Source organism: Nostoc sp. 2RC, from assembly GCF_014222165.1.
Lineage (GTDB): Bacteria > Cyanobacteriota > Cyanobacteriia > Cyanobacteriales > Nostocaceae > Nostoc > Nostoc linckia.
Genome location: NZ_JACKZU010000018.1, coordinates 1 through 42,645, shown reverse-complemented (window position 1 = coordinate 42,645; position 42,645 = coordinate 1). Strand labels below are relative to the sequence as shown.

General features: G+C 40.8%; 34 protein-coding genes and 2 tRNA genes. 14 read left to right on the top strand and 22 right to left on the bottom strand.

Annotated features, from left to right (window positions below; translation table 11 throughout):
* Positions 1-193: 193 nt before the first annotated feature.
* From GNE10_RS04025 to GNE10_RS04015, 3 genes are all read right to left on the bottom strand, one after another.
* Complete coding sequence (locus tag GNE10_RS04025) at positions 194-622, bottom strand: YidH family protein (protein WP_099066014.1); 429 nt, start codon at positions 620-622, stop codon at positions 194-196.
* Positions 623-1,041: 419 nt separating this feature from the next.
* On the bottom strand, positions 1,042-1,698 hold the full coding sequence (locus tag GNE10_RS04020; RefSeq protein WP_185563755.1) for a hypothetical protein: 657 nt from the start codon (positions 1,696-1,698) through the stop codon (positions 1,042-1,044).
* Between the two features lie 264 nt (positions 1,699-1,962).
* Positions 1,963-2,667, bottom strand: coding sequence for a cadmium resistance transporter (locus GNE10_RS04015; protein WP_185563754.1), 705 nt, complete (start codon positions 2,665-2,667; stop codon positions 1,963-1,965).
* 260 nt (positions 2,668-2,927) lie between these two features.
* Here GNE10_RS04015 and GNE10_RS04010 point away from each other — a divergent pair, with 260 nt between their 5' ends.
* Positions 2,928-3,914, top strand: coding sequence for a LysR substrate-binding domain-containing protein (locus GNE10_RS04010; protein ID WP_185563753.1), 987 nt, complete (start codon positions 2,928-2,930; stop codon positions 3,912-3,914).
* A 267-nt stretch (positions 3,915-4,181) separates the two neighbouring features.
* Positions 4,182-5,486: an efflux RND transporter periplasmic adaptor subunit gene (locus GNE10_RS04005; protein WP_185563752.1), complete on the top strand. Its 1,305-nt coding sequence runs from the start codon at positions 4,182-4,184 to the stop codon at positions 5,484-5,486.
* A gap of 202 nt (positions 5,487-5,688) precedes the next feature.
* Here the strand turns inward: GNE10_RS04005 and GNE10_RS04000 are convergent.
* Positions 5,689-5,792, bottom strand: a tRNA-Cys gene (locus GNE10_RS04000).
* Between the two features lie 62 nt (positions 5,793-5,854).
* Between GNE10_RS04000 and xerC the strand changes: the two genes are divergently transcribed.
* The gene (gene xerC / locus GNE10_RS03995) at positions 5,855-7,048 is read left to right on the top strand and encodes a tyrosine recombinase XerC (RefSeq protein WP_185563751.1); all 1,194 of its coding nucleotides are present in this window, start codon (positions 5,855-5,857) and stop codon (positions 7,046-7,048) included.
* Positions 7,049-7,777: 729 nt separating this feature from the next.
* Here the strand turns inward: xerC and GNE10_RS03990 are convergent.
* Genes GNE10_RS03990 through GNE10_RS03980 form a run of 3 tightly spaced genes read right to left on the bottom strand, consistent with a single transcriptional unit; the run spans position 7,778 to position 8,699 of the window.
* On the bottom strand, positions 7,778-8,002 hold the full coding sequence (locus GNE10_RS03990; protein ID WP_185563750.1) for a hypothetical protein: 225 nt from the start codon (positions 8,000-8,002) through the stop codon (positions 7,778-7,780).
* Between the two features lie 6 nt (positions 8,003-8,008).
* Positions 8,009-8,515, bottom strand: coding sequence for a hypothetical protein (locus GNE10_RS03985; RefSeq protein ID WP_185563749.1), 507 nt, complete (start codon positions 8,513-8,515; stop codon positions 8,009-8,011).
* On the bottom strand, positions 8,508-8,699 hold the full coding sequence (locus tag GNE10_RS03980; RefSeq protein WP_185563748.1) for a hypothetical protein: 192 nt from the start codon (positions 8,697-8,699) through the stop codon (positions 8,508-8,510). Before GNE10_RS03980 ends, GNE10_RS03985 begins: the two co-directional genes overlap by 8 nt.
* A 154-nt stretch (positions 8,700-8,853) precedes the next feature.
* Between GNE10_RS03980 and GNE10_RS03975 the strand changes: the two genes are divergently transcribed.
* A complete protein-coding gene (locus GNE10_RS03975; protein ID WP_185563747.1) occupies positions 8,854-9,489 on the top strand; it encodes a hypothetical protein in 636 nt (211 codons plus the stop codon).
* A gap of 452 nt (positions 9,490-9,941) precedes the next feature.
* Positions 9,942-10,214 carry a hypothetical protein gene (locus GNE10_RS03970; RefSeq protein ID WP_185563746.1) on the top strand — a complete coding sequence of 91 codons (273 nt, stop codon included), beginning with the start codon at positions 9,942-9,944 and terminating at the stop codon, positions 10,212-10,214.
* Between the two features lie 45 nt (positions 10,215-10,259).
* Here GNE10_RS03970 and GNE10_RS03965 read toward each other — a convergent pair whose 3' ends face one another.
* From GNE10_RS03965 to GNE10_RS03955, 3 genes are all read right to left on the bottom strand, one after another.
* Entirely contained in the window at positions 10,260-13,394 is a 3,135-nt protein-coding gene (locus GNE10_RS03965) for a DEAD/DEAH box helicase family protein (protein ID WP_185563745.1), read from the bottom strand.
* Between the two features lie 92 nt (positions 13,395-13,486).
* Complete coding sequence (locus GNE10_RS03960) at positions 13,487-13,627, bottom strand: plasmid mobilization protein (protein WP_185563744.1); 141 nt, start codon at positions 13,625-13,627, stop codon at positions 13,487-13,489.
* Positions 13,628-14,107: 480 nt separating this feature from the next.
* Positions 14,108-14,674: a hypothetical protein gene (locus tag GNE10_RS03955; RefSeq protein WP_185563743.1), complete on the bottom strand. Its 567-nt coding sequence runs from the start codon at positions 14,672-14,674 to the stop codon at positions 14,108-14,110.
* A gap of 364 nt (positions 14,675-15,038) precedes the next feature.
* On the opposite strand from GNE10_RS03955, the gene GNE10_RS03950 reads away from it, so the two are divergent.
* Positions 15,039-15,260, top strand: a complete 222-nt coding sequence (locus tag GNE10_RS03950) for a hypothetical protein (RefSeq protein WP_185563742.1) — start codon at positions 15,039-15,041, stop codon at positions 15,258-15,260.
* Positions 15,261-15,336: 76 nt separating this feature from the next.
* Here GNE10_RS03950 and GNE10_RS03945 read toward each other — a convergent pair.
* Positions 15,337-15,408, bottom strand: a tRNA-Cys gene (locus tag GNE10_RS03945).
* A gap of 152 nt (positions 15,409-15,560) precedes the next feature.
* Positions 15,561-16,151, bottom strand: a complete 591-nt coding sequence (locus GNE10_RS03940) for a chromophore lyase CpcT/CpeT (RefSeq protein WP_099065817.1) — start codon at positions 16,149-16,151, stop codon at positions 15,561-15,563.
* 333 nt (positions 16,152-16,484) lie between these two features.
* Here GNE10_RS03940 and GNE10_RS03935 point away from each other — a divergent pair, with 333 nt between their 5' ends.
* On the top strand, positions 16,485-17,708 hold the full coding sequence (locus GNE10_RS03935) for a lipopolysaccharide assembly protein LapB (protein ID WP_185563758.1): 1,224 nt from the start codon (positions 16,485-16,487) through the stop codon (positions 17,706-17,708).
* Positions 17,709-17,742: 34 nt separating this feature from the next.
* Here the strand turns inward: GNE10_RS03935 and GNE10_RS03930 are convergent, their stop codons facing one another.
* Both GNE10_RS03930 and GNE10_RS03925 read right to left on the bottom strand, forming a co-directional pair.
* On the bottom strand, positions 17,743-18,897 hold the full coding sequence (locus GNE10_RS03930; RefSeq protein WP_185563741.1) for a DUF1822 family protein: 1,155 nt from the start codon (positions 18,895-18,897) through the stop codon (positions 17,743-17,745).
* A gap of 2 nt (positions 18,898-18,899) precedes the next feature.
* On the bottom strand, positions 18,900-20,105 hold the full coding sequence (locus GNE10_RS03925) for a sigma-70 family RNA polymerase sigma factor (protein ID WP_185563740.1): 1,206 nt from the start codon (positions 20,103-20,105) through the stop codon (positions 18,900-18,902).
* Between the two features lie 267 nt (positions 20,106-20,372).
* Here GNE10_RS03925 and GNE10_RS35755 point away from each other — a divergent pair, with 267 nt between their 5' ends.
* Both GNE10_RS35755 and GNE10_RS03910 read left to right on the top strand, forming a co-directional pair.
* On the top strand, positions 20,373-22,850 hold the full coding sequence (locus GNE10_RS35755) for a CHASE2 domain-containing protein (protein WP_260446796.1): 2,478 nt from the start codon (positions 20,373-20,375) through the stop codon (positions 22,848-22,850).
* A 29-nt stretch (positions 22,851-22,879) separates the two neighbouring features.
* Entirely contained in the window at positions 22,880-23,722 is an 843-nt protein-coding gene (locus GNE10_RS03910; protein WP_185563739.1) for a DUF928 domain-containing protein, read from the top strand.
* A gap of 387 nt (positions 23,723-24,109) precedes the next feature.
* On the opposite strand, the gene GNE10_RS03905 is transcribed toward GNE10_RS03910, so the two are convergent.
* Positions 24,110-24,487 carry a hypothetical protein gene (locus GNE10_RS03905; RefSeq protein ID WP_185563738.1) on the bottom strand — a complete coding sequence of 126 codons (378 nt, stop codon included), beginning with the start codon at positions 24,485-24,487 and terminating at the stop codon, positions 24,110-24,112.
* Positions 24,488-25,576: 1,089 nt separating this feature from the next.
* Here GNE10_RS03905 and GNE10_RS03900 point away from each other — a divergent pair.
* The 3 genes from GNE10_RS03900 (at position 25,577) to GNE10_RS03890 (ending at position 29,103) form a co-directional block, all read left to right on the top strand.
* Complete coding sequence (locus GNE10_RS03900) at positions 25,577-26,773, top strand: AAA-like domain-containing protein (protein WP_185563737.1); 1,197 nt, start codon at positions 25,577-25,579, stop codon at positions 26,771-26,773.
* Positions 26,774-27,083: 310 nt separating this feature from the next.
* Positions 27,084-27,995 (top strand): exosortase-dependent surface protein XDP2, encoded by a 912-nt coding sequence (locus tag GNE10_RS03895; RefSeq protein ID WP_185563736.1) that lies wholly within the window; start codon positions 27,084-27,086, stop codon positions 27,993-27,995.
* 151 nt (positions 27,996-28,146) lie between these two features.
* Positions 28,147-29,103: an aldo/keto reductase gene (locus GNE10_RS03890; protein WP_185563735.1), complete on the top strand. Its 957-nt coding sequence runs from the start codon at positions 28,147-28,149 to the stop codon at positions 29,101-29,103.
* A gap of 265 nt (positions 29,104-29,368) precedes the next feature.
* Here the strand turns inward: GNE10_RS03890 and dapF are convergent, their stop codons facing one another.
* Positions 29,369-30,211 carry a diaminopimelate epimerase gene (gene dapF, locus GNE10_RS03885; protein ID WP_185563756.1) on the bottom strand — a complete coding sequence of 281 codons (843 nt, stop codon included), beginning with the start codon at positions 30,209-30,211 and terminating at the stop codon, positions 29,369-29,371.
* A gap of 104 nt (positions 30,212-30,315) precedes the next feature.
* Between dapF and GNE10_RS03880 the strand changes: the two genes are divergently transcribed.
* Positions 30,316-30,531 carry an Hfq-related RNA-binding protein gene (locus GNE10_RS03880; protein ID WP_099065807.1) on the top strand — a complete coding sequence of 72 codons (216 nt, stop codon included), beginning with the start codon at positions 30,316-30,318 and terminating at the stop codon, positions 30,529-30,531.
* 60 nt (positions 30,532-30,591) lie between these two features.
* Here GNE10_RS03880 and GNE10_RS03875 read toward each other — a convergent pair whose 3' ends face one another.
* The 6 genes from GNE10_RS03875 to speB form a co-directional block, all read right to left on the bottom strand.
* Positions 30,592-32,856 carry a cation:proton antiporter gene (locus tag GNE10_RS03875; RefSeq protein ID WP_099065806.1) on the bottom strand — a complete coding sequence of 755 codons (2,265 nt, stop codon included), beginning with the start codon at positions 32,854-32,856 and terminating at the stop codon, positions 30,592-30,594.
* A gap of 342 nt (positions 32,857-33,198) precedes the next feature.
* Complete coding sequence (locus GNE10_RS03870; protein ID WP_185563734.1) at positions 33,199-33,744, bottom strand: hypothetical protein; 546 nt, start codon at positions 33,742-33,744, stop codon at positions 33,199-33,201.
* Between the two features lie 515 nt (positions 33,745-34,259).
* Entirely contained in the window at positions 34,260-35,240 is a 981-nt protein-coding gene (locus GNE10_RS03865; RefSeq protein ID WP_185563733.1) for an SDR family NAD(P)-dependent oxidoreductase, read from the bottom strand.
* A 185-nt stretch (positions 35,241-35,425) separates the two neighbouring features.
* Positions 35,426-36,169 (bottom strand): toll/interleukin-1 receptor domain-containing protein, encoded by a 744-nt coding sequence (locus tag GNE10_RS03860; RefSeq protein ID WP_185563732.1) that lies wholly within the window; start codon positions 36,167-36,169, stop codon positions 35,426-35,428.
* 282 nt (positions 36,170-36,451) lie between these two features.
* A complete protein-coding gene (locus tag GNE10_RS03855) occupies positions 36,452-39,169 on the bottom strand; it encodes a toll/interleukin-1 receptor domain-containing protein (protein WP_185563731.1) in 2,718 nt (905 codons plus the stop codon).
* A gap of 686 nt (positions 39,170-39,855) precedes the next feature.
* The gene (gene speB / locus GNE10_RS03850; protein WP_185563730.1) at positions 39,856-40,896 is read right to left on the bottom strand and encodes an agmatinase SpeB; all 1,041 of its coding nucleotides are present in this window, start codon (positions 40,894-40,896) and stop codon (positions 39,856-39,858) included.
* An 896-nt stretch (positions 40,897-41,792) separates the two neighbouring features.
* Between speB and GNE10_RS03845 the strand changes: the two genes are divergently transcribed.
* Complete coding sequence (locus GNE10_RS03845) at positions 41,793-42,410, top strand: helix-turn-helix transcriptional regulator (RefSeq protein WP_185563729.1); 618 nt, start codon at positions 41,793-41,795, stop codon at positions 42,408-42,410.
* Positions 42,411-42,645 lie beyond the last annotated feature (235 nt).

Below are 42,645 nucleotides of genomic sequence, written 5' to 3'. Positions count from 1 at the left end.
GGGTTGGGGAGGGGTCTTGTCTATGTGTCGCATTCTTTTTTCAAATTGGTATAAATTATTGTAGGGTGCGTTACACTGTCGCTAACACACCCTACATATCTGTGCATAGTTTTAATACCAAATTTTGGATAGCATGTATTGTCTAATCAAGCCTTTAATCCAAAATCCTTTCATTCCAAATTCGTATTACGTATTACTCAGCAATCACTGGACTCGTTGGATCTAAAGATGTTGTAAACACAAAATAAATAACTCCAGCACCAAGAATCATCACAGCTAAACTGAATAGCAGCACCCAACGGTCTGTTGGTTCATAGGTATCTTCTTCGATGTCACGACGCACTGCAAAATAGTGTCCTGTTGACAGCCACACCGTAATCAAACCCACCAGCGAAAAGACTAAACCTAACTTCCAGCCGTTCCCAGGACGGGGTACCAAAGGTATTTGGAAAGCACGCAGACGCACAATGACCACACCAAAACCCAAAAGAGCAATCCCTGTCCGCATCCAAGCTAGATATGTACGCTCATTTGCTAAGTGGTCTCGGATACGAGATGGATTTAGTCGTCCTGGTTTCTTTTGCTCTTTAACTTCTTCTGTAGGTTTGGATTTTAGCTGCATCAATAATACCTTTATTACGAAAGAGGTTCCTCTCCAAAAAACGCGAAAGTAATAGCAAATCTCCTTCCAGATTATTTGCATCCAACGCGCTAATTGTGCTACTGAAATATATTTATTGTGATTGTACATTTTTTTGCTAGGTTTATTTTAACTGAAATTTGGTATTTTTCTCAAGTAGGGTGCAGTGAAAAGTGATGTCTACAAACTGCTACGCCTACGCCAGATAAAAAGCAGGATATTCGTTAACGCCATGCAGTAATTACCCAAAGAAAACAGCCAACAACAGAGAGATTTTTTACCAGTCTTTGTCCTGTTTTGTCTCTGATTGTGGCTGTGAACCTGTTAAATTGGAAAATATTTAGTCAAGAAGCAGATTGCAGTAACTAGCAAGCCCTAACTACTGTTTAATAGTGACTGATTTAAGACTTCTCAATAGGCGCATTGGGAACTCGTGTATCTATTAAAGCCTGTGATACATTGGGAATAAACCAATTAACTTCATTAGCTTTGACAATTTCAGCATTGGGAATGTTGATTTGAATAGCACCATTCTCTGGATTGGTTTTAATCGTTAACTTGCTGCCATCAGGTATTTTAATAGCTACTGGTTCTGTAAACTCTTGAATTTCTTTCTCTGGCGTTAAGGCTGCAAGCTGAGCATCATTAGGTAAATAGAATCCATCACAATCCCAGTTATTTCGAGTGGACTGGCCATCAGCTAGAAAATACAGACCATTGTCATAAACAGCATCTTCTTCCTCTTCTTCATTTGCTACTTTGCCGTACACTGCAATAGTATTACCTGTTTTGTTCTCACATTGACCCCAGTTAATTCCGGTCTCTAAAGCATATTTTTGGAATTCTAACTCATCGATTTTATTTTGAATTTCTTCTGGTGTCACATTAGCCAGTTGAGTTTTAGCTTTTTTTACCTGAGTAAGTTGTTTGAGTGCTTTGGTAACCTGCACATAATCAGGGTTTTCACTAAATTTTGGTCTATCGGCAAAAGAAGGTTGAGCAAAGGTGAAATTAACCAAAATCATCAAAACAATTAGCAGAGATTTCCAAATTTTCATAATTAAACTCCTGTTGATGTTGATTGTTTTTGAAGGGAAATTAGAATTCAGAAGTCAGAAGTCAGAATTCAGAATTCAGAAGTTAGAAGTCAGAAAGAACTGTGGGGAGGGGTGGAGTTTACTGAAGTTCTGATTTTCTTAACTAAGAAATTATCAAGACATTATTCATCAGAATTTACTAGAATTTATAGCTACTAGTGATTAATTAACTCTGAAACATTACACAAAGTTTTGAGTCTGGTATTTTATGAAGTTATTCTTCAATTATTCTGACTCCTGAATTCTGACTCCTGAATTCTGACTTCTGCTCAAAATTAAGGAAAATAGATAACTAGAAACTACAGCTAACAGAGTCCAAGTAACATTTTCTGAGACAATAAACACCCCCAATCCAACCAAAATACAAGGAACAAAAGTACTGCCATTGTCAGTGAGAAATTGAGCTATCGCAGGTAAGTAAGTGAACTTATAAGCGGCATAACACCAAACACCCACCAGGGCAAAGAATACGCTCATAATCACCAATAAACTTTCTAATTCTAAATTGGCAAATAAGGGTACGTAAACACTAATATTGTCACTACCGTTAGCAAAGGCAATGGCAGCTACATTACATGTTTGCGGAGACAGAAAACTCCCAATCACAGAAGGATAAGAACCTTGAGTTTCTTCTGATACTTCCTCTGGTGAATCCTCTTCGCGTTTGAGTAAACTACTCATACCAATAATGATTGGCATAAAACCAAGTAGTCTAATCCACGACTGCGGTATAATTAATCCACCGAAAAAACCTGGAAGACTAGCAGCGATTAGTGCCGCAAAACCGAGATATTGACCAGCAATAATGTGACGACTGCGGAAGGTTTTATTTACTTGGGAAAAAAGCAACGTCAAAATCACAATATCGTCAATATTCGTAGCACTGAAGGCTGTAATTCCTGTGGTAATTGCAGTGACTAAACCGCTCATCTGTGAAAGTCCTTATTTTGGGGATTGGGCATGGGGCATTGGGGCATTGGGCATTGTCGGAGATAAGAATTGGTATAATTCCCAACTCCTAACTCCTAATTCCTAACTCTTAACTCCTAACTCCTAACGACCAATAACTACGTAGTAAGCTTTGATTTATACTTTAAGCAAACTAAACGATAGAATCAAATGCTTTTTTTTGTCAAAATGATAAATGGAAGTGATGCAAACTTTCACACCAATTTTTAGGAATACCATCAATGGCAGGAATGACGCTTGAGCAGCTAAAAATATTTCTGGCTGTGGCGCAGCACTTACACTTTACCAGGGCAGCAGAAGAACTTTATATTACACAACCTGCCGTCAGTGCAGCCATTCAGAACTTAGAGCAAGAATACGGAGTCAAGTTGTTCCATCGAATTGGTCGTCACATTGAGATTGCTGAGGCTGGTAAGTTACTGCAAGTGGAGGCTCAGAAAATCCTCGATCAAGTCTCCTTGACTGAAAGGGGATTGCGGGAATTGAATAATCTACAACGGGGTGAATTGAAATTAGGCTCAAGTCTGACAATTGGTAATTATTGGCTACCAAGCAAGATTAGTGAGTTCAAAAGCCGATATCCTGGTATTCAAATTGACTGTACCCTTGCCAATGCCGAAACAATTTGTGTCGGGACAGCAATGGGACAATTTGATTTGGGTTTAGTGGAAGGAGATGTAAAGCCAGCACTTCAAACTACTCTAGAGTACGAAATTGTGGGGAGCGATCGCTTACTAATTGTCGTAGGTGAAAAACATCCTTGGTTTGAGCAGGGAGAAATTGAGCTAAGCCAACTGACTGAAACTCCTTGGGTGATGCGAGTACCGGAATCTGGAACTCAACAAAGATTTGAGGAAGCCTTGCTCAATTGGGGAATCAACCTCAGCGAACTGAATGTAATTTTAGTCTTCACCAGTGGCGAAATGGCAAAAGCAGCCATTGAAAACGGCGTAGGCGCAACTGGAATTTCTGAGTTGATGGTCAAAAAAGAAATCCAGCTTGGAACTCTACGCCCAATTAAAGTTATTGATAACAGAGAAAAAGAAACTACCATCGTCGAAATAGTTCGACCCTTTTTCAAACTCAAACACCGTCAGCGTTTTCAAACTGCTCTTTCCAAGGCTTTTGAACAAATGTTGTTATCTTCCATGTTAAATAATTCACATCAACAACCAACCAAAAAGGAAAAAGGAAAAATTAAAAATTAATAGTCATCAGTCAACAGTCATCGGTCATTAATCATTAGTCAACAGTCAACAGTTATCAGTCATCAGTCAACAGTCATCAGCCCATAAACGATTTTCCAAAATATATCATTCACCTTTAGATAGATTTAGATGCAATTATCAAAACAGTATATTTTGATTGGGTAAATATATAATTTGCCGCGATCGCTAATGCCAAATCAGGAATTTCAATAGATAAAATCTTGATTGAGTTCTAATTCATGATGTTCATTAAATTCCTTATCAGCCATGACATCCCCAGAGCCTCAAACTGATTTGGGAGAAAATTCTTCCCAAACTTCATTTGAGCCACCTCCACAAAAACGGCGGTGGCTTTGGTTATTTTTAGCTGTAGTACTGCTAGGAGGTGGAGTAGCTCTCGTTTGGCGTTTGCTAACTCCAAAAAATTCAGTACCTTCAACTGCTAATGTTCAACCTCAAGGGGTAAGAGTCAAAATATCCACAGTACAAAGCGGGATTATTGAGGAAAGTTCAGATTTTATTGCTACCCTGGAGTCCCAGCGCTCAATTAACCTCAAACCGGCAATTCAGGGTCAAGTCACTCAAATCTTTGTCAAACCTGGAGATTCTGTAACACAAGGAGCAGCAATTATCCAAGTAGACTCTAGAGCGCAACAAGCACAAAATAGAATTAATCCTCCATCTGAGCTATTTTTAGGACAACTAGCAAACGCCCGCGCTGCACTCCAATCTTTGGAGGCGGAACGCGCATCTTACGTTGCTAATGTGCAACTCAGCCAGCAGGAGTACGAAAAATATTTCAACCTTGCTCAGCAAGGAGCAGTATCTCGACAGGCTAGCAATATCTACGCTAATAGGCTTGCTGCTGCGAAAACTAGTCTCAATGCAATTGATTCTAGAATAGAAGTCCAACGAGCCAATATCTTACAAGCTGAAAAATCTTTACAACAAGCCAATGTAAATATAAAACAGCAACCCCAGTTTGAGAAGATTACTGCTCCCTTTGCTGGTACAGTTGGCGAAATCTCGGTAAAAGCGGGTGATTTGGTGAATCCTTCCACACCGTTAGTTACTGTAATGCAAAATCGACCTTTAGAAGTTAAAGTTTCTATACCTCCACAGCGAAAACCTCTATTGCGTGAGGGAATGCCAATGGAGATTATGAATACACAGGGTCAGAAGTTAGGTAGAACTAGAGTATTTTTCATTGCACCCAATGGCAGTGATCAAACACAAGGGATACTAATTAAAGCACTCTTTAATAACTCTAATGGTCAGGTACGTGCAAATCAATTAGCTAGGGCGAGAGTCATTTGGAATCAGCGTCCTGGAATTTTAATTCCAACCGCAGCAGTGACTCGTGTCGGTGGAGAAACTTTTGTCTATGTAGTTGAAACCCAAACATCTCCCCAAGGCGCGTCTGTGCAAGTGGCTCGAAAAAAACAAGTCAAGCTCGGTCAAATTAAAGGTAATAATTATCAAGTAATTGAAGGATTACAACCAGAAGATAAAATTATTATCTCCGGATTGCTGAATCTTAGTGATGGTGTGGCGATCGCTCCAGAATTTTAATAAAGGGAGTCTCAAGCCATAACTATAGGGTGGGCACTGCTACAAGTATACAAAATCAACGTTTTTCGCATCAGTAAACAGTGCCCACCCAACAAAATTATTAAATATAAAGGCTGGAATTTACCCCAGTTTTACCCCAAAAAAGTCAGGGACGAGCGCCAAACCCGTCCCTGTAATGGTTTTTGTTAATGTACATTCTTCAAGGCGGCAAGCGGATTTGAACCGCTGGATGGAGGTTTTGCAGACCTCTGCCTAAAGTACTTAAACTTCCAGAAACCCTTGATTAACCAATAAACCCCCGCTGACTATCTTGACTTTGACTATCATACTGACTATCATAATCTGGTAGGTAGAGGTCATTGATAGTCATGAATACAGCTAAGCGGGTTAAGGGTAATGTTGGGGTTGAGGAGTACCGGGGAAAGTTAAGGCTTAGGTTGCCTAGAACTGTGGTAGATGGGGGTAAACAGGTATACCTCAGCACCGGGCTAGATGCTAATGAGATTAACCGAAGGCGGGTTGACTCGATAGCTAACTGGATAGAAGAGGATATACTAACCGGGAACCTTGACCCGACTTTAGACCGCTACAGAGAGAAGTTAGGAACCTATAAGCAACCCCAACTGACCATAGTTAAGCCTAATACCCCTGAGTCAGATGTACTGCAACTTTGGGTTAAATACTGTGAGTTTATGAAACCCCAGTTAGCCCCCACCACCTATCGCCGGGATTATGCCAGAAAGTATCATAATCACATCCAAGCCCTACCTACTAAGGACTTGAGTCAGGCGATCGCAATCAGAGATCATTTACTAACACAACTGACCCCTAATGCAGCCAAGCGGGTACTGACCTACCTAGCCGCCTGTTGTAAGTGGGCTAAGGCTTCCGGATTAATCACAGATAATCCCTTTACTGGTATGTCAGAAGACATCAAGCTACCTAAGCATGATTCAGATGCCATTGACCCATTTAGTAAGGATGAAATGAATATCATTATCAAGGCATTTGAGGAGACTAGACCGCACTATGCCCCCTTTGTTAAGTTCCTATTCTGGACTGGTTGCCGAACCGGGGAAGCAATAGCACTTCAGTGGAAGCATATCAACTCAGACTGTACCCAGATAACTTTCACAGAGTCCTATGATAGCCAGCTAAATATCAGGAAGAGTACTAAAACAGGTAAAACTCGGAAGTTCCCATGTAATAACCAGGTTAGGGAGCTACTACTATCTATCCGCCCCGATGCCCCTAACCCAGACCAAACAGTTTTTACTAGCCCTACTGGAGGTATAATAAATAACAATAAGTTCAGTACTCAGATTTGGAAGGGTACTAGGATGGGTAAGAAGTTCTACAAGGGAGTAATCCAGATATTACTGGATGAAGGTAAAATAGAGCGCTACCGATGCCCCTATAATACTCGACATACATTTATTACCCTGATGTTAGAGCAGGGGTTAACAGTTACCACAGTGGCAAAGTTGGTAGGAAATAGCCCAGAGATTATCCTGAAGCATTATGCGGGTAATACAGTCCCCCTAACCCTACCAGAAATCTGATAACAGGGTTAACCCCATCGGCTGTTACTGGGATTTTAGGAAATCTAGCCAGGTGTTTAGGGGTCTAAATAGATGCCGGGGGACTGCATAGGATAGCTCCTTAGACTTGACCCTAAGCCAGCTTGTCTCCCTGGTTAACCTATCCGCCTCGGTTATTCTGGCTTCCCCAGTGTTGCGATCGATGGCGACTACAAAGTGAACCGGGAACTTATAGCGCTCCCATCTGGTTGCAATACCGCCAACTAGTATGTTATGGTCTTTAAAGATGCCTGATTTGGACTTTACCTCTAAGTTGTAACCAGCCCCCTTGTGAATAACTCGGATATCTCGCTGGTACTTTGGGTATAAGTCTGGGGCTAGCTTAGACTGCTTCCGGCTCCTCCAGTTATCCGGGTCAGTCTTCAAACTCCAATAGACCGATCGATAAGTCATGTACTGGTCTGGTTGGTAAACCTTGTCTAACCCTTGAGTCTTTAAGTACTCAGTTAGGCTATGTTCCCATGAGTTACCACAGGCTAACCGGACTTCGATAGGATCGGTGAAATAATCGCAATGGCGCTGTCCCCCATTATGGGGAATGTGTGCTATAATCAACATGTTATTGTTTTAATGAATATTTGGTGGCTCCCTTGGTACTGGTCATACCTTGGGAGCTTTGGCTCTTCAGGGGGGGCTAATGGAAAATCGAAATGTTTCCCCAGGATATCGAAATGTTTTCGATGAAAGGTGCTAATCAAGTTGACCGCTATACATCTGGGATAACCCTATAGAGCTATCAAGCGCTTTGGCATTTCGATCAAGCGCTACTTCCCCATTTCTTTTTTTAATCCTTCGGGGTTTACCTGGTAGGTCATGGGCGATTGATTCTAATCGCTCTATTTTTCTGAGTAAGACTTCTACAAGCCTGCGCTTCTGAGCATCGGTTAACTTATTCCAAGTCAGTTTATTAACCATTGTTTTTTATTCCTCTGTTTGATAGTTAGTTTCTACAAGTCCCAACTGTTCCTCTAATGACCCCAGGTTGATAGATACTGAAATATTGGGTTCTGGTATAGTCTCCCTAGCCATCCTGTCTTTAACTAACTGACTAGCCCACTCCCCCATCTCCTTAAGCATCCTGGCTACTCTTAGGTTATTGTCAGCATTGAACTGGGCAGCCAGGGAATCAACAGCCTCTAGGGCGATCGCCAGTAACCTCTCTTGTCTGTCATCGGTGGTCAACCCATCAGCCGATACATTAGTAGTTAACCGGGGGGCTGTCGGGTGGCTCTGGTATGTTGCCAGGGGCTTGATGGGTTTACTGTGCTTTTTATGGCTATAAATCTGCTGAGGTGTTACATGAACCCCTAAAGTTATCAGGTAATCAACTAAGGCGGTTGCTGGCAGTCCTAGCCTTACCTTATCCTCAAAGTTCTGCCTAGCCTCAGCATTAAGCGCACAGATAGCGCAATGGCTCTTTCTACCCATTTGACTTGACCTCCTTAAATACCGCTATCAACCCATCAAGCCCCTGTAAAAACTCGGTAGACTCTAGGGAGCCTAAATACTCTAGACATTTCCCATAGAGTAGCTTGGTATCCTCAGACATCCGGTTGACCATCATTACTTCTCTGGCTACTTCTGCTACTGATAGCCCTGTACCCTGTGACATACCCTCTAACCAGTTGTAGGTATCATCATCAACCCTGTAACTTATCCTGTGCGGTTTTTTTTTCATTGATTAGTCCCTCCATATATAACTACTCTGTCAACCACATCCTCATTGAAGTTGACAAAGTATTATTGAAATCTATAAGGTAAATCTCATGGGAGACTTTCAAAAATACATCGATGAGTATAAAGCTCAAATCAAGCTATTTGAAGACCAACAGGAAGCCGAGCGGCGGAAGAAGGCAGAGGAGGCGGCTAACAAAGCCCGGTCTAGAAAAGAGCTTATGCTATGGCTAGAGCGGTTTGTCGATACCCAGATTAAGTTCGGTAAGTTAACAGCATCTCTGGTAGAGGCTTACTTACTCGAATACCGAAAAAGCTATGGAGATGATGCGGCGATCGCTAGATATGTGGGCATAGTCGCCAAGTTACTTACTCATCCTTTCTCCGGGGTAGAGTCTACTACTCATCGGGTAGGTAATGGTGGTTTGATATTTCAAGGTAAAACCTACAAGGATACCACAGAACTTTATGAAGCCGTTGTGGAGTTAATGGCAGGGGTTGACCCTCTGGACTCCCAAGTATGGTTTGATTACCTGTTGACCCGAATGTTCGATGAAGACCCAACCTGGTTACCTGCTGAGGTTTATCTAGACCGCTGGAGGACTGATTTTGTACCTAAGTTGCGAGAACTGGTAGAACTAGAGAAAAGCTCATTAGAGGTTCCCGATATGGACTTGATGACTACTGAAGACATCTTTGTTATTGAGTCATTACTTGGTAGTTTCTAGAGCGGGGTAGGCTGCATTAGATAACCCTGGTAGTCTAAGGCTTCCAGGGTTTTTATATGGATTTTTGTGCGACCCTGAAGAGGTCTTATATATAGTAGCAGCGCAACATCAAAAAGCCGATAAATAAGGATATTAGGCAATATTAGGCGATATTTGGTTATTTCAATAGTAGCAGCGCAAAATAAACCCCGATGAGTATTTATACTTACCGAGGTTATTTTATGGAGCCGATAGGAAACCAAGTTAGCAGTTAGAATCCTTCGATAGTCAGGGATGCAACCAGCCGAATGTTATCTTTAACCAATCTGGAAGACAAACTGGATAAATCCCCGGTTATCTCTGATTAGCTTCCCTTTTCGCCTATTATCTCCGGTTTAGCCAGTTCGGAAGTCAACTAAAGATTGAGGATAAATAGGCAGGTTACAATAGAGACTACATACAGAGGACATCAAATGTTTATTGTTACCTTAGATGGAGTTGAGTACCATATTCAAGGCGATAGGTTGACCTATTGGGGTATTAAGAGTGCAAAAGCTCAGGCAGTTGGTCAAGCAGTCCAGAAAGGTCAAGAGATTACCAAGGCAACTAAAATAACTGTGGAATGGACTGATGAACCCTTTGTTACCCCAGAGTTTGTATATGACCAATGGGGCATCCCAGGCGCACAGCGACCTATTAAGTATCAACCGAGGAAGCCAAGACTCAAGATAACCGGAGAGGGTTAACCCTCCTGGGGTTACCTAAAGGTTACCAGAGGGGCTAAGGGTTAACTATGAATCATCAAGGCTATCTAAGTACTCAGGATCATCTGTGATGTTAAATGTGATCTGAGGTACTAAGGAGTAGTTGAATAAGTACTTATACTCACCGGGGGATATTGTGTAGAGGTAGTCTAGCTCTTTTGTTCTAGTATCTTTAGAACTTTCCTTAAAAGAAGTAAGAGATACTAGAACATTGTTAACCCTAACCTTCCTACTTGCCACCTCATACCCCATAAGCCCCAGGATGCCATTAGCCACTACAGTTGGTTTTGTCATATCTACTTTTATCCCCAGCCTTCTGATAGCCTCAGCCCCCAAGGACTTCATAACCACCTCAAAGTCACACAGGTCAGACTTGGTAAACTGCCCTTTCTCTATCACTGGGACTAAAGCCGCAACTAGGGCATCCATTGTTTTCTGATCTTGCTGGATGAACTTAGCATCATAGTTACTGATTTTTCCATAATCCTGGTAGTCCATACCCCAAGCACTTGCCCTATCCATTGTTGCAATCCTGTAGACCTTGAGGGCATTTTTGCCAGTCTGGTTATACCACAAGACATCATCAGGGGTTAACTCATCCTTCTTCAACCCCTTGGCAATGAAGAACCTATCTAAAGCTGCCTTGTCTGTCTTAGTAAGTACTGAATCTTTCATGGACTTCAGTTTGCTAGCTTCTTCATCATCCAGAGTAGGAGCATCCACAATAAACTGAGCAGCTTCTAGCTTTATCTCTTCCTTGGCAGCCCCTATCTCTTTTTTGGTAATAGTTTTCTTCAGTGCGCTTGCTTCATCAATGGTATGCCCAGCCTCAGCAACCATCTGCCAGAACTTAGTACCTCTAAGAACCTTACCCTCCAACTGTTTGCCTAAATAAATAGCTTGGAACTTAGTAGCGGCTTCCATGTCCGGGTGATTCTTAACCTCAATGCGGATTTCCTCATCATTTTCACAACTTAGCCCAGTAATATGTGGGTAGAGAATCCAGTCAGTATTTAATGAGTTAGTTTGTAGGCTGGTAATCTTATCCTCAATGGCTTGGATATATTCGCTTGTAGGGGTTCTGTCATTGATGAATGTATAAACACTACCCAGAGGGTATCTAACCCGCCCAGTCGCTTGTAGACAGTCAGCCGCCCCTAAATCCTGTGGGTTATCAAAAATACCAACTACATCATGAAAATGCTCACAGTTAATATCAGTCCCAGTGCCTAATGTAGGGCTAGTAACAACTACTTGGTATTGTTGAACTAAGCCATTAATATCACTTTGGTTATACTGAGACTTGGTAGCGGCTGTGAATAAAGCCATAGTTACTTGGGGATATCGAGCTTTCAGGCGGTTAAATAAAGCCTCAGCATCAGCAGCAGAATCAAGTGGGGCATAAACATTCTTACCCTCATCAATAGACTTACAGATTTGGCTATATGCAGCCTCAGCACTGGGGAGTTTAACAAAGCGCTTCTGGTATGGCTTATGCTCATTAATGAATATCTGGTAACTGTCTGACCCAGTGAAGTACTTTAGTAAATCGGCTTCAGTATTGGTTACTGTGGCACTTGTGGCAATGATGCTAGTAGCCAGCTTTGATAGTGTCTTCAATACATCAAAAGTCTCAGTTCTTACTCTGGCTATGGTTGTTTCAGTGGCAGTCAGGAGGTAGTTTAAAGCCTGATCTACTTCATCCAGAACCAATATTCTAGGGTTCTTTTTATCAGTAGACCACCCCCGATATAGGAAGCACTCAAGGGAGTCATAGGTGGTAATGTAGCGCTTAACCGCCGAAGCATGAGCATGACTACTCATTGCTGCCTTGTTGTCATAGGCGATAAATCCAAACTCAGCTAAATCATGTTCCCACTGGCGAACTAGTTGTACTCGGTGGCAAACTACCTGTATTTGGGCATCGGGGTTTACAGCTAAAATATCTCTGATGGTATCAACAAGCGCTTTTGTCTTGCCTGTTCCGATCGCTGAGTTAATAATGGTAATCAACTCTTTTTTGTAGTCAATACCCATCTGTGAGACATATTGAGAGTTTTTAACAATCGCGGTGGAGAAATCTGATAGTTTTTTGGCTTCCTTGTGAGCATCAATAGCGCTTTGTAGGTAGTAAGCCAGTCCTCTAGGGATGTGATGCCCCTTAGCTTCAGCCTCATTCCATATAGACCCATCCGGCTTAACCTCAGCCCCATACTGCACTTTTGCCGCTTCAAACATCAAATCAACCAACTCAGAGGGGGTCATAGTCCCAGTGGTCAACAAAGCCCCCATTTTATGACCAAGCTTCAACATGGTGTCCGAGGCTGTCCCATCTGTTCTAGATGAAGCCCGGAGAGCCTTAGTCATCTGAGCCTTTTTATTGGCAACTTGGCGAGGGCTAAGGGGGGCGGGTGCAATCAGGCTTCTATATTCAGCTACTAGCGCTTCTAGGGATTCCAGAGAGCCATTGATATTTACCTTTGACCCCTTAGAAACCTTAGACTTTTTGATAGCATCGGGGGCGGGTGTGGGGAAGTCTGAAAGGTTATAGCGGCGATCGATGTGCAACTCTAGCAACTCAACCATGAAAGGAGCGCTAGGGTTCTTCATGTGGTAAAAACCGGGTAGTCTCATGACTCTGGGTAAGTCTTTGATTTTTGGGTCACCCCCGGTTAACTCAGACAGCATAGCCTGATAAGGAGTAAATAGTTTAATATCTTGACCGGGGTTTAAAAACCAGTAAATATGCTTACCATTCTTAGACTGAACTATTGCACTGGCAGGAGGTAGTTTGTCTAAGTTCTGTGGTTCTACTCCATCCATGTCGATGAACAGGGCATTGATGCCTTCAATATTGGTGGCTAGTCTTCCTTTACCATCAGTCTGGTTAACTGTGTAGTAAGCGCCCGCCCCCCTACTGTTCAGTGCGCCGATGCGGTGTAGAGTTGATCGGTTAATAGCCCCATGCCAGTTACCAACTAGGGATTTATTACCACTTTTGGCATCATCAAAGGTCTGGAAGCAAACATCATTATCACCATGTATAGCCTCAAGTAATCTGATAACATCCTGGTATTTATCAGAGATTGACTGAATATTATCAAATGTGTTATTATGGTTGATAACTGAGGTTAAGGTCATTACTGCATTTTCGGTAGTCATTGATTTTAGTTCCTTGGTTTTTGTAAGATATTGAACTTAATATTGAACTTGGGGGGTTAACTAGCTGGTTACTGGTTAACCCCATTTGATGTTTAGTTGGATTTAAGAGAAAACCCTAATGCCACTAATCGAACATATTCGGATTGGGTGTAACCAGCCGCCTTAGCCAACTCTTTGACTTTTGCTACTTCTTGTTCTGTAGCCCTAAACTTGATGGTTGCTGTCCTTGTCATAATCTGTGTTCCTTATTGCGGTCTTCTCTAGTAATCTGTCAAGATGAAATAGCTAACAGTAGAATCAGGGTTCTAGACTCTGGGTAATCCTGTAAACCTTAAGAAATCCTAAAGATATTGAAATATCTATCTTTAGGAATAGGTATTTATACTTCGGAGTTGGACACATGCTCGACAAGTCCCAACTTCATTTTTATGTAAGTATTTAAGGAAAGTCTAATCCCGGTATCAGCCATGTATTGTATGTGGTCATGGGTCAGTATGAGGTACTGATCATCATCAAAGCGCACTGGAATAGTTTTTCTGTATTTAGTAGCCATTCGGATTAACCTCTGATATCTTTGATGTCTTTGATACCATTGTAACATAGCTAACAACCTTTGTAGGCAATAACTGGCACATTTTACATAGAAACTGGTACATTGGGTTAACCCTATTTGAGATGATTTGGTATTTAGGCTGACCTAAACTACCCCTTACTTAGAATAGAAAAATCCCATCTTCCTTAATGGTTATGGGGCTACCTGGGTCTGTCTTAGCTAGTACATCAAATACTGTTTCATTCTTACCCACTAGTACCGCCACTACTAACCCTAAAGACTGATACCATCTGACCTTATATTTTTTGCGCTCTTTTTTACACTCTTGTTCTAAATGCTCAGAGTATATCAAGGTACTGTGGATTGGGTGACTGGCAGCGACTTTATCCCCTATCTCTAAGGTGGCTATATGGGTGGCTACATGGGTGGCAATCTCATCTGCTTGGGGTTTATCTAGCTTTTGCTCTATCTCATATAACCGGGTCTTTAACTCTTCCATCTCTGATACCACCTTGTCTAATAAATCATTCTTGGGTGGCTCTGGGTGGCTCTGGGTGGCAGGGTTATTTTTAGGTGGCTCTTGGGTGGCTTGTGCGGCTTGTGCCACCCTTACTAACTCATTCAATGCTTTGGTTTTATCCCCATTGGTAAAGGTATTAGCATAGCTGGCTATAATATCTACTACATCTGCATCCAATCGGACTGATGTCTTAATCCTTTCTGTCATGGGTGGCAAGTCCTATCTGTTTACCTGCTTACATTATAACACTAACTGCCACCCACTGCCACCCATTAGTTAGAATATTTTTTATTCTAGCGATCGCCAGCGCTAGCCAGGGAACCATAGGCACATCGGAGGACACATTGTTGTTGTTCTAGTAACTCTTACTTCTTTTAAGGAAAGTTCTAAAGATACTAGAACATCAAGCTAATAACCACATCACTAGCGCAAGCCAGTTACCCCTATACCCAACTAAAAACCCCCTGGGGTTAACCAGAGGGTTATAGGTAAACTAATGACCGAAGAAAATAGGTAGTTTTATAGGAAGTTTGTTATAACTATTACTACTTAGTCAATATGTTAACCTAGTATGGATATTCAAAATCAATATGAAACCTTAGAGGCTAGCCTGATTCAACTTAGGTCTAGCCTTTCCCAGTCTGACCCTGACTATCAGATAGTCGCCACAGCGCTTAAGGAACTCAGGCGATCGCTAGTTGCCTATAACCTAACCAGACATTCAGACAGCCAGATGACCACCGATAACACACTACATCCAATGACTAATGGGCTGAGATGGGATCAGAAGTAACCTTTGACTATCAGTTTGACTATCATTTACCCTAGTTTATTTGTTTTATACTATTCTTAGAAGGCTGAAAGCCTTAAGGCGGCAAGCGGATTTGAACCGCTGGATGGAGGTTTTGCAGACCTCTGCCTTACCACTTGGCTATGCCGCCACACCCACGATTTACTATATTATCAATATTCTATCTAAATTGCCATCCTTTAAGAGAACAAATTTTTGAGCTTCTTAACTACACCAGAAAATGTGATATTAAGGGAGTTATGAGTTATGAGTTTTAATTCCTCACTCCTCACTTCTCGCTTATTACACCTTCACTTCATCAGCAAAATTATTCCAACGGAGAAAGTGAAATGGGCCAGCTACAGAACCCCACACACGTTCATTGGTGTTTAAGTCCCTTCCCCGGTCAAGACTGAAAAATTCTTTGTCGTCAATTTCAAATTCGTTATCAAGATAAGTATTTTGACCATCACGAACTACAATACAGCCTTTACCAGGTTCAACTCTGCCTTTGAAGCTGTGACCTGTCCACTCTACAACCATATTGCAACCAGGCATTTTTTCTAGCTGGTCAAGGGATAAGACTTTTAAGCGTTCGGGGTCGCGAGATGCGCCATAAAATTTTTGTTCTTCTTTAAGTGTGTAGTGTTCGATGACAATGTGATTTTCTGTTTCAATCAAGTTCATCACCCGCATTCGGTAGGGTTGATTGAGCATAAAATCATAAGCTTGTTCCAGAAATAAACTAACTCCTGAGAATAATTCCCAAGGTAAGGGGCGGATACAAACACGGATGTGTGCATAAAAAGGCGGATTTTCAAAAGCCTGTTCTTGATTACTAAAATCAGCCGCCATCCAGCGGGCTAAGGTGATGATATCAGTAGAATGGGTCATTACAAACTATCAACCTGTTGTTTAAAAATTATCTGGAAGTATTGTAGACCTTGCTAATGGTACTAGGGAATGGGGTATGGGGCATTGGGCATTGGGCATGGGGCATCAGGTATGGGGAAGGCGAAAAGTGGAAAAGATGAAAAAATTTTTCATTGGGACTGCTCCCGTGCGTTCTGCCTCCTACCTTCGATGGGGATAATTGTTAATGTTTTATCCGTCAAACAAGTTGGCAAGAATGAAATAAGGAATATCTAAAACTTATGGGAGATCTAACATAAATACCAATGCCCAATGCCCAATGCCCCATCCACAATAGAAAAAGGTAAAGTTAGTATGCTACAGCGTTTAATTGTTATTCTTACTGCCACTATATTGTTTAATAGTTCTTTGGCGTTAGCACAGAGTCAAAAGCCCAAACCACCGGATCAGTTTCCTCCTAATCCACTAGAATACACTAAGCCCGATCCCCTTTTACCACGATCGCCCAAGGATAAAAAGCCCTTAACTCTCGAAGAACGAACAAAGCTAGAACCAGCGTTAGATGAGTTAAACCAAGAAGCTGCGGCGAAGTTGCAAGCAGGGGATGAGGTGACGGCGTTTGAAATTTGGAACCGAGAACTGCGTTTGCGGCGCTTTTTAGGTTCTTTACAGGAGGTACAAGCATTATCGCGAGTGGGTTACATCGCTTGGAATCAAAACGATCGCCAAGAGATAATGTATATTACTCAACGTTTGCAAGCAATTCAAAAGCAAACGCAATCTAAGAAAAAATCCACTGACATTGATTTAGAATTATGGCGATCGCTAGGTGAAGCTTATCAAAATGTGCGATCGCCAAAACAAGCTATAGAAGCTTATAACCAAGTTTTATTGGCAGTTAGGCAACAAAAAGATACCGCAGCAATAGTGGAAACTCTCAAGACACTTGGAGAACTACATCTGAGTTGGTTTGATTATCGCCAAGCTGCGCCAATTTACGAGGAATTGTTGAGTTTAGCTACTTCCCAAGGAGAATCTGTAAATGAGGTTACCTATCTACAAAAATTGGCTGAGATTTACGCACAGACAGAACAACCACAGCAGTCAATCAATGTACTGAACAAATTAGCACAAATTTATACTAGCCAAAATAATCTCATAAAAATACCAGAATTAAAGTTAGCGATGGCCTCAGACTATGAATCTTTAGGCAAAACAGATCCTAAGTTATTAGTAGAGGCTTTTAATAATTATCAAGAAGCTTATACCACTGCTTGGCAATTGCAGGAGTTCGTTCGTGCTGGTGAAGCTTTACAAAAAATAATTGGGTTGTATCGTTCTCAAGGACAAATAGATGAGGCTTTAGAGGCTAGCCAAATTCTAGTAGATACACAGACACAAGCTGCTAACTTGTACGGAGTGATGCAAGCTTATGACCAAATTGGGCAATTGTATTTAGAACGCAAAGAATATCCTCAAGCACTAACAGCTTTCCAAAAAGGACTAGAACTCGCCCAACAACTCAAACATCAAGAAGCATACTTTACTGAGCAAATTAAAAAACTGCCGATACAATAAATTTGCGTTGAAAAAAGGTTTCAGAAATTTGTATTCAAAAACGTAAAATTTCTCGCTCGTAGCCGTCTGGTGTTGGTTCAACTTCCCATACCAGCCCCTCTCCTGGCTCTAGTTCTACATCGACATAAAGGCGATCGCTGGGTTGTGTTGCTGTATCCTCATTATTCATAAAGGGTTGTAAATCTTCGGTTAATAGTCTGAGTTTAAATCCCACGGGAATAATTTCATCTGGATTGGCATTTTGTAATTCAAAGCGCCATACATTCTCTGTGAAATTTTCTCTAGAAAATACACGCAACTGACAGGTATAATCGGCGATGGTCAATTGTCGCGATAAGCAGACATTTGATTGTGCATTTTCTCGACTCCGCACGCCACGAGGAGCTAATTGCAACCTAGTTATTCCCCAACCAAGTTGTTGTGCTAAATTTGATACTCCTGTTTGCAACCATTGTTGAATTGACCATTGTGGCGATAATCCTTGGCGGCGTTCGTACAACTGCTGACGCCAACCGCCATGTGCTAATAATGCTCCCCAAAGTTCAAAGGGAATGGCTAAACGCGGGAAAACTACTTCAGAATTACCCAGGCGTTCTAGTAAGTTTTGTGCCTGTGCTAAAGGTAACTCTGGTAGAGGTGTCACCGCCGCACGTAAAATTTCCTCTGGACAAAGTTGACGAGTAATCCACAAGCCATTAATGTCTTTAATTAAGTAATCTTCATCTAAAGAGTAAGTGCGATCGCCTGCATCATAAACTCCTTTGGTTTTTAATTGCCGATGAGTTGTGTATCCCCAAACGCTCAGCCAACCACCATTAGGATTAATTTGTATTCCGATATAATAATCAGCAACCCAACTGGGAATATCCACCCATTCTTGAGGTATGCGTAGTTCTGTTGTGTCAATTGCCGTTGTGGGTATTAATACCAATCGTAACCCGTCACAAACAATGGCACTTCCATTAACAAATTCCCAAAAGCTAGGTAGTGCGGCTATTTGAGTCCAAAGTCTTGCAGTGGGAAATTGCTCCTCTCTTAACCAAGGTAAAAATGCATCTAAGCACATTTGGTTAATAGCACCTCGCCAACGCGCGCCAGATGTAGAAAAAGCTGGTGATTCCTCAGTTTGAGAAGATGGCGAAATTTCTAAGGTCAGCTGTTCTGGAATTGGGGATACATCAAAAGTCATTGTTAAGACTCCACTGGCGACGAGAGAATAAGAGGGCGATAGTGAGCAATCAACCATTCTTCTAGAGAATTGCTCATACTGTCGATTACGTCAGATGTCACAGAAATATGCAGTGTTTTTTGACTCCACTGCGCTAATTCCATTAGTAAAGTCTTTTTGATTTTTGTTAATTGCCGAGAAACTGTATATTGTTTGACTCCTAGATGTTGGGCAATATCTTGTTGAGTCAATCCTTGCTTGTAGTAAGTTTGTAAAAGTACTTGGGCCGTGGTATCTAATTTTGCTAATGCGTCGCTTAAAATTTTATTGATTTCCCTACTTTGTTGTTTGATATTTTCTACTTCTTCTTGGATAATGATTTCATTTAATACCGATTCTTGAAAATCATTACTTAAGCGATCGAGTAATTCACCTGTTTCTTGTCCGGGTGCGGGAACATCCAGGGAAACAGAAGCCGGATATTCATAGAAACGCACGGCTTTAGCAGTAGCAATTAACCAAGATTCCACATTTTCTGGAGTACAAGCTGGATGAGAACTCGATTGACTCAAGCGTTCAGTGTTGTAAAGTTTGGCGATCGCCTGTAATGTTGCATTATCTGGTTTCATTAGTTTGTGAGCAGTTGCAGCATTATTGGGTGCGTATACTTGCAAGAAACAATTCCAGACCAAAACATAACGGGCGATAATTTGCGATGGATAACCCCCTTGTTTGAGAGATTCTACTAATCGCTTTTGGCTGACTTTGTGCAGCAACCCCCAATCGCTACAAATATCAACTTCTTGCTGCTGACGTAATAAATCTTTGATTAAATTACTAAAAGTAAATTCAGCATAAGTTTTCAAATTTGAACTTAATTGTGGATTAAAGCCTCTGAGAACTTTATCAATGCGAGCTATGGCAGTTTGGAAAAAGTCGGCGATGGAATGTTGACTTAGTACATTCATCTTCATTTTTCTCGCCACCCAATAGCAGACTTCCTGCAAATAAGCTGTTATATGAGCAACAGCCATCGGACTTGCTTGAGTTTGCCAAATGCGATGCCAGTAAATAGCCCAGAAGGTTTCAGACTCTTGAAAAGAAGATTGTTCTAAACAATTTTGCATACTTCGCCGCAGCTTACTATCAGTAACCCAACGGTCAAAAACATCACCTTTAAATAGCACGAATGTGGAAAAAATTTCAATTATATGTTGTCTTGAATACATAAAAATTTCGATTTGATAAAAATAACTAATAAATTTAAAATACTTTCTTGTACCGACACTTTCCTGAAATTATTTGCGTAGGAAGGGAACAGGGAATAGACAAGAAGGAATCAAAGCAGATTCCTATATGTGAGATTCTTGAGAAAAAATTATGTTTGTTGCATAAATATAATAATTGGAGATGATATCTAATGTGCAGCAAAGTTACATATTTTATGATTAAGACCCTCATTAGTCATTTCACCAATGACTAATGACTAATGACTGATGACTAAATTAGTAGTTTTCAAATTTGGCAAAGGTAGCTTTGAGGCTGGGTTTCCAGTTACTCTCCAAATTGGAGAAGAAAACAGCCGTGCTGAAACTGAAGTTATCGGCGAATTGCCGCCAGATAAAGAATTAGTGCTAGATTTTAATAATTGGCAAGCTATTTATCGCAACCTAGATTTTTCTGCTCGTCCCAAAGGATTGCCAAAAGTGCAGAAAGTCATTTCCAGGGATGTAGAGTGTTTACAAGCTGCCGAAAAATTACGCCATCACCTGAATCAATGGCTACAATCAGAAACCTTTCGCAATATCCGCGAGAAGTGGCTGGAAAAACTTCAGAAATATGACCAAATTCGAGTAATTTTACAAACTGAAGATTATCAACTTCAAAAGCTTCCTTGGCATCTTTGGGAAATAATAGAACGCTATCCAAATGCAGAAATCGCTTTAGCAGCCCCTAGTTATGAGAAAGTTAATTTTTTTCCAAAAACGACTACAAAAGTTAAAGTTTTAGCATTATTAGGTGATAGTCAAGGAGTCGATATAGCTACAGACCGTCTAATTTTAGAACAACTACCAGATACAAAAATTGACTTTCTTGTAGAGCCATCCTGTGAAGATTTAACAGATAATTTATGGCAACAAAATTGGGATATTCTTTTTTTTGCAGGACATAGTTCCAGCCACAGCACAGGAGAAACAGGTCAAATTTACATTAACCAAACAGAGAGTTTGACAATTAGTCAATTAAAGTATGCTTTGAAGCAAGCCGTGGAACGTGGTTTAAAATTAGCAATCTTTAACTCCTGTGATGGCTTGGGATTGGCCAGGGAATTTGCTTCTTTGCAGATTCCCCAATTGATTGTAATGCGCGAACCTGTTCCAGATCGAGTAGCGCAAACATTTCTCAAACATTTCTTACAAGCATATTCTCAAGGGCAATCTCTTTATTTAGCAGTTCGTATTGCTAGAGAACGACTCCAAGGCTTAGACGGACAATTTCCCTGTGCCAGTTGGCTACCCGTGATTTACCAAAATCTTGCAGAGATACCGCCGAGTTGGCAAGAATTGGGCATGGGGAATGGGGGAGGCAGTGCGGTCTTGGGGTCTCCCCAAGTGGAGCAACTGCCGTCATTGGGCATGGGGCATGGGGCATTGGTTTCTCGTTTATCTTCGTCGTTTTCATCTGTTTCATCGTCGCCAGAGTCAACAAACAAAGTCAAACGCTCAAAACTTGATTTTCTTTGGCTGATTTTTATCAGTTTAATCACTAGTGGTTTAGTTGTGAGCGTGCGATATGTGGGAATTCTGCAAACATTGGAGTTACAAGCATTTGACCGATTGCAGCAACTACGCCCAGATGAAAAGCCTGAGTCTCGGTTGTTAGTTGTGACAATTACTGAAGAAGATGTGCAAGCACAGTCTCAAGAAAAACCCCAAGGTTCTCTTGCGGATGAATCTTTATTGAAGCTATTGAAAAAATTAGAAGCATCCCAACCGCTAGCAATTGGATTAGATATCTACCGCGATCGCCCTGTGAAATCAAACTTACCAGAACTACGAAAACATCTATATAATAACAAACATTTAATTTCAGTTTGTCGAGTCAGCGATCCTTTATCCGAACATCCTGGAATTAAACCTCCTCCAGAAATATCGCTAGAACGCTTGGGTTTTAGCGATTTGGTACTCGATCCCGATAACATTGTCCGTCGTCATTTACTAGCATTAACTCCACCTCCTTCTTCCCCTTGCAAAGCTTCCTATAGTTTCAGCACTCAATTGGCATTGCGTTATTTAGCTGCTAAGAATATTTCTCTGAAATTTACGAGGGATGGTGCTTGGAAACTGGGTAAAATTACTTTTCAACCACTCACCGCACACACAGGAGGATACCAAGGAATTGATGCTTCAGGACACCAGATTTTATTAAATTACCGTTCTTATAGTTCTCTAAAAACATTTGTGCCACAGGTCACGCTCAGGGAGATAATAACAGGAAAAGTTCACGCCAGCACCATCAAAAATAAAATTGTTCTTATCGGTACAACGGCCCAAAGCTTTCAAGATTATTCTTCTACGCCTTACTTAACAACTGGAGGTGCTATCGAAAAAATACCAGGTGTTCTCTTACAAGCACAAATGATTAGTCAATTGTTGAGTGCAGTTTTTGATGAGCGATCGCTTTTATCAACTTGGCATCTCTGGCAAGAAATTATCTGGATTTTTGCATGGTCATTAGTCGCTAGCTTAGTAGTTTACTACATCGAGCGGCTATTTTATTTAACTATTCTAACTTGCATAGCAATTGTCAGTTTATATGGGATATGTCTGATATTTTTAATTAAATGGAGTATTTGGATACCACTTGTTCCCCCAATTATGAGCTTCACGATTAGTATTATTGTCACTGCTTATTTTATGAAGAATTATCTAAATTTATCGAAATCGACACAGATTGTCGTGATTAATAAATAGAAATGCAGAAAATTTTGCAAAAATTACAAATGAAAAAATTTCTTCAACAGGTAACAAAAATTACTACATTCATCATGTTGATGAGTTACTTAAATACTTCCCTAGCACTAGCAGAAATATCCAACCCAATTCATTTTAATCCACCTCCCCCACCCAGCGATCGCGGCGCACCAGGAAACCGAGGAGAAGGAGCTTCACGGGGAGAGTGTACTCAACTTGATGTACCTTTAACTGCTATCGTTCCTAGCTATGAACAACAATTAAAAACAGGCACAAATCAAACAGTTACCATCACAGAAATCTGGGGATTAACTAGTAGAGAACAGCCCAGTTTTTGGTTTTATATTCCCTATGAAAAATCTTCTATTAAATCCCTTGAATTTGTTTTACAAACTGATAACGATACAACAATTTATCGTCAAAATATCACAGCACCACCAATACCAGGAATTGTACGCGTACAATTGCAAAATCAAAAAAATATTCTCGAAGCTAACAAACCTTATCATTGGTTTTTTAAAGTTAAAGTTGCTTGTGACTCTCAACCAGGAACATCAAATTATGTGGAAGGCTGGGTACAACGTGTCAATTTAGATGTATCATTACGCGAACAAATCAAGAAATCTTCACCACGCGAGCAAGCAGCAATTTACGCAAAAAATGGCATTTGGTACGATGCTTTGACAACCATAGCCGAACTCCGTCTCACAAATGTAGATGATTCGCAACTGGCTAAAGACTGGGAAAATCTACTCCAAGTAGTTAAACTTGAAAAACTCGTCACCAAAGCTTTAATTAGAACAACAGAAAAAAGTACATCTAATGAATCTAAAATCTCAAATGATACTCATTCAAAAAATCAGGGAAATTAAGGGCGGTAAAATATGATTAAAATGACAGCCAACCACTATTAAAACAACCTCTTAGGTATTATAGGATTCATATTTGATTTCTGAAAAAACTCATTACACTTATACTCCCTTTTTTCTGTTCCCTGTTCCCTGTTCCCTATTCTCTTCTTAGACAAGTAAATTCACGAATCAAACCGGATTCCTATAGCTTAAAATTATAATTCAAGGGGGGTGAGGAAGCTGACACTTAAGTCATTTCTAACTTAAGTTGACACCAATGGAGAGAACCCCCACCCGACACCTTTTTTCTTGACTACAAACTGTCAACAATTAACAGTAGAACATAAACTGAGTATCAAACCAAGACAACAAGACACTTTCAATACTATTGTTGATTACCTACTACGATCAACTGATTAACCAATAAAGATGATATTCTTCAATTAAAAATGTTCCACTTGGAGAAGACATTTTGAAAAGGAAATAATAATCTCCTGATTCCCAAATACTAAATTCCTGCTCCTGTTCCTGAACCTTAATTGTAGAGCCACCGTTGGGAATCGTCATGCTAGCAATCTGTGTTTCAGTCTGGGCATTCATCAGAATAATTTCTAGCAAACAGAAATCTGTTAATTCAGCAGAATAACGAACTTTAAATCGAATTCTACCTCCGTCCCTGAGGGTTTTATGAATAAAAAATTTATCCGTTTTTACATGCTTTTCAGACAGTTGAATACTTTTACCTTGTGCTAATGTTTTAATTGGTCTATGGTTTAATGAAGTCATAATTTTTTCTCCTCAGAAAATCAATTCATTTGAGACATAGCGTTGAAGATACTCAATAAGTAAAATGTATTGTTACAACAGGTAAACATTCACGAAACTATAGGAATCTGATTTGAGTTTTGAAAAAACGCACTAAAAGCCCTAGAGTATGCGTCACGGCTTACGCCTAATACCAATTTAATATGAAGACGCATACAAAGACCCCACCCGCGCTAACGCGCACCCTCCCCTTGGCAAGGGGAGGGGTAAAGTTCTATGCAGCTTCATGAAGAATTGGTATAACACACTCCATAACAGTTCTAAATGATTTGTGAAATCTTGCTGTTGTTCACCGTTGACTGTTAACAGTCAACAATCAACCACCACTACTGAAATTTTTCACAACTCAAATAGAATTGCTATATGTGTATTTCTCCGAATCTAATATGAGTCATAATATTAGGCTTTTAAACAGCACATTCGGTTATGGTGTTCCTTGCTGACATGTAACTGTCAACAGTTAACAACTCACAATAAAAGATGTGCAATGCCAAATAGTTTTGGTAGCTTACCTATTGCTTATTACATTACTTAATACCTATATAACTTGCTGCAAAATCAAATCGGATTCCTGCAATTGGGATACCGATAAATGTCTTTTGTCTTGTTAAGTTTGTATCTTCTCATCATTGCCAATAAAATGCAATGCCGATTAAGACCCTAAAAAAATAGTCAACAAGACAGTTAAGACACTTAAGACAGTTAAGGACGAAATTGGTGACTATAAAATTATCAACATTATTAAATGTCAAGACAAAATAGATAGATATTTTTGCCAAATTACATAGCAATGAAAGATTTTTGCAAAATAGCTTTGTTTAGCAAATACTATCAAAATTTTATAATTATTTAATAATTTTTGTTGCCAGCTAAATTATTAAATAAGTAAATGTAGCGGCGTCTGAATAAGTGGTGAAATACCACACCAAATTGAAAGTTTGGTGGTGCAACAATTCAATGCGCTGCTTCGCCACATTGAAAGATTTCTGAATTCTGTTAGCGTAGCACATTCTGAATTCTGTATTTTCCTTCACTCTAGAATCTTCTTACATGAGATACCAAGTTGGCGGTAGCCTCTACATTAACGATCCCACGTACATTGTGCGTCAGGCTGACGAAAAACTTTATAGCAATTTAAAAAATGGTAATTTATGCTACATATTTACGTCTCGCCAAATGGGTAAATCATCCTTATTACAGCGAACTAGTCATCGTCTGAAAAAAGAAGGCTATGAATCTGTTTATTTAGATTTGACGCAGTTGGTGAGTGACGATATTACGCCAGCACAATGGTACAAAAGCATTATTATCAGTTTGTTATACAGCTTAAATTTGGCAGAAGAGTTTAACTTTCAGCAGTGGTGGAAGATGCAAGCAAATCTTTCTCCTGTAGAAAAACTATACCAATTTATTGAAGAATTTTTATTGTTAAATATCCAGAAAACTTGCCAAACAAAAGGTATTTTTATCTTCATTGATGAAATTGATAGTTTGTTGAATTTGAATTTCCCTGTTAACGATTTTTTTGTCTGGATTCGATATTGTTACGAACAACAAGCATACAATCCAAATTTTAAACGCTTGGGATTTGCATTATTTGGGGTAGCCAGTCCATCAGGTTTAATTACAGACAGCCAGCAGACACTTTTTAATATTGCTACAGCCATTGAATTATTTGATTTTAAATTAGATGAAACTCAACCATTACTACCAGGATTAAAGACGGTAATCAGCCAACCAGAAATTGTATTACAAGAGATTCTTTACTGGAGTGGTGGGCAACCTTTTTTAACCCAGAAACTTTGTCAATTAGTGATGCAAACTACCTTCAAAACATCAACTGGTAAGATTAATTTATCCCCAAAAAGTGCAGCGTCTTGGGTAGAGGAATTAGTACGATCGCACATTATCCAAGACTGGGAATCGCAAGATCAACCGCAACACCTCCGCACCATTCGCGATCGCTTACTTTTCTTCAACCAACAGCAATCAGGACGGCTACTAAGTCTTTATCACCAAATATTACAAGCACAGGAAGCACAGCAACCGAGACCAAATTCCAGTGAGTCCTTCCCCTCTAGTACCTCTTTGAGTACCCCATACCCGACACATATTGATAATAACCCAGAACAAACAGAGCTTTTATTATCGGGATTAGTCCAGAAGCACAACGGTTACCTGAAAATTAAAAATCCTATTTACCGCACTATTTTCAATTCTCAATGGGTGTTAGCCCAATACGGTTAGGTTAAAGGGGAAAGGTTTCAAATACATCCTTTACCCTTTACCCCTTAACCTTTTCCCAGACCACAAGGGAACTTCATACTGCTTATCCGAACCGTATTGGATGTTAGCCCAGTTAAATAATACCGCTCCACCGTAATCCCGTTCCTTTGCCTTTACAGAGAAGCTTTCTTGACTCCAAGCGTTTTGTCCCAGTTATTGACATAGATAAAAAGCTATGGGATATTTCTAAAAATACGGTTAGTAGATAGATTTTAAGTAGTATTTGTAAATTACTTAATCAAAAGCTTTCAAAATATCAGGTGAAATTCCAATGAAAACTATCTTGGCAAAAATGATGGCGATCGCCACAAGTACTACTTCCATATCGATAACCTCCTTAATGGTCGCAGTTCCAGCGCAAGCAGCATCATTTACAGCCTTTTCCTTTAAAACTAATGTCACAGCTACTCCCATAAACGACCCCACAAGCAACTTACTCAACGATCCCACTAGAGATATCCGCCTAGACTCAGTGGAATTTAATAACACAACCATTAACAACTTTGAAGTCGTCAACCAAGCAAAAATTCTGCAAAACGACACTTACACACTTCCCGACACAAGTGTATTCGGCGTACTAAATTCAGGACGAGGCCCCAACACTGCTGATGACAATTTAGTTCCAGAAGGGCCTTCAAAACCAAACCCAACCGATCGAGACATTGTTGGTAGTTTGGGCAACTTAAATCTGAATAGCATCTTGGTAACACGAGAAAATGCCAATAAAGCCAGCATTGAAGTTTCTTTTGCAAATCCCGTGAATACCTTCTTTTTTTGGGAACGTGGCGGAACAGCAGGCGGAACAGTGGCAGGCGATAGTGATTTATTAGTGGAAGCTTTGGATGACAATAATGCAGTGATAGGAACTTACAAAATCTTGAGACAAAACTACACCAAAGCCGACTATAACATCAGCACAGTAGTTGCTCCCATTCTGAACAATGGGCCTTTCAACATTGGTTCTATCGGCATTACTTTGGATGGAATTACCACAAAAACACTGCGATTAACTAGCTCTAATAATAATGGGTTAATTCCCGATCTTCCTAACGATAACGGCCCAGATTTCAAGGTTGTGGCTGCAAAAGTTGAAGTTGTTCCCGAACCCACTGCTATTGTCGGCGTACTCCTAGCGAGTGGTTTAGGATTAGTATTAAAGCGTAAGAAAATAGTCACAGGTTAATATATAGCAATTCTATTTCAGTTGTGAAAAATATAGTGTTGACAATCAACAGTCAACACTATATTCAAACTAATAGTAGCAAACTTGATTTTTCATTACCCAAAGTAATAATTAGCAGAAATAATTCTGAAACTGTTTTAGAAGAAAATTCATGGCCATCACAGAAAGACGTAAACTCGGACGTTCAGAACTAGAAGTCTCACCAATATCTTTTGGTGGTAACGTTTTTGGCTGGACAATTGATGAAAATACTTCATTTGAGATACTAGATAACTTTGTAGCGGCTGGAGGTAATTTTATTGACACAGCTGACGTTTATTCTAAATGGGCACCAGGAAATCAAGGTGGAGAATCAGAAACAATTTTAGGAAAATGGCTCAAACAACGTGGTAATCGTCACCAAGTAGCGATCGCAACCAAAGTTGGCAGTGATATGGGTGTTAAAGGCAAAGGACTTTCTCGCAAACACATCCAACAAGCTGTTGAAGACTCATTGCAGAGATTACAAACCGATTATATCGATTTGTATCAATCCCATATTGATGATGAAAATACTCTCCTGGAAGAGACTCTTGAAACCTACGGTGAATTGATTCGTCAAGGAAAAATACGTGTTATTGGTGCTTCCAACTATAGTGGTTCTCGTTTGCTACAGGCATTAGAAATTAGCCATCAAAATAATTATCCTCGCTACGAAAGCCTCCAACCCCGTTATAACTTGTATGACCGGGATGGTTACGAAGGAGATTTACAACAAATCGCCCAAGAATATGAAATTGGTGTAATTAGCTATTCTTCCATAGCTAGTGGCTTTTTATCTGGTAAATACCGCTCAGAAAAAGATTTGTCTATTAGTGCCCGTGGTAGTTCGATAAAAAAATATTTAAATCCTCGCGGTTTTACGATTTTAGAGGCACTTGATGGTGTGGCCAAGTCATATAATGCTACTCCCACCCAAATTTCTCTAGCATGGCTAATTGCTAATCCAAGCATTACCGCTCCTATTGTGAGTGCAACAAACCTAGAGCAACTCAACGATATTATCCAAGCTGCTAATCTGAAACTCGATGGAGATGCTATTAACCTTCTCAATGAAGCTAGTTCTTGATGAATGTTTAGATCTAGAATTCAGAATTCAGAATTCAGAATTCAGAATGGGCTACGACCCACTAAGCTAACAGAATCAAGAACTGCCGATCGCCAATTCGGCGCTTTTTTGTCCCCCAGTTCAATAAAAAAGCAAGTTTTGTTGTGGGGTCTCTCTTACAAAGTTCAGATGTCTGACGACAAGACGCCCGAAGGGCGTCTACGGAGGAAACCTCCGCTCTGACTTTGCGCTAAATTCCCATGACAAAACTGTACTTGCGACTTGTTTAAGAAAGCTTACCTGTAAATACTCGTTGAGCTGGGCCTGTCATGTAAACTCGTTGGTCGATTTCTGACCATTCAATTTGTAACAAACCGCCTGGTAATTCTACGGTGGCAGTGCGATCGCACTTTCCTGTTAGCACCCCAGCCACCAAGGAAGCACAAGCACCAGTACCACAAGCCAAGGTAATTCCCGCGCCTCGTTCCCAGACGCGCATTTTCAAATAGTCACGGTTTACTACTTGAATAAATTCAGTATTTGTGCGTTGGGGAAAAACTGGGTGATGTTCAAATTTTGGGCCTATGGTTTCTAGTTCAATGGCGGCAACATCTTCCACAAAAGTAATGCAGTGAGGATTTCCCATACTGACGCAGGTGACTTCCCAAGTTTGTCCCGCCACCTCTAAGGGCTGACTAATTACTTTTTCTTGGGCGGGTGTCAAGGTAGTGGGAATTTCCGCAGCGAGTAACCTGGGTAAACCCATGTCTACTTTCACTAGACCATTAGGTAAAATTTGGGGTGTAATTACACCAGCCAGGGTATGAATGCGATATGAGTCTCGATCGCGGGATTCACCCTCTAACTCTGCCAAAAAGCCAGCTAAACAGCGAATACCGTTACCACACATTTCCGGTTCTGAACCATCGGAGTTAAAAATCCGCATGGTGTAATCAGTGCCGTTTTCACCGGGTAGGGCAAAAATTACACCATCAGCACCAATGCCAAAATGGCGATCGCACAACTTAATGGCTTGCTCTGGAGTCACCACAGGCAAAGAAGACGAGCGATTGTCAATCAAAATGAAGTCGTTACCTAGTCCATGATACTTAGTAAATTCGATTGCCATTTCCCAAATCAATAAATTATATTTGTGTTTTGTCATTGGTCATTAGTCATTAGTGAATAACCAATGCCCAATGCCCAATGCCCAATATCCAATGACTAATGACTATGATTACTGAATTTGACACCTCTTTGCCTAGTATTAGACAAGTTCAAATCCTGATTAAACAAACAACACCAGCAGAGTTCAAGTTGCTGACTGGGGATGTACTTACAGGGAGAGTTTTATGGCAAGACCCTCATTGTGTATGCATTGTAGATGAAAACAGCGAGCAAACCACTGTTTGGAAACAAGCGATCGCTTATATTAAACCAAAAACTTAAGACTCACGTCAGAATTCTGAATTCTGAATCAATGAGTTCAAAATAGCACTCGTCACTTTCTTACAGGGATACCGAACTTGGAATCCCAAATAACTGTTGTAGTTGACTCAAACCTGTCAAGCCACCGCACAACAATACTTGGTCGCCGACTCGCAAATCCATGTTGCCATCAGGATAGCGGATAAATTTGCCATCGCGGCGGATTGCCTGCACTTGTACGCCGTATTGTTTGGTGATATCCAAATCTGCAAGAGTTTTAGCGAGAATTGGCGAGTCAGCATTCACCGTCACCCACTGACAAGCACTATTTTCTCCGGGGACAGCTGCTTGTCCCTTGGCGAATTCTGCTAAAGCGGCCAGTTCTTCATCTGCTCCCACCACCAGCAAGCGATCGCCTTCTTGCAAACGCATTTCACTACTGGGATAATCGATTTCATCCCCGTTAGCGCGGCGAATTGCCATCAAACTTGCCCCTGTTAAGTAACGCATATCTGCTTCTTCTAAGCTCATGCCAACTAAAGGCGAACCAGATGGTAGAGGATACCAGCGCTGATTTAAATCTTGAGTTGCTTGGCGCAAATCCTGGGCAACTTCAGTAGGAGAACGTTCTGGCCGCAAGTCTAAATAATGATCCTTGCGAATTTGCTGCATTTCCCGTTGAACGAGAGTTTGGGAGAAGCCCAAGCCAGTTAATAAATAAGTCACCATTTCTAAACTGGCTTCAAACTCTGGTTGCACCACTTCCCTGGCTCCCAGTTGATACAGCACTTCAATGTCTCGATTGTGGGTAGCGCGGACAACTAAATCTAATTCTGGCGACAATTCCAAAGCTCGTTTCAAGCAAAGACGAGTACTCATAGGGTCTGGAAGTGCGATGGCCATACCTTTGGCATGATTGACTCCGGCAGTTTCCAGAACGTGTAAACTCACACAATTGCCATAAACATAAGCTACCCCAGCTTCCCGCAACTGCTGAATTCTACTTTCTGATTGATCGATTACTACCACAGGTAGGTCATGTTGCTGCAATAATTTCACTAAATTTTTGCCTACTCGCCCATAGCCGCAAACTACCACATGGTCTTTTGAAGGTAAATCTTCTGACATATCCCGTGGTTGGTCATCTGCTAAATAGGGTTTCAACCAAGGCATGGATTCGGCGAAGTTAAATAACAATGGCACAAACCGCAGCACAAATGGCGTCACCACGAGGGTGACTGCTGTGGTTCCCAAAATCAGTAAATATATCCGTCGGGACACTAGACCCAAAGCTTGCCCTTCACTGGCGAGAACAAAGGAAAATTCCCCGATTTGCGCTAGTCCCAAACCAGCAATTAAGGCTGTTTTCAAAGGATAGCGAAATACTTTTACCAGGGGGGTGATAATCAGAAACTTGCCGATAAAAACTATGGCCACCAGCACTAAAATTAATTCCAGGTTCTTCCACAAAAACACCGGGTCAATTAACATGCCAATGGCAGCGAAAAACAAACTGGCAAAGATATCTCGCAATGGTTCCACGTAAGTCAGGGTTTGATCGGCGTATTCCACCTCAGAAATCATCAACCCGGCGACAAACGCCCCCATTTCGATGGATAGCCCCAAATGCTCTGTGAGCAAGGCGATGCCCAAACATAAAGCGACAACGCCCAACAAAAATAATTCTTTGCTTTCAGTACGGGCTAACAGTCGCAACAAAGGCGGTATCAGCCAAATCCCTGCTGCGATCGCACCTGCGGCAAATAAAGCAATGGACGCCAGGGCTGTGAGTACAGCGATACCAATGGTTTCTGCTGGTTGGTTGAGGGCTGGTAGCACTGCCAACATCAATCCCAGCGCCAAATCCTGGACAACCAAAATCCCCAACATCACTTGTCCGTGGGGCGTTTCGGTTTCATTGCGTTCCATCAACGACTTGAGGACAACCGCCGTGGAAGACAACGAAAGAATACAGCCCAAAAACATCCCCTTAGCAGGTAACGTTCCCCAAGCGCCAATTAACCCGCATACCGTCACCGTCACCAAAATTGTCAAAGCAATCTGGAGTCCACCGCCACCCAGAGCGATCGCTTTGACTTTCTTGAGTTCCGCAAAAGAAAATTCTACACCCAAAGCGAATAATAAAAAGGCTACTCCGAACTGTGCCAGAGTCTCCACTTGAATAACTTCTTTAATCACTCCCAGTCCGGCTGGCCCGACAATCATCCCGCCAATGAGATACCCCAGCAGCACCGGCTGTCGCAAAAGTGCCGCTAACAGTCCGCCACAAGCTGCAACCGCCAAAACTGAAACTAAATCAACAATTAATCTAAAATCTTCTTGCACCAGTTTTTAAATAATTATGTACGACTTATTAAAACCAGGATACAAAGTTTTATATATCTCAGGATAGTTTATTTTGGATATGGGGCATGGGGGACTGTTGATTGTTGACTGTTGAATTTGACTGTTGAATTTGACTGTTGACTGTATTTTAGAGGAAAACAGCAAAAACCTGCTCACAGCACTGATGAGCAGGGTTAAAAGCAGGATGTATGGGGTATTGGGGGAGGCGATCGCCTGATGGTTGAGTCTGAAAACTCTCTTAACTTATCCAGATTTCTGTGCAATCACCATCTTAGGCATTGGTTGTAGGTGCTACTGATGGCACAGGAGGGCGCATAATTACTACAAATCTTTTCGTATAGACTTGGATGCTATCAGCGTAATCGCAAAATTAGTACCTGGCTTAAAGTCTGCGATAGTTGCAGTATATTCCAAAGATTTGTTCGCTGGTAAATACGATGGCCCTCCGCAAGATACATTCAAATTCGTGCCATTTGCAACTTTTAAATTAGAACAGCCATAAATAAGAGTTTTATTGTTTTCATCATCGATTTGATTAATCTGAAGACTCTTAACAACTCCACTTTCACCTACAGGCAACTGTACAATAGCTCTATCAACCCTCAAAGCTTCTGGTAACTTAATTGAGTCAGCTATGAAGGCACATCCACTGGCATCGTTAACAATAACAGTGGGAGGTATAACATCAATTTCATTGGGATAGTTTGGATCTGGTATTATCTTCAATTCACCAATGAAAGTGCAGCCACTACTAGTAGGAGCAGGGAGGGAAGCTGCCATTCCTATTCCAGGAAATAAAGTCGCATAAATCATGAATAAAACGGCAATGACTCCAAGAATCTTCTTGAAATATCTGAATATATTCATTATTTTTCCTCGTTAATTAGATGTTGAAATTGATTCACAAACTTTATGAGTCAGCTACCAATTTCTTTTGGTAGGAGATGCCCGACAATTAGGTGACAAAACAGAGATAAACTTCCAGTTTTATCCAAATAGCATTCAAGCTTTGGAGTTAAGGATTTTGAATGTTTTGCCATCTGCCTAATTTCTTGCTCATAGTGTATAAAAAAGATTGTGAAGATTTTGTGAGGCCAAAAAAATAAATTCAGCAGAATAAGACTAAAATTGCCTTATTTTCTTACTTTTTCAAGAGAATAATCTGTTCGATACCGTCCAATTCAAATACTCATTAGACTTCTAAGAGAAGTCGGGAAAAGGGTAAGGGTGAAAGGGGAAAGGTTTGGTATTTTCCTTTTCCCCAATAAAGATGCATCCCTTTGACCACAAGAGTACAAAAGGTCTATTAATCCAGTTCCCAGGTGAATAAACCTAGTTTTCTAACTCCTACCCCATGCCCAATGCCCCATGCCCAATGCCCTTTAAACTTTAGGCGAACTCAGGGCAGTAAGTTGTAAAAGTGACCACGGCATTTTAATATCGGGTATGAAAGATGAATATTGTCTCAGTGCGGGCAATGCAGCAGATAGCACAAAACGCAGAGAACGTAATGAAGCGGGTTGTTCGCCATTCTCATCGACAATTCCATATTGGCTAGCGAGTTCGGCAACAATCTGCAAGCGTCCTGTACGATTCATGATATTTGCATCGCCAGCAAGTTTAGCGATCGCTCGTCCGGTGAATAATGGAGTTTCCCAGTTATAGCGATCGCTGAAAAACGAATTTCTCTGGCTAGTAGCATTTGTTGGGTTAGCTTCAGAAGCAAAACGAGAAAAAAGCTCAGTACCAACAATACCAGGCCAAATTGAAACCGAAGCGACATTATAGGGTTTTAGTTCCACAGCCATATCAGCAGCGAGGCGATCGCAGGCTGTTTTACCAACCCCGTATGCTACGTTAAAGATATAAGACATACTGCCCCACGAAGAAATGGTGCAAATTAGTCCAGATTTGCGCCTAGTCATCATCCGAGCAGCAAAAACACTCGCTACATAGTGGCTACGAAGTCCAACATTGTTACTAGCATCCCAAAGACTGGGTTCGCAATCCCAAAAAGGTCGCCCGTAAGCGTCTTTAATTGCCCTCACTCCTGAATAAGCATTATTAACCAGCAAATCTAGTTGTCCATTTTGCTCATTTTGGATACGTTCAAAGAGCAAACGCACCTGCTCATCATCGCTGTGGTCTACTTGGACGGGAATGCATACACCACCAGCTTGTTCAACGGCTAATTGCGTTTCAGTTAAAGTCCCCGAAATATCATCATTGGCATAAGAATTGTTTAAACTGCGACCAGTAATATAGACAGTTGCACCTGCTTCACCCAGACCAACAGCAATTCCCCGACCAATTCCCCGCGTTGCCCCTGTGACTAATGTAACTTTACCTTCAAGGTGTTTCATGATTGGTGATGAAATATAGGAATCCTATTTGATTTTTGAACAAAATTCCGTATACTCTACTCTTTTATAACCTTGTTGCCTATTGCCTATTGCTTGTTTGCCTATACAGATCAGTTCATTAATCAAATCGGACTGCTATATTTTCACAAATACTATTAAAATGGTTGGGCTGTTTTAAAAGAAAACTACAAAAGCTTTTGCTCGATTTCCTCAAGCTGCTGAGCTAATCTATCCTTTTCTGTTTGGTTTTCCCGAATTTGCACTTCTAGCTTGAATTTTGTAGCGACATCCGTTTCAATGGCGTATGTTTGGCGCAACCGTGCCGATATTTTGCTCACGATGTCATACTGTTCTTGGACTGAATCCCGTTCTTCTTCTAATCTTCGACGCTGGCCACCTGTTAATCCTCCACTTGTTTGAGAAGGGGTGGAAGTTGTAGGTGTAGTATTTTGAAAAGCGGTTGAGGGAGAATTTTTTGATTTTGTGATTTCTTCAACTACTCTACGAATTCCTTTAACGACATTAAAAAAAGCCTCATCTTGGTCTTGCCAGGTTGTCACAGGTTTAGCATTTTTAGGGAGTGCTTCTAGTTTTCCAAAAGGCGCATCATTCCAGTCCGTCGGCTTGAGAATAATGGGAACAACACGAGCTTCTCGCGTTTCATGTCGCTCCATTGCGCGTTTCATTTCTATGTCGTAGCAGTAATTTGAAGCCAGAAAGTTAGCACTGACGAGCAAGAGAATGATATCTGCAATTTCCAGATTTTCATCGATCGCATTTGCCCATTCAGTACCAGCACTAATTTCGCGATCGTGCCAAGCTTCGATAATTTTTTGACGTTTCAGAATGGCCAGATGAGTCGCCAACTCATCACGCAAGGCTTCATCTTTATGGGAGTAAGAAAAAAATACTTTAACTGGATTAGACATATTCTTGAATTTACTTGATTAAATGGCTGTATGGAAGTAAATTTTACAAAATCTCGCCTTTTTTGCTCGACAATTCTTGTTCCAAAGTGGAAGCTTCGTGTTCAGAGGTAGAATGATGAGGTTTTGAGGTGGAACGATCGCCCTTTTTGCTCGACAATTCTTGTTCAAAAGTGGAAAGATGAAGCTTTGAGGTTGAGCAATGCCTTCGGGATACTTCGTGAACGCATCGTCAACAACAGGCGATCGCACAGTCTTGAGATGAATAAAACTGAGAATATTCTACTAACCAAATAAAGCTCCCCAAAAACCCTTCTTTTTATTCCGAAGAAACTCTAAGTTGTCACGAAATAGGGTGCTACTGGGATCGATACGAACAGCTATTTCCACTTCTGCGATCGCTTGTTCTAAATTATCTTGTTCGTACAGCGCTAATCCCAAATTATTATGAGCGTTTGCATTGTTTGATTTATAGCTGAGGGCTTGACGATACTCAAAAATCGCTTCCTTTAGCTTGCCTTGTTTCTTCAAAGCAAGTCCTAAGTTATTGTGAGCTTCTGAAAGTTTAGGATCGAGGCTTAGTGTATGGCGATACTTAGCAATTGCTTCTTCGAGTTTGTCTTGGTTGTACAGTGCAAACCCCAGGTTATTTAGTTCTATTGCATCATCTTTATTCTTCTTCTTATTGCGAAGAAACTCTAAGTTGTCATGAAATAAGGTGCTACTGGGATTGAGGCGAACAGCTATTTCCAGTTGTGCGATGGCTTCTTCGAGTTTGTCTTGATTGTACAGAGCTAACCCCAAATTATTATGACCGTATGCATTGTTTGAGTTGCAGTTGATAGATTGGCGATACTCAAAAATTGCTTCCTCTAGCTTGCCTTGTTTTTCCAAAGCAAGTCCTAAGTTATTGTGAGCTTCCGAAAGATTTGAGTCGAGGCGTATAGCTTGGTGACAGGCGGCGATCGCTTCTTCTAGCTTGTCTTGTTTGTACAGCGCTAACCCCAAGTTATTGTGAGCATATACATTGTTTGGGTCGAGGCTTAAGGCTTGGCGATACTTGACAATTGCTTCTTCTAGCTTGCCTTGCTCGTACAGCGATAATCCCAAACTATTTTGAGTTCTGGCATCTTTCTTATTCGTCAGAAACTTGAAGTTATTGCACAACACAGTGTTACTGGGATCGATACGAACAGCTATTTCCAGTTGTACGATGGATTCTTCGAGTTTGTCTTGATTGTACAGTGCTAACCCCAGGTTGTTGCAAGCATTTGCATGGTTTGGGTTGGAGTTGATTGCTTGACGATATTGAAAAATTGCTTCCTCTACCTTGCCTTGTTTTTCCAAAGCACTCCCCAGGTTATAGTAAGCATCTGCATAGTTTGGGTTGGAATTGATGGCTTGACGATACTCAAAAATTGCTTCCTCTACCTTGCCTTGTTTTTCCAAAGCACTCCCCAGGTTATAGTAAGCATCTGCATAGTTTGGGTTGGAATTGATGGCTTGACGATACTCAAAAATTGCTTCCTCTACCTTGCCTTGTTTTTCCAAAGCACTCCCCAGGTTATAGTAAGCATCTGCATAGTTTGGGTTGCAGTTGATGGCTTGGCGATACTTAGTAATCGCGTCCTCTAGTTTGTCTTGATTGTACAGTGTTACCCCTAGTCGATTGTAAAAATCTGCATCGTTTGGATTGAGGTATATAGCTTGACGATATGCAGCGATCGCTTCTTCCCAATTTTTTTGAGCAGAGAAGGCTAAACCCAAGCAATAGTGAGTAACTGCATTGTTGGGGTTAAGATAAAGAGCTTGGCGGTATGCGGCGCTTGCTTCTTCCCACTTGCTTTGACTGTAGAGCGCATTCCCTAGTCTATGATGAGCGTTTGAATAATTAGAGTTGAGTTGCAGGACTTGGCGGTAGGCGCTGCTTGCTTCTTCCCACTTGCCTTGAGCGTACAGTGCATTCCCCAGCGCATTGTAAAAATCTGCATTTTTTGAGTCGAGTTTTAGGGCTTGTTCATAGGCGCTGCTTGCTTCTTCTAGCTTGCGTTGATCGTACAGCGTATTCCCCAACCAGTAGTAAGTAAGTGCATTGTTTGATTCAAGTTTGAGAGCTTTTTGATAAGCGGCGCTTGCTTGTTCTAACTTACCTTGAGCGTAGAGCGCACTCCCCAGAGCATTGTGAAAATCGGCATCGTTTGGGTTGAGGTGTAGGGCTTTTTCATAAAAAGCGATCGCTTCTTCTAACTTACCTTGGGTTTTGAGTGTATTCCCCAAGTTATAGTTAACAACTGCATTATTTGGATTGATGCTGAGAGCTTGGCGATAAGCGATAGTTGCTTCTTCCAACTTGCCTTGAGTAGACAATACGTTTCCCAGTGCATTTTGAGCATACACAGAGTTAGAGTCAAGATTAAGAGCCGCTTTGTATTTCAGAGCAGCTTCCTCTAACTTTTGCTCTCCGTACAAACGATCTCCTTCTTTGATAAGATTTGTGAACTGATACTGATGATTTTCTAGTTCTGGTACAGTTTGTTTCGGCGATGCCGAATCTGAGTTAGCAATTAATCGTACTGTCTCTTTAATTCCTTGAAGAACATCCACGAATGCCAGATCTATGTCATCCCAGCTTTTTATCGGTTTGTCATTACTAGGTAGTGCAGATAGTCCATCAATTGGCGGAATTTTCCAATCCGCATGACGCAGCAACACTGGGATCACATGAGCCTTGCCCGATTCATTCTGCTTTAGTGCTTGTTTAACTTGACCAGTCCAATGTTCGTCTGAAGAAGTGAAATCAGGGCTAATTAGTAGTAAGACCAGCTCAGCCTGGTTTAGATGTCGATCTATTTCACCTTTGATCTCTTGTCCAGCGACAACTTGATAAGGATGCCAGCTGTTAATTATCTGTTCTCGCTGCAAAGGTAGTAGATGCTTCTGTAACTCTTTGCATAGCTGCTCGTCTTTGTGGTGATATGAAATAAAAACTTCAACAGGCTTCATGATGAATATGGCAATATACAAGCTGTTTTTCAAACATGACTACAAATGCTTTTGCTCAATTTCCTTAAACTAGTGAGCTAACCTGTTGTTTTCTGTTTGGGTTTGCTTAATTTGCTTAATTTATGAGATAGTGACTTGTCAGCAAAAATCCAATTAAGTGAATTTAATCGCTTATATTCTTGGCGAATCAAGCTTTGAAGAATTGTTAAATGCGATGGTGGGCGATTGTAGATTGGTGTCAACTTAACATGAAACCTTTACCATGACGTAGTTTTGAATCCAATAATTCAATATCACCATCCGCATCACCCCACCCAGGTTTTGTCTAAAGCCAAAACCTCCCTTGGTAAGGAGAGGGGAGACAAAGCGTAGCTTTGTCTCTTTGGGGTTTTTCGGGTTTAATAAATAATCACGCGGATATGATATAAAACAGTACTCTGTAGTCCAGTTCCAGCCCTCACAAGCAAAGACAATTAAGGTAGGGGCGGGTTTACTAGGATTATCGTTGAGTAAATGAGGATATTTGTATACCCGCCCCTACGCAATAGACATGCCTAATAAGTAGACATTTGTGGTTACCCTCTTTCAAAGAATCTCCGCACTTTTAGTGCGGAGAGTGTCAACCATCAGCCTCCAATTTATTCTCAATTCTGAATTCTGACTCCTGAATTCTGATTTCTGACTCCTCAATTCTCCAAAGATAAATCCATCAAATTCGCTAGCTTATAAACTATCCGCGCCCCAACATTCCCATCCCATTCACCATCACCAACTTCGCAGACATCAAAGCCAATAATTTTTCTACCGCTATTCACCAACTCCCGAAACAGGCAAAATGTTTGCTCTAATTCCAAGCCACCCGGAACGGGAGTACCTGTACTCGGACACAGTTTTGGATCTAAACCATCCACATCAAAGCTAACATAGACATGCTCAGGCAAATGATTGATAATTTCTCGACATAACTCTATCCAAGTTGTGCCACCATAAAGCCTTTGTTTAATAGCTGGATCGTAATAAGCAATAATCCGACCATCAGATTTATTAATCATCTGAACTTCATCATGGGAAATATCACGTAAACCAACTTGCACTAACTTGGAAATTTGTGGTATTTTCATGCCATTAAACATGATTGACGCATGGGAAAATTCAAATCCCTCATAGGCGTTCCGTAAATCTGCGTGTGCGTCAATATGTAAAATCCCATAATTCGGGTATTTCGCCGCTAACGCTTGGAAATAACCCAAAGGCGAACTGTGGTCTCCTCCAATGACTGCAACCCGTTTACCATTGTTAATTGCTTGCTGACAATTATCAAACAGCCATTGATTAACTTGTTGACAAGCTTGATTTATTTCTATAAGTACGGGTGTTAAATCTGGTGTATCTGAGATTTCTTTTCCTTGGGTTAACCTGTCGATGATTTTCGCTGATAAGCCACGATAATATTTGTTTTTTTCTAAGATATCCTGGGGAATTTCCACCATGAAAATTCCTTGTTTCCAGCCATCGGGGCGATCGAAATCGAACAAATCTAATTGAGTAGAAGCATCTAAAATCCGTTGTGGCCCGTTCGCTGTACCTGCACCATAGGAAACAGTGACTTCCCACGGAACACCAAAGACAATCAAGTTTGCAGACTCATAATCGAATGGTAAACCCAAAAGGTTGCCATTAATTTCGCCTACGCCACTGGGATTGTAGTCTTGTAATTTATTAATCATCGATTATTTACTGAATTTAGGTACACAGCACGCCGCCTAGTAAACATCTGCATTTTAATAAAAATTTTTCATCGCCGCCTAAACCATATATCTCACAAAGATATTAGACCTCTTGCAAAAGTGTTTTTTGCAAGAGTTGGGAAAAGGGAAAAGGTTAAAGGGGAAGGGGACAATACAAAACCTTTACCCTTTCCCCCTTCGCCTTTTCCCGACTTATGCAAGAAGTCTATTGTTTACATAGCAATCCCAAATAATTTCTGAAATATTAGATGTGAGGTTTATTGACTGTTAACCGTCAACAGTCAACCGTCAACCGTCAACACTGATATCTTTCACAAACTAAAGTAGTATTTTTTACTAAAACTATAAACCATCTGCGTAAATATATACCTGTGTATATTTTTATTTCAACTCAAATAACAGTTGTATGTTTGGGCGATCGTTAATTTAATACAAGGGTCTTGCAGATGATTTTACTGCCTTGTCTATCCTGCCAGCATCCTCCAAACTAGTCCAATTACTACCCTTATGATAGAAGAAAATCTGTGCGTAGCAAAGCGTTATTAAGCGTTAAGAATAGGAGAAACAAAGAGTCAACAGACATCAAAACTTGGATGGCGATCGCAAATTTATTAAAGACAATTTCCGAAATAGACAATTTCCGAATTGTATATAAATGATGCCTAGATTAATTCCCAAAAACTACACAATCTGTTAAATTTAAGTATTTTTAAACTTTTTTGTCAAAAATAAAACTTAAATTTGATTCGTTAAGGTAATTGAACTGTCATGTTCAACCAATTTATTCACCTAAACCATCAAAAAAACTCATGGTGTATATCCCAACTCCACGAATCCCGTAGTCTTCTAACATTTTGTATATTAAAATACCTAATATGATGACTTTAACAAAGACATTAATTGAAACACAACTGCGAGAAAATATCAACCGTGACTCACAACGAGCTGATTTTTTGGAAGAAGTAATCGAAAGCTTAGAGGATGGAATTTTAATTTTAAATCAAGCTGGAGAAGTGCTTCATGCCAACGCATCTGCTCATCGCATTTTTTCTCAATTCCATCAAGAAAATTGTACTGAAAATTTTTTACCGCCTGCTATCTGGAATCTTTGTGAATCATTACTGAGAAACCAGTCTTTACTTCCTGATACAATGGTCACTTTTTCACATGAAATTGTACTGGATAAATCAAATATTTTTAGAATTCGAGTTAGACTACTGAATATGGATGGATTTGATGTACCTTGTTTATTGGTAACCATCCAAAATAAATATGAATCTCTCAAAGACGTAGCCCTCAGCGAAGTTAAAAAATTCGATCTGACGCATCGAGAAGCAGAAATTTGGTTCCTCTACAGAAACAACCACAGCTACAAAGAAATTGCCAATCAGCTTTTCATAACTATCAATACAGTGAAAAAGCACATGAAAAATATTCATGCTAAGCGACAAGCAGCGCTCTTGCTTGAGGAACAGTATCAAACTGAAAATTAAAAAGAAGAATTCAGAATTCAGAATTCAGAATTCAGGAATCAAAATCAATAGACTTGTGACTTGAAAAATAGGGCATTGGGCATTGGGCATTGGGCATTAGGCATTGGGCAGAGGGGAAAAACTCATCTCCCTTGCTCCCCTGCTCCCCTGCTCCCCATCTCCCCATACTTCTCTGCGAGAGGCTGCGTCAACGGCTCCGCTCAGTACAAGTCTCCCCATCTCCCTAATCTTCCCC

What these genes read in the sequence shown, in the direction of transcription:
- GNE10_RS03880 (WP_099065807.1), top strand. Translation starts at nt 30,316, where the DNA reads ATGATTACTGAATTTGACACCTCTTTGCCTAGTATTAGACAAGTTCAA.
- GNE10_RS03855 (WP_185563731.1), bottom strand. Translation starts at nt 39,169, where the DNA reads ATGAAGCCTGTTGAAGTTTTTATTTCATATCACCACAAAGACGAGCAG.
- GNE10_RS04025 (WP_099066014.1), bottom strand. Translation starts at nt 622, where the DNA reads ATGCAGCTAAAATCCAAACCTACAGAAGAAGTTAAAGAGCAAAAGAAA.
- GNE10_RS03970 (WP_185563746.1), top strand. Translation starts at nt 9,942, where the DNA reads ATGTTTATTGTTACCTTAGATGGAGTTGAGTACCATATTCAAGGCGAT.
- GNE10_RS04015 (WP_185563754.1), bottom strand. Translation starts at nt 2,667, where the DNA reads ATGAGCGGTTTAGTCACTGCAATTACCACAGGAATTACAGCCTTCAGT.
- dapF (WP_185563756.1), bottom strand. Translation starts at nt 30,211, where the DNA reads ATGGCAATCGAATTTACTAAGTATCATGGACTAGGTAACGACTTCATT.
- GNE10_RS03950 (WP_185563742.1), top strand. Translation starts at nt 15,039, where the DNA reads ATGGATATTCAAAATCAATATGAAACCTTAGAGGCTAGCCTGATTCAA.
- GNE10_RS03955 (WP_185563743.1), bottom strand. Translation starts at nt 14,674, where the DNA reads ATGACAGAAAGGATTAAGACATCAGTCCGATTGGATGCAGATGTAGTA.
- GNE10_RS03935 (WP_185563758.1), top strand. Translation starts at nt 16,485, where the DNA reads ATGCTACAGCGTTTAATTGTTATTCTTACTGCCACTATATTGTTTAAT.
- GNE10_RS03960 (WP_185563744.1), bottom strand. Translation starts at nt 13,627, where the DNA reads ATGACAAGGACAGCAACCATCAAGTTTAGGGCTACAGAACAAGAAGTA.
- GNE10_RS03895 (WP_185563736.1), top strand. Translation starts at nt 27,084, where the DNA reads ATGAAAACTATCTTGGCAAAAATGATGGCGATCGCCACAAGTACTACT.
- GNE10_RS03965 (WP_185563745.1), bottom strand. Translation starts at nt 13,394, where the DNA reads ATGACTACCGAAAATGCAGTAATGACCTTAACCTCAGTTATCAACCAT.
- GNE10_RS35755 (WP_260446796.1), top strand. Translation starts at nt 20,373, where the DNA reads ATGACTAAATTAGTAGTTTTCAAATTTGGCAAAGGTAGCTTTGAGGCT.
- speB (WP_185563730.1), bottom strand. Translation starts at nt 40,896, where the DNA reads ATGATTAATAAATTACAAGACTACAATCCCAGTGGCGTAGGCGAAATT.
- GNE10_RS03890 (WP_185563735.1), top strand. Translation starts at nt 28,147, where the DNA reads ATGGCCATCACAGAAAGACGTAAACTCGGACGTTCAGAACTAGAAGTC.
- GNE10_RS04010 (WP_185563753.1), top strand. Translation starts at nt 2,928, where the DNA reads ATGGCAGGAATGACGCTTGAGCAGCTAAAAATATTTCTGGCTGTGGCG.
- GNE10_RS03900 (WP_185563737.1), top strand. Translation starts at nt 25,577, where the DNA reads ATGAGATACCAAGTTGGCGGTAGCCTCTACATTAACGATCCCACGTAC.
- xerC (WP_185563751.1), top strand. Translation starts at nt 5,855, where the DNA reads ATGAATACAGCTAAGCGGGTTAAGGGTAATGTTGGGGTTGAGGAGTAC.
- GNE10_RS04020 (WP_185563755.1), bottom strand. Translation starts at nt 1,698, where the DNA reads ATGAAAATTTGGAAATCTCTGCTAATTGTTTTGATGATTTTGGTTAAT.
- GNE10_RS03975 (WP_185563747.1), top strand. Translation starts at nt 8,854, where the DNA reads ATGGGAGACTTTCAAAAATACATCGATGAGTATAAAGCTCAAATCAAG.
- GNE10_RS03925 (WP_185563740.1), bottom strand. Translation starts at nt 20,105, where the DNA reads ATGTATTCAAGACAACATATAATTGAAATTTTTTCCACATTCGTGCTA.
- GNE10_RS03990 (WP_185563750.1), bottom strand. Translation starts at nt 8,002, where the DNA reads ATGGTTAATAAACTGACTTGGAATAAGTTAACCGATGCTCAGAAGCGC.
- GNE10_RS03930 (WP_185563741.1), bottom strand. Translation starts at nt 18,897, where the DNA reads ATGACTTTTGATGTATCCCCAATTCCAGAACAGCTGACCTTAGAAATT.
- GNE10_RS03870 (WP_185563734.1), bottom strand. Translation starts at nt 33,744, where the DNA reads ATGAATATATTCAGATATTTCAAGAAGATTCTTGGAGTCATTGCCGTT.
- GNE10_RS03985 (WP_185563749.1), bottom strand. Translation starts at nt 8,515, where the DNA reads ATGGGTAGAAAGAGCCATTGCGCTATCTGTGCGCTTAATGCTGAGGCT.
- GNE10_RS03980 (WP_185563748.1), bottom strand. Translation starts at nt 8,699, where the DNA reads ATGTCACAGGGTACAGGGCTATCAGTAGCAGAAGTAGCCAGAGAAGTA.
- GNE10_RS03845 (WP_185563729.1), top strand. Translation starts at nt 41,793, where the DNA reads ATGATGACTTTAACAAAGACATTAATTGAAACACAACTGCGAGAAAAT.
- GNE10_RS03865 (WP_185563733.1), bottom strand. Translation starts at nt 35,240, where the DNA reads ATGAAACACCTTGAAGGTAAAGTTACATTAGTCACAGGGGCAACGCGG.
- GNE10_RS03940 (WP_099065817.1), bottom strand. Translation starts at nt 16,151, where the DNA reads ATGACCCATTCTACTGATATCATCACCTTAGCCCGCTGGATGGCGGCT.
- GNE10_RS03905 (WP_185563738.1), bottom strand. Translation starts at nt 24,487, where the DNA reads ATGACTTCATTAAACCATAGACCAATTAAAACATTAGCACAAGGTAAA.
- GNE10_RS04005 (WP_185563752.1), top strand. Translation starts at nt 4,182, where the DNA reads ATGACATCCCCAGAGCCTCAAACTGATTTGGGAGAAAATTCTTCCCAA.
- GNE10_RS03860 (WP_185563732.1), bottom strand. Translation starts at nt 36,169, where the DNA reads ATGTCTAATCCAGTTAAAGTATTTTTTTCTTACTCCCATAAAGATGAA.
- GNE10_RS03910 (WP_185563739.1), top strand. Translation starts at nt 22,880, where the DNA reads ATGAAAAAATTTCTTCAACAGGTAACAAAAATTACTACATTCATCATG.